A 43771-nucleotide genomic window follows, 5' to 3' on the forward strand; every position below is an offset into this window, starting at 1 on the left:
GGCACTATCTCGTATTTTTTAGAATGGTGGTAGATGGGATGGTCGGATGCTTACGATTTAGTTATAAAAAAAAGCTGAAATCAAAATTTCAGCTTTTTATTTAGCTTACCTAATATTAATTTTCTTAAAAACCCATTGACGCTTTTAATCATGGTTTTAATTATGCTTTTAACTCGGCAAGGACTTGTTCACTGACTTTATCAATCGCTTGTGTACCATCAAATTTAGCATAGCGCGGCGCATTTTGACCTGATTTTGCCAAGTCTTGATAAAAACCAACCAAAGCTTCTGTTTGGTTATGATAAGTCGCTAAACGATCGCGGATGGTATCTTCTTTATCGTCATCACGCTGAACCAAGTCTTCACCAGTTTCGTCATCTTTATTTGCCACTTTGGGTGGATTGTAGACCACATGGTACACGCGACCTGAAGCAGGATGAGAACGACGACCTGACAAACGAGACACAATGTCTTCATCAGGTACGGCAATTTCTACCACGTTATCGATGTGTACGCCTGCATCGGCTAACGCTTGGGCTTGTGGAATGGTACGCGGAAAGCCATCAAAAATACAACCGTTGGCACAATCTGGCTGCGCAATACGGGCTTTAACTAGGTTGATAATTAAATCATCTGAGACAAGTCCGCCGGCATCCATGATACTTTTGGCTTGTTTGCCAAGCTCAGTACCTTCTTTGATAGCGGCACGTAGCATATCACCTGTTGAGATTTGTGGAATATTAAATTCCTTGGTGATGATTTGTGCTTGGGTACCCTTACCAGCGCCAGGTGGCCCTAAAAGAATAATACGCTTCATAAACCTATTCCTTAAGTCGAAATTATTAAAATCGCCCTATCTCATTACTGCAATAGCAAAAAAGACCCACAAATGGTGTGTTCGAATAACTAACAGTTTTGAAATACTGGGTTAACAATACTCGTTAACCGCTAAAATCTCAAGCAATTTTTGCAAAATAATTTAAATTGATAGGGGTATTAAAAATAAAAATGTGGCAAGCTTTAATCCGCCCCTTATTCAATTAATCCCCTATTCAATCAAGAGATTTTTCATAACGATTTAAGGCACGATTTTATCAATCAATACGGTTGTCGAGTCAGCCGTTTTCTCTAGCGGTACGGGGTTACTCGTCAAGTCACCACTTTGCGGCATGGCGTCACCTGAAGCACTAATCCGGGCAGTAATCACCAATGGCTCATTCGTGCTAATCGCCGAACTTAAGGTCATGGTCGGCATGATGCTATCGTTATCGCTGATGTTAATTGCCATACCATTGATGGTTAAGCTATCTGCTGACAGTTTTTTGGCAGCAACAGGGGGACCACCTGCCATCTTACGCACATTAACAAATAAGCTTTCGCCTTTTTTCACCCGCCCTAATATCTCCGGGGTGACTTTGACATTGACTGTAATCGCCTGTTCGCCTTGGGCTTCCCGCTGGTTGATAGTCTGCTCAAGTTCAGATAAGCTGCTTAAGGCTTGGGTATGATCGCCAGGACGCGCTTGGATTTCGGTGCGTAGCAGTTCTACCCATTTTCGAGACTGCGCGTAGTTGCCCGCCCGCATTTCGCCCATTGCCATCAGCATTTGTGCGCCTTGGTGTTTGGGACTTTTGGCTAGAATATGCTCAACCACTTGACGGGTTTTGTCATCCATTACCCCGCCTTGGGTAAAAAAGCTAGTTTGGGCGTAGGTGATGGCGATTTTTTCATCATCAGGATTGAGACGATACGCCCTTGCCAAGGCTTCAATTGCTTGCTCGGGTGCTTGCAAAGCTACAAACACTTCAGAGAGACGGAACCAACGTAGCGGATCGGTGGCATGATGATGCACATTGGTTTGCATGGCACTAATCAGTCCCACACTGTCTTTGGTCGCCCATTCGGGTGGCGTATCGATTTTTGCGGTCAATAAGTCATCCGCGACTTTTCCCAAACGATTTTGTGCATCCCATAATTGATAGACGGGCGTGCGGTCGGCAATCATCGCATAAGCCATCGCAGATAACAGCGGAATCCAGATGATAACTATCAGACGGCTTTTCCAATTGGGAGTAAAATGGCTGGTATCTTGATTGTCACTGATGTCTAGTAATTGACGCTCTAACGCCAGTTTTTGGGTTTGATAAGTCGCCTCATCGATTTCACCCTCACCAAAATCGGCATCAAGTTCTACCAATCGTTGTTTGAATACTTCAATATTGAGCGTTAGTAGCTGATTATCAGCGCGATTGGCGATGGCGTGATGGTCTTGGGTTTGCAACCATGGTAACAAAATAAATACCGCAAGCGTGATAGCAAACAAAAGCGCGACAATGATAAAAATAATTAGCGTTGACATTAATTTTCCTTAACCGCTGCTTGATTGATTTCACTAGTTTTAGCATTGGCAGCGTTATCATTGGCGTTTAACAAGTCTTGTAATCGCTGTTGTTCGGCGGCTGAAAGTGGCGCATAGCCGTCTTCTATGGGATTGGCAATGACAGCGGCACGTTTTGACGAATTACGGTTACGAATAAACCAAGCCAGCATTACAAACACCAACAGCACAGGCGGAAAAAACCATAAAATCCAGGTAGATGGGCGCACAGGGGGTTTGTAGCTAATAAAATCACCGTAGCGCTCATTCATATACTGGCGAATTTCGGCGTCGGAACGACCGTCTTTGACCATGTCATAAGTCTTTTGTTTTAAATCTTGTGCAATTGGCGCATCGGAACCTGCCAAGTTTTGGTTTTGACATTTTGGACAACGAAATTCTTCAATGAGCGCACGATACTGGGCTTCTTGGCGCGGGTTGTCAAATTGGTAGGTATCAATATTTGCCCAAGCCGATATGGATAACCCTGCGACTAGCAACACCACACCCATCAGGTGACGAATTTTTGCAAATGTGATACTCATTGGCACACCTCACGGATTTTAGCATCAGCGGCTTGTTCACGCAGCGCAGTCATACAAGGCAATACTTGCTTGTTGTAGCGCTCTTCGTTGATTTCACCCAAGATATGCTGGCGCACATTGCCTTTGCCATCGACCACAAACGACTCTGGCACACCTGTCAGACCCAAATCAATGCCAAAATTCCCTTCTTTATCTTGCACATTGAGGGTAAATGGGTCTTCATGGGTGTTGAGATAATCGAGCGCGTCTTTGGTTTCATCTTTATAATTGACCCCAACAATCGGTACACCTGCTTTTGACATTTGCAATAAAAACGGGTGTTCAACTTTACAAGTCACACACCAAGATGCCCATATATTGAGTAGAAATGGCTGTTTGGGTAGCTGTGCTTGGGTAATCATTTGTGATGGGTTACCCAAAGACGGTAAGCTAAAACTTGGCAAAGCGCGATTGAGCGAGGTGTTGGTCACTACCGTGGTATCTTTGCCCAACCGCGTATAAAACAGCGCAATGATAATCAAAAAAAGCACCAAAGGAATCAAAAACCAAAGTTGTCTTTTACGCATTGCCATGAGCACTCTCCTCACCTAACTCACTGTCATTTTTTACTAACACGGGGGCGATTGCCGCTGGGGTGTTAATCGCTGCCAAATTCCCCGACTTGTCATCACTCATATCAGCAAGTCTAGGCAGTTTACGATAGCGTTTATCAAACATACTTAAAATCGCACCGAGCGCCAGCACAAAACCACCCCACCACACCCAGCGTACGCCAGGTTTGATATAGATACGCACCGCCCATTTAGTGGCATTGGCTTCACTTTGATTGGCGTCCAAAATAGGCTCTCCCATTGCCATATAGATATCTCTTAATGGGTTATACTGGATAGAAGCTTCGGTCATGGGCATTTGACTGACCACATAATGGCGTTTTTCTGGATAAAGGGTGGCGACTATTTGGTTATTTTTACGAACACTGACCACCGCTTGGGTGGCATCAAAGTTGGCGCCGCGAATTTTTTTTAGCTCATCCATCGTGAACTGGTAGCCTTGTACTTCAACCGATTGGTTTTTTTGCATGGCAATGTCTTTTTCGATACTTAAGCTTGTGGTAATGGCAATACCCATCACGGATAGCAAAATACCCAAATGCGCCAGCTGCATTCCCCAATAGCCCATGTGCAGACGTTTTAGCCCAGCGCCCAGCGAGCGCGCGTTACGGGTTTTGTCTTTGATATCAATCACCATCCATACCAACACCCATAAACACAATGCCGCTGACATAAAGATATTGATGTTGATACTACTGACCAAGAAATAGCTTAAAACCCCGGCTAACACAAAACAACTGGCTAAAATCGCCAAGCCTATACCTAACAATGGACGGGTGTCTTTTTTCCAACGGCTGACCGGTCCAATGGCTAAAAACAACAACAATAACCAAGTTAACGGCACAAATAACGCATTAAAATAGGGCGCTCCCACCGATACTTGACCCAGTTTTAACGCATCGGCCAGCATTGGATAAAGTGTGCCAATCACCACCACGATGGTTGCGACTAATATAATAATGTTATTGATGACCAATAACGTCTCACGAGATTTGAGCTGATAATGGCTTTCTTGGGTCAAGCGCCAACCGCGCCACGCAAACATCGCCAGACCGCCACCGATGACCACGCCCAAAATCACTAGGATAAACAGACCGCGTGTGGGATCTGCGGCAAATGAGTGAACAGAGGTAATGACCCCCGAACGTACCAAAAACGTACCCAATAAACTTAAAGCAAAAGTGAAAATCGCCAACATAATCGTCCAAGCTTTGAACACGCCGCGCTTTTCGGTAACTGCCAATGAGTGTAATAATGCCACCCCACCGAGCCAAGGCATAAAGGACGCGTTCTCCACAGGGTCCCAGAACCACCAGCCGCCCCAGCCAAGCTCGTTGTATGCCCACATTGAGCCAAACACGATCCCTAAGGTCAAACAACACCAAGCCGCTAGTGTCCAAGGACGCGACCAACGCGTCCACACCGCATCTAACCGACCTGCCCATAATGCTGCCATGGCAAAAGCAAACGGTACCACCGCGCCCACATAGCCCATATATAGCATCGGTGGATGAAAAATTAATCCAGGGTCTTGCAGTAGTGGATTCAAATCTTTGCCATCCACTGGGATGCTGGGTAGACTGCGATTAAAAGGTGACGACACAAAAATCACCATGCTTAGCATCATCATTTGCACAAAGGCTATAATCACCAACACGCGTGCGCGCATGGCAAGCGGCAAGCTTCGACTAAAAACGGCCACCGCCGCGCCCCAAGTCGCCAAAATGGTGACCCACAGTAACAGTGAGCCTTCATGCCCGCCCCATGTGGCTGATAAGCGATAGTACCAAGGCAGCAAAGAATTTGACTGATTGGCGACATAAATCAACGTAAAATCATTGGCATAAAACCCATACATCAGGCACAAAAATGACGTGCCGGTTGCCAAAAACTGCGCAATGGCAAAACTTCCCGCCAGTCGTTGCCAAGCAGGTTGGTGTTTAAACACCCCGACTGCTGGCAAAATAACCTGTAAAATGGCAATCACCAAGGCTGAAATAAGCGCAAAATAGCCCAATTCAGTAATTAACATACCCACTGCTCCTATCGCTGTAGTGGTTATCACACTGTAGAATTTTCACCAAAAAAATGGGTCAAATTAATAAAACACCAATATCAAATGTATCCAGCCCGCCAAAAACCCTGTCACGCCGCCCAAAATAATCAGTGTTAATTCATCTTCACGAAAGGCAGGACGCAACAGATTTTGAAATTCATTGGGCGTCAATGCGCGAATACGGTCTCGAAACAGCCCAAAGATTTTTTCTGCGCGGCTAAGGTTAAGCTCAGGATTACTCATCGGCACCATGGTCGCTGCTATTGACTTATCAATAATCACGTGTCTGAGCTGACCAAACTCTTTACGACCTAAACCAAATTTCAAGCTCGTTTGAATCACCTGTGATTCCAATATTGGGTTTAGGTGTTTTTTAATCAGCTCACGCGTTTGCATCGCACGGCTGCCATACATCATTTCATGCATGATGTTTTTGAGCGTGACCAAATCTTTGACCACAATCTCAGCAAACACCTCAGAGACCTCAGGCTGGCGTTTCATAAAACCACCTTGCCAGTTAAATTGTCCCATGTGCGGTTTTTCAAAGCGAATAAACGGCAGTGATTTGCTAAAACTAAAAAATTTGGGATAGCGATAATAATGCGGCTCAATCGGATTAAATACCATCCAGATGGCAATCCAATTGGTCAACAGCCCCCAAATCGCGGCAAAAAACGGCACCGTCCAATGCTGCGGCACAAACCAAAAAATCGCCATTTGCAAAATACCAAATACAAACCCAATCAACGCACTGATATGCCAAATAAAATTAATCTCTTTTTGACCTACTTTCAAAAACATGCGCACCATCAGCGCACGGTCGCTTTCCATCTTGTTAACAATCATCTCGCGCATATCGACCAAGTTTTCGACATTGTAGGTCAAGTCGAGCACCAGATTTTTCATGATAGCTGGCAATTGCTCGTGTCCATACGCATAGATACGGCGTTTGACAGCAAAAGGCAAATTCGCCCACAGCGTTGCCGAGCGCTCATTCATGATTTCATCAATCAGCAAATCCAAGTTTTGGTTCATGGTTTGGCTGATAAAATCCGCCACTTCTTCAGGGTGCATGGCTTGGAAAAACTCATCGAGCGAGCCAAGCTTGGATAAAGTTTGGTCAACGATAATCCCGGATATTTTACCCGCTTTGCGTGGCACAATGCCCTGCCAGCCGATACCGCCGCCTGGAAATCCTTGAATCTTAATGCCCCAAAAATGAATGGGATAAAATAGCATCTTGAGCGCCATCCATACATGCGCCCAAGTCACGACTGCTGTCACAAATGGAATGGTCAGCATGGCGAAAAATTGCGGATGGATTGCAAGCTTGTGCCAAATTTCTGCAAACATATCAAAAAAGCTCACATGGTGAAAAAGCTAAAATCAAAGGACCATAAAACCGAGATGACATTACAAGGTTTGCTTGACAACGTCTGTAGTATGGGTGCGTGAATATGGGTGCGTTCAAACTGCTAGATTTTAGCACAGAAAGATATATTTTACCTGAAGAAGTTGTATTTTTAGCGGTTTTGCGTCCCTATGTTATCATCCATATTGCCGTCAATGCGGCTATCATAATTTGATACACTTGTTTTGACAGCAGCCGTTAGTTATTTGCGATTTTGACAGGATTTGGGCATGCTTATTTGCCATGTTTTATGCTAGTATATCGCTCTTAAATTTTGATTTGAGCCATCAGATTTAAGCCACCCATACTTAAGCCACCCATATAGGAGCTTAGTAGCTGGGTGATATCCCTATATTTGCATTAAGCTAAACATTCATCGCACCGCGACCCTTTTTAAAACCGTTCTAATTGCTGTTACCCGCTTATGAAACCACCCCATTCTTCAGATATGCAACGTGAAAATCTTATCTTTCGCCGCCGGGTAATTTTGGCATCGGTGTTTGTGTTTTTGGGCTTGGTTGGCTTGATTGTACGCTATGCTTATCTACAAATTTATACCCATGACCAGTACGTCACCCAGTCTGACAATAATCGTATCAAGCTGGTTTCTGCACCGCCCAGTCGCGGCTACATTTATGACCGGAACGGCGTGATTTTGGCAGATAACCAGCCTGTTTTTACCGCTGTCATCAGTCCTGATGAAATTGACAATCCTGACAATACCTTGGCGCTACTCACGCCGATTTTTCAGTTGACACCTGAAGAAATCAGTGAAGCTTCAAAAGCCCTTAAAAAAAGTAAAAACGAACCTGTCACCATTAAAATTGGACTTACCGAACAGCAAGTTGCCCAGTTTAGTGAACGTAAACCGTTTTTTAAAGGCGTGACGATTCAAAGTAAACTCACGCGCACCTATCCCTACAGTGACTTATTTGCCCATGTGATTGGCTATGTTGGGCGTATCAGCGACAACGATAGTAAAAAGTTGGATAAAAAGCTGTATGCAGGCACCGATTTGATAGGTAAAACAGGGATTGAAAAATATTACGAGTCGCTGCTACTGGGCAAACCCGGTTATCAATCAATTGAAACCAATGCCTATGGCGATATCATCAAAAAACTCGATACCAAACCACCCATTCCCGGCAATGATATTTATCTAAGCCTTGATTATGGGTTACAAAAATTGACCAGCGATTTATTAAATGGTAAACGCGGCGCGGCGGTGGCAATTGACCCAAGCACTGGCGAGATTTTAGCCTTTGTGAGCAATCCAAGTTTTGACCCCAATCCCTTTATCACTGGAATTAGTAGCAGAGAATACAAGGCACTGCAACAAGACCCCGACATGCCACTGTACAACCGTGCGCTACAAGGGCAATACCCCCCGGGTTCTTCTATCAAACCGATTGAGGGTTTGGCAGGGATTCATTACGGAATAATGGGATGGGACAGTAGTATTTATGATCCGGGTTATTTTAGTCTGCCTGGCGATAGCCATAAATTTCGTGACTGGAAAAAATCGGGTCATGGTAACGTCAATTTGCATAAATCCGTGGTCGAATCTGTCGATACCTACTACTACAAGCTGTCTTATCAACTGGGTATTGACCGGCTTCATGATTGGATGACGCGTTTTAATTTTGGTAGTAAAACGGGCATTGATTTGCCGGGAGAAAAAACCGGGGTCTACCCTTCTACTGAGTGGAAAATGAAAACCTATAAAAAAGCCTGGTTGCCTGGGGAAACCATTTCTGTGAGTATCGGGCAAGGGTATTTTTTGGCGACACCCTTACAGATTGCCAACGGTATCGCCATGCTAGCCGGTGATGGACAGCATTTAACCCCCCATCTGCTCAAAAAATCCACCGGTGCCGAACATGTCACCCCTATTGAAAAGCCCGATGGTAAAATTCAATACAACGGTAACCCCAATGATTGGCAGCGTATGCACCTAGCCATGGAAGATGTGGTCAAAAAAGGCACAGCGCATAATATCTATACGCCAACTTATCGCATCGCTGGCAAAACAGGCACAGCGCAGGTCAAATCTATCGCACAAGGTAAACGCTATAACGAAGCCGCGCTTGACTCGCGCCACTGGGATCATGGCTGGTTTGTTGGTTTTGCCCCGGTCGAAAACCCGCAAATTGCCATTGCCGTCATCGTAGAAAACGGTCGGCATGGTGGCTGGGTAGCACCGATTGTGCGTAAAATGATGGATTACTGGCTCATTGATAAAATCAAAAAACCGATTGTGCCCCCATCGCCTGAAGAACTTGCCAAAATCAACGCCGAAAAACAAGCCGCCAAATTGCAACGGGCAGCGTTAGTTTTGTCGGGTAAACCTATTATCTCAAAACCCAATACCGCCAAACTCCCTGCGGTGGGTGGCGCTGACTAACGTAATGTAGATGTCCAAACTATGATTTCTAAACCATGATGTCCAAAATTAGCAAACGAGCCAATAAAGCCACCAAATCCCCCCCTATTTCTCACGTCCGTATCATCGGCGGCGAGTATCGGCGGCGTTTGGTAGCGTTTATCGATGCCGATGGGTTGCGACCAACCCCCGACCGTGTCCGAGAGACAATATTTAACTGGCTTGCCGATGATTTAGTCAATGCCAAGGTACTAGATTGCTGTGCTGGTAGTGGGGTGCTCGGTTTTGAAGCCTTGTCGCGGGGTGCCAAGCAGTTAACTTCTATCGAGCCTAACCATGAGCAATGTAGGCAAATTAAAGCCACCCAAGCCCTGTTAGGTATTGCTGATACAAAAATTGTGACAATGGAAGCTACGATACAACATGCCTTACCACAACTGGCAAAGACCGAGCCGTTTGATGTGGTGTTTATCGACCCGCCTTATCAACTAGCGTTATGGGATACAATTTTGCATGGGTTAATCAACCATCAGTTAATTCATCCGCAGACATTACTGTATATCGAAAGCGATCAAGATCATAGCCACCTGTTAGAATCTTTTACCGCGTCACTTGAGCCACTTAAATATAAAAAAATGGGGCAAATTTTTGCCGGCATTTATCAGCTAAAAGCGCTTTAATTTAAAGCATTTCAATTCAAAGCCCTTGAACTTAGCCATTAAAAAACCGACTGGATTAACCCAGTCGGCAGATATAATAACCATTCACGCCTAATAGCAAACCCACTATTAGCTTTTAATGCATATACCCACTTGTACGGCAGAAGCTGACGGACATAAATATTTTGATGACTGTCCTTTTAAGTTGTTGGCTTCATACAGATAACTGACCCCAACCACCATCAAAAATGTCACCACGAGCGCTAACATAATCACCAGCACAACACTATGAATGTTGATTTTGGATTGATGGCGCGTCACTTCTACACTATCATCGGCATCTTTATCGTTCGTATTGTTAGCTTGATGGATCATAAATTGTGTCCTAAAAAATTTGAAATTTAACCGATTAAATTTCATTGTGTTACTTTTTTTAGCAAACAACCATGGGCTAAAGCTATAGGTTGTATTGCCACAAAAGCTATGTACATATGTACAAAGGTAATCAAACATTACATTTATCTTATATTGATTACATTCTACAATGTATTTGTTACTAAATTATAACAATAATAAAAAATTACACAATTGTTTTATCAGAAAAATTCCTATTTGGTCATTTTTTGCGATAAATGGTATAGTGTCATCAAACTTTTGAAAAAATATTCATCCAAACTGGTTAATAATCAATTATCTAGCTAGAATCAATTAGCTAGTTAGTTAATCCCATTCACCCCATTTTTCTGTAAGACTGAAAATAATAATGAAAAAAAATACACACAAGCAATGGCAAGCGCTGTTATCTGCCAAACCTATCTATCATAGCAATCAGTTTACCCAATCCAAGATGTCAAGGACGGCATTTCATAAGGACTATGACAGGCTGGTTTTTTCGCAATCTTTTCGCCAATTGAATCAAAAAACCCAAGTGCATCCGTTAACCCATGAGATGGGTATTCATACCCGCTTAACCCATTCGCTTGAAGTATCTTGTATTGGGCGCTCACTAGGGATGATGAGCGCGGAGAAACTCGGTAATGACTTGCCAAGCGGCTTTACGATTTCGGACATGGGAGTCATTGTGCAGGCAGCTTGTTTGGCACATGACATCGGTAATCCCCCGTTTGGGCATGCGGGTGAACAGGCGATTCGAGATTGGTTTTTTCAGCCTGCCCAGCGCCAGTATCTAAGGCGGCTTACCCCACGCCAGCGAATAGATTTATTAGCGTATGAAGGCAATGCGCAAGGCTTTCGACTGCTGACCCGTAACGAGCATCATCCTGATGCAGGTGGCATGCGCTTGACAGCGGCAACGCTGGGCGCTTTTATGAAATACCCTTATCTTTCCACCCCTATCAACCCAGTCAGTGACAGTGACGCACTGCCCTCGCCCTTAACGCTCAAGAAATTTGGCTGCTTTGAAAGTGAAGCGCCGTTTTTGCATGATTTGGCAGAGCAGCTGCAATTACCCAAAACCCAAAGGGGTTATGCGCGGCATCCATTGGCTTATTTGCTAGAAGCCGCCGATGATATCTGTTATGCGCTGATTGATTTGGAAGATGGGATTTTACTGGGTATGTTAGAGTATCATGAAGTTGAGCCACTACTGCTCAAACTCGTCGGTAAACGGCTTGGCGTACCGCCTGAAGTCATGACCAATGCGCCTATCAGCCAAAAATTAGCCGCGCTACGGGGTCGAGCAATGCGGCGATTGGTAGACAAAGTCACTGATGCCTTTGTTGCCAACCAAGCTGCTTTATTGGCAGGTGAGCTGACGGGCAGCTTATTTGACTACTGCCCGAATAATGTACGCAGTAGTATCAGTGAAGCCAAAAGCCTAGCCCATACCCGTATTTTTCAACATCCAAGCAAAGTACGCGTTGAAATCATGTCAAACCGCTGTTTACATACGCTACTTGATGCGTTTATGCCGCTCGCGTTGACGGGTAATTCAGCAGACAGTATTGCTCAGTTTGAGCAATTACGACTGCTTAATCTATTAAATGCCCATTTAAGCAATGTTAGTCGGCAATTAGGGGATGATGTTTATCAAAATATATTGTGTATTTTAGACATGCTGACTGGCATGAATGATCATGAAGCCTATCGGCTCGCGCAAGCATTAAAGGGCAATTGGTCGGTGAATATTTAAACCTCATCGCTGAGCTTCAATCATCAATCGTCAATCGTCAACGATTGTATATTTGGCGTTTTCGGCTTAGAATATTTTTCCTTATTTAACCCGCTGATTGGATACCTAATGACTAGCCGTGACTTGCAAAAACGCCAAACCCGTCAAGCCTTTTTTCAATCGGTGCTTCAGTTATCGAGGTCAGGGCATGCGTTTTCGTCGATTTCACTTCGCCAGATTAGCCGCGAAGTGGGCGTGGTGCCAACGGCTTTTTATCGCCATTTTCAGGATATCGATGAGCTTGGCACCTGCTTAGTCAATGAAGAACTCGGTCACACGCTGCAAAGTCTGCGCGATCATTTGCAGCTGGGTCGCACCCGAACGCATGAAGGGCAAATTGCCTCAAGCGTGCGTTTCTTTTTAGAAAGTGTGGAGCACGCGTCATTGCACTGGCACTTTATTGTCTCTGAGCGCTATGGTGGCAACCAAGCTGTGCAAAATGCACTTGATGAGCAAATCAGCTTGTTTGCGCAAATCATGACCGATGATTTGGCGATGCAACCTGCCTTTGGACATTTAAATCAAGAAGTACGCTTGTTGATTGCAGATATGGGCGTGAATATGTATTTTTCTTGGGTGTATCAATGGCTCAAATTTGACCCCACCGAGGTACAAGGTAAACAAGATTATCTCAATCGCTGTATCAAACAGGCGCAAGTGCTGTTTTATGGTGTGCGTAATTGGTGTCCTTAACCAAAACTTAAGCTAAAAAACAGTAAAACCAACAAACCGTGAAACCAACAAACAGTGAAACCAAAAAAGGCTGAGCATTAACTCAGCCTTTTTACTGTTTATCAACCCATTAATAGCGCCAGTTATAAATCAAATCGACAGAGTTATTGATGGCAGATTTAGACTCAATATACAAGCGTCTTGTTAATTGATAACGCATACTGAGCTCAGGCTGCGAGGTGAACACGCCTACCCCATAACGTATAAACAAGTCTGGGGTGATATACCCCGTTAGACTGACCAAGGTGTCATTGCCCGAGCCATTGGCATCTAACGTTAAACGCTGCAACCCAAACGCCCGACCAATTTGGTTGGTAAATTGGCGCGTCCCGCTTAAGCCATAACTTAACCCTGCTGCGGCAATGGTATTGTCGACGCGGTTTCTAAAGTCTTGTTCGTTGGTATTTTGACCTGAATTGTTATTTAGACTACCTGTCACCCACGCATTCATCGCCTGCTGTTCACTGAGTCCGCCATTATTAAACACGGTAATATTTGGCGCACTGGTGCTGCCTTTGACTTTGACACCCACTTGTACGCCTTGCACGTCTTTTACTGCCTCTACGTTTAGCAGTGGTTTCATCACTTCACCATTGAACCGAACTTGCGCAAAGTTTAGAGTCAAGCTTTGCCCAAATACTTCGACTTTTGAGCGGCGTGATACTTGTACCACCCCTTCTGCTTTCATGGTGCCTTGACCGCGCTGGGTAATATGCAGCGCACCCGCCAATGGTAACCGCGCCCCAAAACCTTGGAAGCTTACGCGATCGCCGAGATCCACACCCACATCCGCGTTGATGCTCCAGGGTTGAGTGACTTTTAGCACATCATCAATCTGACCCATCAAGCGTCTATCAATCACGTTAACATCTGGGGATTTGCTCACCACATTGCCTGTGGCCTCAGGGGGGCGAATGGTGGCGCGAGGCACATCAATCACGCCGACGATATTCACGTAGCGCTGGCTAGGTTTGACAATCACATCAAAAATTGGATTAATAATGGCAGAAATCGCAGGCGGCTGGCTCACTTGCAAGTCTTTGCCTTGCAGCTTCAGCTTGGCTTGCAACTCACGTGTCCAATCAACTGTACCGGTAATGGTGCCTTGACCATCGCCTGCACTGGCAAAAGACCCATCAATAGAGGCTTGATTGCCTGCCACGTGCGATAACACATTAATCTTATCAAAGCGCATCGGCACGCCTGTGATGCTAAGACCGGCATCTTGTAACTCAATATCGCCCACAAATTTGGGCTGCATTAATGAACCACTGATTTTACCTGCCACCAGACCGTTACCTGTCAAGCGTTCAAACGATGGGAAGAAAGGTTTAAATACCGCCAAGTCAATATCTTGGAAAACAACGGTGCCTGAAATCGGTTTTGACTGTATATAGGGATTGACGGTGGCGTCCAAATAACCATTGCCCGCGCCATTGGCGGTTTTGATATCTGCACGAAGTTTCAGCCCTTCTGCGGTTGAACGGGCGATGACACTGATACGCTCATAGGCAATGGTCGTTGGATTTTCTTCAGGGGTTTGTGCGGCGGTACCAAATACCCCGTTATCGGTAAAGAAGCTGGCATTGATACTGGGTCGTTGGTTCTTCTGCCAATGAACGAGTGCGGTGCCGTTGAGTTTACCTGACCAAGCGATATCACGCGGCATCACCACAGAGAAAATTTGGCTATCAATTTGTTGCACGCTGACATCGACATTGCCTTGCCCATTACTGACCACAAGGTTGTTTTTTAGACATAGACTGCCGTTTTGCCCAACCATTTGCCAGCAGTGTGCCGCCATTTGTACATTCAGGTTTTGCCAGCCAAATAGCATTTGTGCGGGTTGTAGCTGTTGCAACTTGGCATATTTGGTACCAATTTGCCCATTACCGAGCATACCCGACCACTGTTTTTTGGCAAGATCGATACGACCTTTGAGCGTCGCTTGTACTTGTCCTTTGGTGCTATCTGCTTTGACATCCAAGGTGTGATTGTCTTGAGTACCGTTAAAATACAGTTGCAAAGAGCGCAGCGGTTGATTGGCAATATTGATACCCGTTGCAGTCAATTGCAACTGACTGGGTGATTTGGCAAGATTGACCAATTTGCCGGTGACTTTGGCATCGAGTACCACAAAGTTTGGCAGTGAAATGTTACGCCCGACTAAATCCACATAGATGTTAGGCAGGGCTTGGTTGTTACCTTGGGTTAAGACAATACCGCCTTTAACGATACCTTTTAGCTGCGGCATTAGCTGATTGAGTGTGCTGATATCGACACTGGTCACTAGTTGATTTTGGTTGCCATTGGCGGTGATGCGATTGCTGCCCCATTGTACCAGCAGATTATTGGCTTGCAGACTTTCAACAAGACGGCGGATTTGTCCGTATTTTTGATTATTGGCGCTATTTTCAATGACTTGGCGCAGCGTGCTGAGGTCTTTTGGCAAATTCAGTTTTGCGGTCAATTGACCCGTTGCCATCAAAGGTTGATTTTTTAGTCTGCCTTTGAGATTCATATTGGCGATATGAATATACTGAGCGCCTGCCCGCCAGTAGCCATCGGTATTGATGGTGCCGGTGATTTGGCTTGGCAGACTTGGCACAAAATAGCTGGCATCAAAATTTTTCATGTCAGCACTGATATGCCAGCCGATACCATTGGTCATATCAAAGCTACCGTTGGCGTTGATGTAGCCTTCTTTACCTTGATGACTAAATTGATTAATTTTGAGCTGTTGTGGCGTGCCTGCAATATCAAATTTAAATGAGCCTGCGGGTACGTTTGGCGCGTTGAGGCTACCATCAAATTTGGCGGCGATATAAGATAACTTATTGCCCAGTAGATCGGCACGTACTTTGCCTGCGCCTTTTAACGCTAAGTGTTTTTTGCTATTGTTGGCGCCCACTAAATCCCCTGTCATGTCAATTTGGTTGATAGTGACATCATGACGGGTCACAACTGCTCGATTGGCTTGGCGGAGCTGTTGCAGGGTACCGCTGGCAACCACATTGCCTGTCAAGTCTTGCAGCGGGATGCTATTTAAAATGCTGTGGGCATTTAAATGATTGGTTTTGGCATTGATTTGCCAAGCTAACGGCTGATTGCCACTGGCAAGTTTAATTTTACCATTGCCTGCCAAATTACCTGCCACGCCTTGATACAGCAATTGAGTGATGTCAACCAGCTGACCTGTTTTATTGACATCGACTTGGTAATTACCGCTTGGGGCTTGATTGAGCTTTAGTATATTGGCATTGACTTGCGCTTGTACACTGCTGGGTCGCTTGCCGTCTGCCGGCTGAAAAATCACCTGCGCTTTGCCATTGGGACTGTTAAGCTCGCCAATGCTCGGTAAATTGTGACGTATCAGCCGTTGCCAATTGGCATCGATAGTATAAGGTTTATGGTTGCCTTTGGCTTGTCGGATATCGGCATTGATAATTTCACCGTCATCTTGGCGCAGATTTGCCCGTACTTGCATCGGCAATTTATCGGTTGCCACATCATAGACGATGCCTAATTTGCCTGTTAAGGTCTCTGGCGCATAGGGGGCGATGTCTTTTGGCAACAACTGACGAATCTTAAAGCCATTCCCCGTATTCATGAGGGCAATACGGGTGCGGTCATGCCAATCAATCGTGCCTTGACTCGTCAATGTCCCTTGCGCGACTTTAGCCGTGAGATATTCGATACTGAGTTTTTGATTGGCAATCACGCCGCGACCTTGATAATGGCCATCGGGGATATCTTTGGCAGTCAAATCAGCATTGATACGCAGCTGGATATTATTGGTCACCCCGCTCGCAGTCGCTAAGCCATTTTTTAGATGGATGTTTTGACTGGTGGCATAGGGCAATAACACATCTTTCCATTCAAGTTTGGCATTAAATGGCGCGTTTTTATCCATCGGCTGCGCCGTTAAATGCCCAGTAACATCCGATTTATTGTATTTACTCTTTATATCCGCGGTCAAAAATTTCAAACTGCCTGTGGCATGGGTATCGAGCGCATCGACATACACTTTTGACAATGAATTGACGATGACCAGTCCTGTCACATCCAGCGGATAATCATGCTGCAGGTCAATTTTGCCTTTGATTTTATCAACGCTTAATAAATTGTTATACGCCAATTTGCCTTCGCCAACCGTGATTTGGGTATCATACCAAGTAAAATTTTGGACATGCGCTTGTTTAAAATCGATGGGGTCGCGGGTCACTTGCTGATAGCGCACTAAATTTGCTTTTACGTCATCTAAGGTTAAGTTAACAGGCAGTGCGATGCGTGGGTAATCAAAGGGTTTATTGGAAGGGGGTTTTTTGTAGGTGATGACCATGCGATTGATGTTGGCTTCACGCAGATGCACTTGTTTATTGATAAGGGCGCGCCAGCCAATTTTGACATAGGCTTTATCAACGGTGACTTCGACATAATTTTTTGGCGGTTTATCAGGAATTTTAAGATCGTAAACCCAAATGCCATCGCGAAGATTGCCTTTACCATATTTTAGGCTGATACCTGTTTCTTGAACGATGGCATTGATAAGTAACCGTGTACCCCATGGGGTGCCGACGGCATAATAAGCCCCTAACAATATTACAATCAAAATAACGACTAACACCATCACAATTTTGGTGACAAAACCCTGCCGATACCAGTGTCGAAGCCAACCCGCCTCTTCTTTTGCAGGGTCTAAATCTTCACCGTCTGGACTTTTAGTTTCTAGATTTTCAGTGTCTATTTTACCGTCTAGGTCATTATCTACCAATGATTTATCGTCAGGCTTGGTGCCATCTTCGGGCAATGAGTCGTTGTTATTATCGTCTTTCATTAATATCGCAAATCAATCGTTGGCTAACTACAAAAACACAGGTTCTATGCGCTGTATATGGGCGGTATATTGGATAAACCTTCCATACTAGCAAAGTTTTATCCAAAAATCTTAACTAAAAACCTTGCATAAAATAATGCCGTGATTTTTAGCCAAATTATTATAACGGTGAGCCGATAAAGAAGTGTAAACGGACATCGTTGTTATCCCCTGTCAGACCTTTTGCCACATCGAGCCGTACCAAGCCTATCGGTGATTGCCAGCGGATACCTGTACCGATACTGACCGCCGTTGCGTTATCATATTCGCCAGTTGTATCATACGCATTACCAAAGTCAGTAAACACAGCGCCACGAAAGCTCGGTCTAAACTCATAGTTATACTCTGCCGACCCTACCGCTAAGGCATCACCGCCGACTAAGAAATTTTCGCCGCCATAGGTCGGTGCTAAACTATCGGTGTTGTAGCCGCGGATACTAGAATCACCGCCTGCAAAAAAGCGTGAACGATAAGGCACATCATAAAAATCACCGCTATATAGATAACCCAAATCCAGTCGCCCAATCACTTGTTGTTTGTTATCTTTGCCAAAAGTATACATCCCAGTACCACCCGCACGTAGAATGGCCATATTGGTGTCACTCAGTGCCCCTTTAGCACCGACTTCAAGCGAATAACGTTGGCTATAACCCCACATTGGCGTCAGCATATTGTCTGCTACCGTTTTATTAATTGCATAACCCGCTAACAAGGCTTGTTGGGTATAATCCGATGCGTAGTTGTTAAAAGGATAAGGCAAGCTATCGGTGCTATATTTTTCAGGATCGACTGTGAGTTTATCGCCGCGGTAGCGCAGCGAATAGGTGCGATTCCAACCACTATCATGATAAATATTGCGGGCAATACTGGCATAGACCGTGTCCGCCTCAAAGGTGTTGACTAGGTCATCAACTTCTTTGTGTTGATAGCCGACTGTGCCTGTTAGTTTATCGTTGAGGGGATGCTTATAGGGTAAACTGGCAGTAAATTCCACCGCTTGATCGACTTTGGATAATGCTACTGATGCCCCAGTCTGCAGACCACTTCGGTTAACCAAGTTGTTTTGATATTTACCAGTCAAGCGCACGCCTACGTCCGTTTCATAACCCAAACCCACCTGTGCCTCATGCGGCTTGGTGGCATTGAGTACCACATAGGTTGGGATTTGCTTTGTTTCATACACTTGTTGTGGCGTGAGCTTTGGTATGACTTGGTCTTCTCGTGGTTTGATGGGTAAGTCTTTGTCTTTATCCAGTTTTTTTGCCGTTTTACTGACCGCATTGGCAATGACCACCAGCGGATTTTTACTTTTATTTTCAGCCTCGGGTGATAATTCCATATCTTCGGGTGCGGCCAATAAATTTTTGGCTTTTCGGCTGATGGCATTGAGACGTTGTTCGGTCGAGTCATCGACTTCAAATTGAATCGGCGCGATGTCATTGGGGTCTTGCACCTGATTGACGGTTTTTTGCGTCGTGCTATCGACAGTACCTGCGGATTGAAGTTCGGATGACTGACTTTGAGCTGAGTTGCTTTGAGTTGAATTGCTTTGAGATGCGAGACTTTGATCGGTTGAATTGGCGGGTGAAATACCGGCGGCTGTATCAGAAGTGCCAGCGATATTGTCGGCTGTGGTATTGCTGCTGTTGGCATTGCTGAGCGTCGCCGAGCCCGATTGTTCAAATGCGATATCGCTTGCTGCTTCGTCTGATGGCATGACGACATCCACATCCACCCCATTAAAATAACGGGTGGCAGTCAAATTGTTGGTAAATTCGGTAACAAAGGGTTGATAGTAGGCATCGCCTTTTTGGTACGTCATTAAGGCTTTGATCAGCTTTGGCTTTAAAGGCAGTTTATCTGGGTCATCGGTCAAATTGCCTTGCTTATCAATGCTATATATCTTCACATCATCAAAGTGATAGCGAGTCTTTGTGTCATAAATTAGGTCAACATCCGCGGTATTGTCCGGCAAAATAATATCCACCGAGCTATTGAGCCATTTGGCATCGAAGTAACCATTGGTTTGCGCGACGCCTTCAATCGTGGCCTTTGCGGCTTTATAGATACCATGACTGAACACATCCCCTTCTTTGGGCGGGATTTCTTTTTCTATCACGGGATACACCGGCAGCGCGTTATCGCCTTCCCCACCTTCACCACGGATATCAATGATGCGATTTTGCACGATGACGGGCTTGCCAACCTCTAAGCTGACTTGGATATTGTCTTTGCCTAAATGCCTAAAGGCGATTTTAGTGTCATAAAAACCCACCGCCTCTGCCGCATCTTTGGCAATTTGGCGTAATTTGTTCACACTGGCATTAAAATCCGACACCGATTCGACGGTCACTTTTTCCAACGCCGCTTTGATATTACGCGCAGGCTCGAGTTTGGCATCTGCATTGGCAAAGCTGATATCAATATAGTTGAGCCCTTCGCCGCGACCTATTAGTTTGTTTTTCAAACGCGCCACGATGCCTTGCGGCTCTGCTGTCACGGTTGAGTTGGCTTGTGGGGTGGTCAATGCCGTTGTTTGCTGTTGATAGGCGGGCAAGTAATCATTGGGATTGATGGTGTCGGTGGATTTGATATTGCCGGCATCATTGGCGACGCCTTGATTAGTCAGATTCTGATTCGCAATATTTTGGTTAGCGGTATTTTGATTAGATAAATTGGTTTGCTCGCTCACCTTTTGATTAATCGCGTCGAAATTCTGTTTTTCGGTGGTTAGCTGCTCAGTGACTTGCGCTTGGGCATGCGATTGGGATTGAGTATTCACACTTGCAGGCTTGCTATTGTTGATTTGATTGGCAACCGATTGCGGTGTGGCTTGATCTAATGCTTTACTGTAGCCGACACTAGGTTGGTTTTGTTTCAACGTCGCCACAGGTTGGTTAAAATTATTAAAGTCTGCCAAAGTCTGATTATCGAGTTGTTGACCAATTTTATCTTCAACGCGCTGCTGATTGAGTTGATACAGATAAGGCTGAGCGGTATTGGCATCGGTAGTGATGCTATCTTGCGCAGTTGCCGCAGGCGTGGCATTTTGCGTTGCCGTGGTACCCTTGCTGTCATTGGCGGTGGTCTGCGCTGCGCTGCTAGTGGTTAGCGTGCTATTCGTCGCTGAGCTATTAGCTAAAGTATTAACTGTGCTGTGAGCTGAAGTATTAGCTAAACTATTAACAGTAGCTGACATTATTGGCGTTTGTGCCCCCCAAGCAGGCACTACACCCACACTAACCAAGGTAATTGCCAAACGTATGGGGGTCAAGCGAAACAGCGAATGATTTGATACGCTAGAATGGGCGGGGCTCTGGCAAGGATTTGACGGACAAGGATTGGACGATAGTGGAGAGCTGGCATAAAAAAAACTAAACGGGTTATCGGCCAATGCGGTTGACTGACCAGAGGGTAGCAAATTTATTGGTTTCATGATAAAAATCAAATCCTTGAGCGAGCACTAGGCGATTTTAGCATAAACATTTTACTAACCAAACATTTTCGCAACCCTTTGTAAAATATTTGTTAAGATAGTCATCATCAGACATTTCTAGGATTGCTCATGAGTACCCAATTTGCGCTTTTTAAATACAAACGGTTTAGTGCCATGTTTGCCACCCAGTTTTTAGGGGCGTTCAATGACAATGTATTTAAGCAAGGTTTGATTTTAGTACTGACCTTTATGGCAGCGGCAAAATTGGGGATGCGTGTCAGTTTGCTCAACAATCTGGCGGCGATGCTGTTTGTATTGCCGTTTTTTTTGTTTTCCGCCTTGGCGGGTCAAATCGCTGATAAATATGAAAAATCTTGGCTGACAAGGCTGATTAAAATCCTTGAAATCGTGATTATGGTAGTTGCCGCATTTGGGTTTGTGTTTGAGATTTATCCGCTCTTATTTGTTGCGTTATTTTTGATGGGTACCCATTCGACGTTTTTTGGTCCTATCAAATATGCTTATCTACCCCAAGCCATGACCACCGATGAGTTGGTGGGTGCAAATGGGCTGTTTCAAATGGGCACGTCACTGGCTATTTTGACAGGGATGATGCTGGCTGGCGTATTGATGAAATTAGAAAGTCCGCTATTTTGGATATCTGGGGTGACGGTTTTTGTGGCGGTTATGGGCTACTTGGCTTCTCGGTTTATTCCCGTTATGACTGCGCCGCAACCTGATTTGACCATCGACTGGAATATCTTTCGTACTAGCTGGCAAACCATTGCCAATTTATATCGTTTGCCGATTATGTGGTTTACCATTTTGGGTAATAGTTGGTTTTGGTTTTATGGTGCCACGTTTTTGACCCAAGTACCTGAATTTAGCAAGTCTATTTTGCTAGGCGATGAAAGCGTCGTGATATTTTTATTGACGCTGTTTTCTGTCGGTACGGCGCTCGGCTCACTGTTATGTAAAACGTTGACTAAAAACCAAGTGAGTTTAAAGCTGTTGCCCTTTGGGATTGCAGGATTGACGATTTTTGCGATTGACTTGTATTTCACGCTTTCAGCGATGCATTTGCCGACACTCGCCAACAACGCGCACTATAGTATCGGTATGATTTTTGCCACGCAGGGTGCTATTCGTGTGTTTGTCGATTTGTTTTTATTGGGTTTCTCAGGCGGTATTTATATTGTACCTTTATACGCTTATATGCAAGCTTATTCACCGGAAACAAGCCGTGCTCGCATTATCGGTGCCAACAATATTTTAAATGCGGTATTTATGGTGGGTTCGGCGATTTTTTCGATTGTTTGTTTGACGCTAGTTAACGTGAGCCTGCCGATGCTATTTGCGATTGTCGGTGTGATAAATTTGATCATGGGCATTTGGCTATTTTTAAAACTAAAAAAATATAGCCCTGCCAAGCCCTTTATGATTCATGAATAACACTCTATCGCCCTATTTAATCGCCCCGTTAAATAGTCAGTATAAATAGCTAGCAATGCTAGGCAATGGATGAATGGCAAGCAATGGATAAATAAGGGGTTTTGCGCTATTTTTTCATTTGAGTCCAAAATGTTGCTATTTGTTATCGTTTGGCAAAGAAACGTTGTTGTTAACTCCAGTTACTTTGTAAGTGGTTAAAAGTTAGTTACTATACCCTGACTTGTTGTAATTTTTTTTGTATCACTTGCTAGGAATGACTGTTATGTTTGCCACTTATAAAACACTCTGCACGCCCAAACTGGTAAAACTCAGTGCGATAGCCTGTACGGCGGTGTTGATGACCGCTTGTGCTTCACAGAAGATCGCGACCGTGGATAAGCGCCCTGTGTATGTACGGGGTGTCCCCAACTATTATATAGTTAGAAACGGCGATACTTTAAGCAAAATCGCCACCACTTATGGACTAGATTATCGTCGGGTTGGCGCGCTCAATGGGCTCGATAGCAACTATACCATTTATCCAGGGCAACGCTTGATTTTAACCTCAGCAAGTAGTCCCACTTCTTATCGCCCAACGACCATTCGCCCTGTGACGGTCAATCAATCATCCCGCCCGTCTAACCCGACTTATTACCCACCTAGACAAGCCAATAACTTATCAACCCCGTTACCGATGCCAAACCAAGTCATCGTGCCAACCAGCAGCTTGTCACAAGGTTGGTTACGTCCTACGAATGGCAATCTATTGCGGCCGTTTAACCAGCAAACAGGTACGTTAGGTATGTGGTTTGGCGGACAAGCAGGGGCAAATGTTGTCGCCAGCCAGCCAGGTACGGTGCTGTATGTCGGTAGTGATTTGCCAGAATATGGCAAATTGATATTGATTCAGCACAACAGCGACTACATTAGTGCCTATGCGCATTTGGGAAATTTTGCTGTACAAGAGCGCCAAACGGTGCAAGCAGGTCAAACCATCGGTACCGTTGGGACGGACAATAATTTGAATCAACCTGCTGTAGAGTTCCAAATCCGATATCGGGGTACGCCAGTGAACCCTGCCAGTTATTTAAAATAATTAAATAGCTGCTTAAAATAGTTAAAAATCCATTTAAAATATCGCAATAAAAAAGCCAATCCATGACGATTGGCTTTTTTTGTGAGCGTAATTATCGGTGAGGATGATTAGTGGGCAATCGCGGTCGCCATGTTATTGGCATAGTCAATCGCACGATACAGACTATCGGCACTCGCTTTGCCTGTCCCTGCCAAATCCAGTGCTGTGCCATGATCGACTGAGGTACGAATATAAGGCAACCCTAAAGTGATATTCACGGTTTCGCCAAACCCATGTGATTTGAGCGGCGCCAGTCCCTGATCGTGATACATGGCGATAATGGCATCGGCAGTGGCGATATGCTTTTGGGTAAACAAGGTATCGGCTGGCATCGCCAAACTAATATCGACACCTTGGTCGCGATAGTGCTGTAACACCGGATTGATGATGTCAATTTCTTCTCTGCCTAGATAGCCTCTTTCCCCGGCATGAGGATTGAGTCCACAGACCAATATTTTTGGGTGAGTGAGACCAAATTTTTGCTGACAATCATGGATGACAATATCAACGGTTTTTGCCACTTCTTCGTGGGAAATCGCATCGGCGACCGCACGCAGGGGCAAATGGGTGGTGACTAAAGCCACTTTCATCAGGCTATTGGCGAGCATCATCACCACTTTATCCAGCCCCGACTGCTGCATAAAAAATTCGGTATGCCCCATAAAGTCTGGCAACACAGTCATAATCACCGATTTTTGCAGTGGCGCGGTGACAATTGCAGCGACTTGTTTGCTGATGGCGAGCTTATGCGCCAGTTGCAACTGTGCGATGACCATTCCCGCGTTATGAGGATTTAACTGCCCTGCTACCACAGGTTGTGCTGTCGGCACATCCACCACCAAAATAGTATCATGCGCTGAGGGTTGCGCAATTTGCGGTAAATCTTTTAACTCATGTAACTCATGCGTCGCTAATTGTTGAATCATCAATCCGTCTTTTACAGCGCCTTTTTGTTTGAGCTCACTATACCTTTCTTGCAGCGCGTTGATATCTGCCAACACAATGACAGCGCGATTGGGCAGATTTAATTGCTGTCTGTCAGCAAGCATCAGTATGATATCCATGCCAATACCCGCAGGTTCGCCCGAAGTAATCACTAAGGGAAGACTTTGAATGGTCATTTTTATACCTTTTGATAAACACTGATAAAGCTATCAGTTAATATTTTTGAATTCATTATCACATGTGGCGCATTGTTAACTTGATTAAATAGTTTCATGCTCATGAGTTGAACTAAAACCCTGATTACGCGGATGATGGTTAGCGATTACCAATGATTTGATTAAATGAAATCTAATTATTTGCGTAATGTTAAGTAACTATTGTATACCCAATGAGTTTGCTATTATTAACTTAATTTAAATCAGTGTATAATAGCACTACACTTTACTGTCAATCCTGTATTTTACTGTTGTTATCAATGGAGTCCTTATGGCTACCTACGAACATATTAACCAAAAAGTTGAAAAAATGTGTCAGCAATCTGAAGATTTTTCAGTTCGCGTACCACAAGTCATGCAGCGCCGTATCTATATGATAGCGAAACAAAACCCCCTCAACAATGCCAAAGAAATGAAAGAAATGGAGCGTATGGTGACTGAAAAACCCATCGCATTTTTTGAATCTTGGACGCAAATGGCTTGGCAAGCGCTCGTTGCGCAGCAAAATATTGGGCAATTAATGTTTTCAAATTGTATGAAATTAAGCTTGGGTCAACCGATTTCATTGCAAAACTTCTTTTATGCTGTTAACCAAGAAGCGCTGCATGTATTAGAAAAAGGGATGCACCCTATCTATAGCCGCGTGGCCGCTAATGCCAAACGTTTAAGCTAAGTTTTACTTTTTTCAACCACACCCAATAATTTTTTATTGGGTTTTTTTATTTTTATGGGTTTTTTATGTCAAAAAAACTGGTACGCCCAGCGGGACTTGAACCCACGTCGGTCGCTTAGGAGGCAACTGCTCTATCCAGTTAAGCTATAGGCGTAAAGGGCTACTATTTTATCATATTAAATGGTAAATGCTTAGCGTCCACTGATACTTTTTAGGCACTTTGTTGCTGATTTTGTAGGTTCGCAGTTTTGCAATTCATAGTATAATAGTGGGCTAAAGATAAACCGCGATAAAGGCAATCCATGGCATTTGTACACTTTGGTATTCACACCGAATTTTCTATCACTGACTCGATTGTACGCATCAAAGCGCTGGTCAAAGCTGCCAAAGCCGATAACCAACTGGCGCTTGCCATTAGCGATTTATCAAACCTGTATGCCACGGTCAAATTTTATAAAGCTTGCTTGGATGCCGGTATCAAGCCGATTATCGGCTCTGAAGTCTGGCTTGAAAATGATAGTACGACGGTAACGCTACTTGCCAGCAACCAAGTCGGCTACAAGAATTTGACCAACATCGTGTCAAAAGGCTTTGTCGATGGTCAAGTAATGGGCAAACCGATTATTCAGCATGACTGGATTTTTGAGCGCAGTGAAGGGGTGATTGTGCTGTTCACCGAAAAATCAGACGTCGGTCAAGCCATGTTATCAGGTCACCCAGAAAAAGCCGATAGCCTACTACAACACTGGCAAACCACATTTGCCGATCGTGTCTATTTTGCCATTAAACGCACCCAGCGTGCCAACGAAGACCGTTTTATCGAGCAAGCCATTCGCATGTCAAATGCCTTTGATGTGCCTATCATCGCCCATAATGACGTGCGTTTTTTAACAGAAGATGATTTTGAAGCGCATGAAGCACGGGTGTGTATCGCCAATTCGCAAGTGCTTGCCGACCCCAATCGCCCACGTGATTATTCCTCTGAGCAGTATTTAAAAACCCAAGATGAGATGATTGCCCTGTTTAGCGACATGCCAGAGGTGATTGACAACACCTTGGATTTGGCAAAACGCTGTAACGTCATTATTCCTATGGGTCATCACGATTTACCCGAATTCCCCATTCCTGAAGGCGACACCATTGAAACTTTCTTTCGGCGCACTGCCCAAGAAGGTCTAGAAAAACGCCTTGAAAAACTCTACCCCATCGAAAAGCGCGACGACAGCTGGACCGAAAAACGCAAGCCGTATGAGGCGCGTTTGGAGTTTGAACTCACGACGATTTTGAATATGGGTTTCCCCGGTTATTTCTTAATCGTCATGGACTTTATCCGCTGGTCAAAAGCCAATGATGTGCCTGTAGGTCCTGGTCGTGGCTCAGGCGCGGGGTCTTTAGTGGCGTATTCGCTCAATATCACCGACTTAGATCCGCTAGAATACGACCTACTGTTTGAACGGTTTTTGAACCCTGAGCGGGTATCCATGCCAGACTTTGACGTCGATTTTTGTATCGAAGGTCGCGACCGCGTCATTGATTATGTGGCGCAAAAATACGGACGAGAAGCGGTATCCCAAATCATCACCTTTGGTACGATGGCGGCAAAAGCGGTGGTGCGTGATGTCGCGCGCGTTCAAGGTAAATCGTATGGTCTGGCTGATAAAATCTCCAAACTCATCCCTAAAACCCCTGGTATTTCGCTGGCTGAAGCGGTTGAAGCCGAACCGCAACTCAAAGATTTGCTTAACAATCCTGACAACATGGATTATGAAGATGCCAATGAGATTTGGGAAATGGCGGTACGGCTGGAAGGGATTACCCGGGGTGTTGGTAAACATGCAGGGGGCGTACTTATTGCGCCGACCAAAATCACCGATTATAGCGCCATCTATTGTGATGAAGAGGGTCATCCCGTCAGTCAGTTTGATAAAGACGATGTAGAAGCAGTTGGCTTGGTAAAATTTGACTTTTTGGGTCTGCGCAATTTAACGGTGATTAATGCGGCGGTTAAAAATATCAATGCACGCCGCGCTAAAGAGCAACAGCCGCCGCTTGATCTTGAGACTTTACCCTTAGATGATAAGCCCACCTACTCCCTGCTACAAGATGCCCATACCACCGCTGTGTTCCAGCTTGAAAGTACCGGCATGAAAAAATATTTGGCCAAGCTTAAACCGACCAATATTGAAGACGTTATCGCCATGTGTGCGCTGTACCGTCCAGGTCCACTAGATGCCGGGATGGTCGATATGTACATTGACCGTAAACACGGCCGCGAAGAGGTCATCTATGACCATGACCGACTTGAGCCGATACTGGAAAATACCTATGGAGTGATTGTCTATCAAGAACAGGTAATGCAAATCTCGCAAGCGATGGCAGGCTATAGTCTAGGCGGTGCCGATATGCTACGCCGTGCGATGGGTAAGAAAAAACCCGAAGAAATGGCAAAACAGCGCAGTATTTTTGTGGAAGGGGCTATTGGTCAGGGCATCGATGATAAACTTGCAGGCGGCGTGTTTGATTTGATGGAAAAATTTGCCGGCTACGGGTTTAACAAATCACACTCAGCGGCATACGGCGTGTTAGCCTATCAAACTGCCTATTTAAAACACTACTACCCTGCCGAATTTATGGCGGCAGTCATCACCTCGGATATGAATAATACCGATGGCGTGGTGTTTTTTATCAATGATTGCCGCGAAAATTTTGGTTTAAAAGTAGAAAATCCCAGTGTTAACCACTCCAATTGGGCGTTTGTGCCGATTAACCCGACGACCATTGTATATGGGTTAGGCGGTATCAAAGGTGTCGGTGAAGGTGCCGTAGAGTCTATCGTGGAAGCGCGAAACGCGGGCGGTGAGTTTACCGATTTGTATGATTTTTGCCGCCGTGTTGACACGCGAAAAGTCAATAAACGCACCCTTGAAGCATTGGTTAAAGCAGGCTGTTTTGATAGTTTTGCGCCAAAATTACGACCTGATTTGCCTGCGGATGAAGCTTATCACATCCGTGGCGCGTTACTTGCCGAATTGCCAAAAGCGGTACAAGCAGCCGAGCAACAGCGTAGCAATGACAGCCTAGGGATGATTGATTTATTTAGCGATATACAAGAAGTCACTGCGCCGCCCCCATTGCCCCGTGAGCCTGTCTGGACAGATGCTGAACGCTTAAAAGGCGAAAAAGACACGCTAGGACTTTATCTGACCGGTCACCCGATTGATAGTTATCGCGATGAGTTAAAACGCTATACGCCAAAGACATTGGGTGATTTGAGCGAAACCAGCTATGGCGAAACCGTATTTTTTGCAGGCTTGATACTTGATGTCGCAAACTTTGGTAATCGCTCAGTGATTACCTTAGATGACGGTACAGGTCGTATCGAAGTGAGTTGTTATGCCGAGCGCTTTGCACGCGTGAAAGATAAGCTTAAAGTGGAAACCGTGGTAATTATCGACGGCTCTATTCGTGAACGCGATGGCACGTTTTATGCCAGCCTACAAGAGGTAATGACCTTAACCGATGCGCGCAAACGCTGGCTCAAAAAAATCAGCATCAAAATTGCAGGTCATGATATGGCGTTGTTTGAACAGATACAGCAATTGTTAGCGACCGCCAATCACTCAACAATTCACTATTTATCGCATCAGTTTAATCACCCAGCCGACAATGCCCAATTTGCGGACAGTCAGCCCGCCAATGCATCGGGTCAATTAGGGGTACCGATTAACCTATGTGTGTATAACGACTATGCGATCGCCCATCTTAATATGCCAACGCATTGGCAAATTGTGCCGACAGAAGAGAATTTTGGCAAACTCAAAAGCTTGGTCAATGAAGAAGATTTGCATTTACATTTTAGTTAGCGTCTGATTTTGGTGAATTTAGCCGATAAACCCATCATGCGATAAACGTTTGTATCCCTTAAACTGACTTTCATCAAAGTTTTGATAAAATTCAATGAGATATGGGCTAAAATAAGCCAATCAAATTTAATCAATGATGTTTTATTCAATGCCCCATCAACAGGAAACTCTCATGACTCAGCCCTCCCATATCAACTTGTCCCAGTTTGAAGAATTAAGAGCGTTACTTGACGAAGATTTTGTCGATTTGATGCATACTTATATGCAAGATAGCTTACAACGTTTATCGGAAATGGAGACAGCTTATGCCACCTTAGACAACCGTTTGGGGTATAATGCAGCGCACGGCTTAAAAGGCGCTAGCTCTAACCTTGGCGCTACCGAGCTGACCGAACTTTGTTATAAATTGCAAGAAATCTGCCGCACGGGTCATATCCACCAACATGAACAATTGATTGAAGAAATCAAAGCGGAATGCCATGCAGTGAATGACCAAATACAATCGCTTATTGCGTAACGACTGACTAAAATTTGACAACCCATGGTAACGACTGACACTAACGCTTCTCCGCAACCCTTCTCAACCCTTGCGGCATTTTTAGCCGGTATTCGCATTGTGATGGTGAATACCACCTTGCCTGCCAATATTGGCTCTGCCGCCCGTGCCATGCACACCATGGGACTAACGCAGCTCACGGTAGTGGCGCCCAAACTACCGATTGACGAAGATGCCTATGCCCATGCCGCAGGTGCCAAAGCAATTTTAGACGCTGTGACCATTTGTGACACCCTTGAGCAAGCCCTGCAAGATTGCCACTGGGTAATTGCTACCAGTAGTCGCCAACGCCATATTCCAAGACCCGTGTTATCGCCCCGACAAGCGGCTGAATTGATGGTCACTAATTTTCAAAACCTTGACGATTTAATGACAGACTCTCCGCATCGCAATTGGCAACTTGCCATTGTGTTTGGCCGTGAAGATCGGGGTTTAACAAATGAAGAGCTGCAACTGGCCGACTACCATATTCAAATTCCTGCCAATGCTGAGTATGGGGTGTTAAATGTGGCGGCTGCGGTTCAAGTGATTGCCAGCGTTTTTTACGAAACCGCCGAATTGGCATTGACGGCAAAAACAGCGGCTGAAAAATCCATTGATTTGACTTTTCGCCAGCAGTGGGATGAGCCGCCTATCTCAAATGAGCAGCGTTTACAGCTAGAAAATAGGCTGTTGGCATTGCTGGAGAATTTAGATATATACAATCCTGCCCAATCTAAAGTGATGCCTCAGCGTATTAATCGACTTCTTAGTAGATTACAGCTTGATATCAAAGAATATCAGTTACTGCAAGCCACCATCGCAAAATTACTTAAATCCTAAGCTTGTTTAAAATTTTCAAGCAATTGATGAGTTCGTGATATCATAATCACTTAAAATTTTTAAAATCGGTAGTCAGTATGTTGTCCGTCATCCAAAATTTATCCAAAAAAACCCAGACCATCAAAGCAGAATTACAAGAGGACATCCAAGCGGTGTTTGACCGTGACCCTGCGGCACGTAACACCCTTGAAGTGCTGTTGACTTATCCTGGCGTCCATGCGCTTTTGATTCACCGCGTCGCTCACAGTATGTGGCAACACAATAACAAAGGCTTGGCACGGTTTGTATCCTTTGGCAATCGATTTTTGACCGGGATTGAGATTCACCCTGCAGCAAAAATTGGGCGTCGATTTTTTATTGACCATGGCATGGGCGTGGTCATTGGTGAAACTGCTGAAATCGGTGATGACGTCACCTTGTATCACGGCGTCACGCTCGGTGGGGTATCATTAAATGAAGGCAAACGCCACCCCACGCTGGAAGATGGCGTGGTTGTCGGTGCAGGCGCAAAAGTATTAGGCGGATTTACCGTGGGTAAATATGCCAAAATCGGCTCCAATGCTGTGGTTGTCAAAGAAGTGCCTGCCGGTGCGACCATGGTAGGCGGTGCCGCGCGTTTGATTCATGATAAAGCCAAAGCCGAGCAAATGGGGCTTGATAGCTTGGCAAATAATGGGGTAACCCCAGCTGACGATTATATCGAAAAAACCGTCATCGAAAAAACAACCGATGCTGAGCAGATAAAATCGGTTGAACAAACCTCTATCAATACCTTTGCTACCAATGAGGATGATTGCAATAAAATTAAGTTAGAGCAAGCGGGCGTTTTTCATCAATATGGGATTGACCCCAACACCCAAGACCCTGTGGCAATGACTTTTATCAAAATGCTCGAGCACATTCGCCAGTCTGAAGCGCGCCTTGATGAATTGCAAAGTGCGATGTGCAAATTGGATCCAAATTTCTGCAAAAAACACTATACCAAACTTGATGTGCGTGATTTGGATGCCGTCGATCCGCAATTTTTTATGGAAGATGAATTGTAAAATAAATTCCACCCGATGATAAATATGACAGATTATTGGGTGACGGCTTAGGTGATGAGCTTAAAAAGACTGAGGCGTTGGCGTAGGTTTAAGTAAAAATTGGTTGCTTCGTTTGGTGGTTTGCAAATCCGCTAATACCTGATCTTGCCAACTCGTTTCTGCACCCGTCAAAGTCACATCCGGTTTGACGCCTACGCCATCAATTTTGTCGCCTTTACTTGAGTAATAATGCGCGACCGTTAGCTTTACCGCTTCGTTATCATTGATGGGTACAATGCTTTGGATAGAGCCTTTACCATAACTGGTTTCGCCATACACCTTAGCTCGTTGGTTGTTTTGTAGCGTACTGGCTAATACTTCAGCCGCCGAAGCAGAATAACGATTTTGCAACACCACCAACGGTAAATCGGCAAACTGGGCTTTGCCGTGGGTGCGCATCACCTCTTGTATGCCCTGGCGATTTTTAATCTGCACCACCACTTTATCGTTCATAAATAAGCTTGCGATATCATTGGCAGCTGACAACACGCCACCTGGGTTATTGCGCAAATCGAGTACCAGCACGTTAAACGGCTGATTTAATTTGGTGAGCGCCATTAAAAATTGCTGCTGAGTATTGTTTTGAAACACAGGGATTTGCACCACCGCAACACCATTAATGATGTTGGCACTCATGGCTTGTTGTTGTACCAAGGTTCTTTGCACCACCACCAGATGTTTACGACGACCTTTATCCGAGACTAACAAGCGAGCCGTTGTCCCTGCGATGCCTGTCAGCAGCTGATCGACATCTTGTGGGGTTCGCGTGCTGTCCAGCTTATTATCATTGATTTGATGCAAATAATTGCCGCGCTGAATACCCGCTTTTGCAGCAGGCGAGTTGGGCAGCACATCATCAAACACCCAGCTATCTACATCGGCATGAAAACTCACACTCACACCAATACTACCAATATCGCCTTCGGTAAATAACCTTAAGTTTTCAAACGCGTTTGCATCCAGATATTCAGAATAAGGATCGAGACCAGCTAAAGTGCCTGCCATCGCATTGGCAAACAGGGATTCATCATCGACATTCGTCACATAGTTTTGACGGATGATATCAATCATTTTGACAAATTTTTCGACTGTGACGGGTGATACCGCCTCCAACGCCACTTGCTGGATTTGCCCAGAAGCTGGCGCGATGGGCTGAGTGTCTAGGTTTGGCTGAGTAGCTGGATTAGTCACCATAGGCGTGGTTGACGTAATATCCACTTCCCCGCCATCGTCAGCGCCGTCATCCGTCGAATTATCATAATCAGCGCCATCTGGTACAGCATTAGGTGCATTCACCGCACTAACGGGCACGGCAGTAGGATTAGTACTCGCAATCGCCTGAGTGATTGCAGGTTTTAATGCCGTTTTATTGGTTTTTGCCGCAACTGAGGTAGCAGATTTGACCGGTGGTTTGACAGGCGCACTGACAGTCGGTCGGTTAGCAGCATAACCCAATGACCCTATCCCCCACAATGCCAGCGCTATAATGTGTCTTTTGAAAGTAGGGTTGGATAGTGATTTCAGACGCTGCGTTACCATACGATAGTTGTACCCATTAACTGTTAGTTTGCTACAATTAAGCTTTCACCTGTCATTTCGGCAGGTTTGGCAAGGTGCATTAAGTCCAATAGGGTTGGCGCCACATCCGATAGCTTACCACCCGTGCGAATGTGCACGGTATCAGGCGCTTGCTCATTGACATAAATAAATGGCACTAGCTCTGTGGTGTGCTGGGTGTGTACCTGTCCGCTATCATAATCCTGCATTTGCTCAACATTACCATGATCAGCGGTAATCAGCAAATGCCCATGATTGGCCATCACACAATCGGCAATGGTTTTCACACAGTTATCCAACGTTTCGACGGCTTTGACAGCGGCATCGAACACACCTGTATGCCCTACCATATCGCCATTGGCATAATTCACAATCAGTACATCATACGAACCGGAATTGATGGCATGGGTCAATTTTTCAGTGACTTCTGGCGCACTCATTTCAGGTTGTAAATCATAAGTAGCAACCGAAGGCGAGTTGACCAAAATACGCTGCTCCCCTTCAAATTCTGCTTCGCGCCCACCACTAAAAAAGAAAGTCACGTGGGCGTATTTTTCGGTTTCAGCAATGCGCAGTTGGGTTTTGCCTTGCGATTGCAAATACTCGCCTAAGGTGTTGGTTAGCGATGTCGGTTCAAAGGCGATACTGGTCACGCCATTGTTTTGTAACTCATCGGAGTATTTGGTCAGCATCACAAATTTTGACAGCGTTGGCAATTTTTCACGCGTAAAGCCATCGAAATCAGATGATACCAATGCTTGGGTGATTTCACGGGCACGGTCGGCACGAAAATTCATAAAAATCACACTGTCATTGTCTTGGATAGTACCAAAATCAGCGTTTTGGTTAGCATAACGCACCCAAGTCGGTTTGACGAACTCGTCACTTTCACCTGCGCCATACGCTGCGCTAATCGCTTCAGTACCTGATTGCACCACCCGTTCTGCTTTGGCTTGGGTCAGCAAATCATACGCTTGCTGTACCCGATCCCAACGTTTATCCCGATCCATCGCAAAGTAGCGACCAATAAGACTGACCAAATAAGCCGTGCCCTCATATTTTTCATTAAGTGTGGCAAGCGCTTGTTCTAATTGTGCAACATAATTGTCCGCACTTTTAGGCGGCGTATCACGACCGTCCAAAAATGTATGGATAAAGACCTGCTTTGCACCCTGCTGCAATGCCAGCTCCACCATCGCGACAATATGATCTTGATGCGAATGAACTCCCCCATCGGATAACAATCCCATGATATGCACATTGGCTTGTCGGTTATTGGCAAGCTGCACCGCTTCGGTTAATGCAGGGTTGCTAAAAAATTGCTGTTCGCGGATTTCTTTGTGAATACGGGTAGAGTCTTGGTACAAAATACGACCTGCCCCCAAATTCATATGCCCGACTTCAGAGTTACCAAACTGCCCTGCGGGTAAACCCACGTCTTCACCTGATCCTGAAATCAAGCCATGGGGATAATGCTGATACAAATAATCAAGGTTTGGGGTATGCGCTGCGGCAATCGCATTATCACGCTGATCTTCGCGATGCCCAAAACCATCTAAAATCATCAACACATGGGGGATTTTTTTAACCGTCGATTGATGGGTAACCGAGTTAGATGCTTGATTCATTGTTGCCTCTAGAAAAGCTAAAATAAGGAAAATACAAAACTAGTATTAAAAAAATTTTGAAAATTATAGCATAGCTCGCTCCATCTCTTTAACCCTGATTTTGCGTCATTCTGTTAACTGCAAAGCCTGTTAACTGCTAGGCGATATTAAGCAATATGATGACAACAAAAAACCTTGTGATGTGTTTTGACGATTTGAATGGTATTTTGACCGTCAAGTGTGATTAATTTAATCAATCATTGAATTAATGAGCGAGCTTTTGCATCATCCTAGGTAATCTGCTACAATGAGTGCATCTGGGGTATTCGCCAGTTTATGGTTTTACCTGAGCTGATAATTTATATAAGGGTATGCGTTCTTTTCACTTGTTGTGCAAGCCTGCATCCAGCTACGCTGCGATGATTCAGGAAGCCTTAAGAGTGGTTGCCATACCCACCCTGAACGTTACAGTTCATGGGTTCACATAGACAGCGGTACTCTGGACCAAAATTTAATAAAAAACCATCTAACCCAATTCGGCTAGATGGTTTTTTTTGCTCAGCGATTGATTAACTCAAAAAAATCAATTTTGCCAATAAAATCACCGTTAACACCCAAACCGCAGCGCTAACTTCTTTATAACGCCCACTCACCAATTTGGCAATGGTATAGGTAATAAAACCTAACGCAATCCCATCCGCAATTGAGAAAGTAAGCGGCGTCAACAGCAGCACTACCGCGACAGGTGATGCTTCGGTCAAGTCATCCCAATCAATCTCACGCAGCGTAAATAACATCAATACCGCGACATAAAAAATCGCCCCTGCCGTCGCATACGCAGGAATCATCCCAGCCAATGGCGCAAAAAATAACGCCAATAAAAATAACACACCCACTACAATCGCGGTCAAACCGGTGCGTCCGCCCGCTGCCACCCCAGCTGTGCTCTCTACATAACTCGTTACCGATGAAGTCCCTAGCAATGACCCTGCCACAGCCGCCGTTGAGTCAGCAAACAAGGCTTTACCTAGATTCGGGATTTGACCGTCGGTAGACATTAACCCGGCTTTTTTGGTCACACCGATTAATGTGCCTGATGTATCAAATAACACCACAAATAAAAAGGCAAAAATCACGCTAACCATACTCACATCAAGCGCGCCTGCAATATCTAACTGCATAAAGGTCGGTGCAATCGATGGCGGCATTGATACAATCCCTGAGTAATGGGTTTCCCCTGCCAACAAGCTAATCACCGTCACAATTAAAATTGACAACATCACTGCAGCAGGGACTTTACGCTGCACAAATACGACAATCAGAAAAAAACTCAAAATTGCCATCGCAGGACCAAAATCAGTGAGTTTGCCCATCGTCACAAACGTGGCGGGGCTCGCCACAATGATGCCCGAACTTTTAAGCGCAATAAACGCTAAAAACGCCCCAATCCCTGCCACGATACCTTGTTTAAGGGTATAGGGAATCGCGTTGATAATCCATTCACGCAGTTTAAAGGCACTAATCAGCACAAAGAGCAAGCCTGAAATAAATACTGCCCCCAACGCCACTTGCCAACTTTTACCCATCCCCAAGACCACAGTAAAGGTAAAAAACGCATTCAAACCCATGCCAGGTGCCAATGCCACGGGCAAACGCGCAATCAATCCCATCAAAAAACAGCCCAGCGCTGAGGCTAGACACGTCGCCACAAATACGGCCCCTTTATCCATCCCGGCTTTTGCCAGCATGTCGGGATTGACAAAAATAATATAAGCCATGGTCAAAAAGGTTGTCAGACCTGCCAGAATTTCAGTTTTTATCGTTGTATTGCGGCCATCTATGCCAAAATAGCGCTCGATTACATTCATCTATATTCACCCAATTTATTCATCCAATTTATGCGTCTAGGTTACATCTAGGTTGCATGTGTATCCGTTGTGTAGACAACGCTTTTGTGCCCGTTTTCTGCCCCATTGTCATTCAACAGCGCCCAAGCAAACCCCCTATTTTACCCTAGAATACGTCAGCAACAAATAACTGATTAAAATAAAGACAAAATAACTGAGAGTTTTAAAGCCAATTTATTGCGCTGCTGCGTTATTGGGCAAAGGGTAAAAATTGGCGGTTGTAAGTGATGAGTTGCGGCGGCGTATTATTTTGCGTGCCATTTTGCGTATTGACTGGTGCTGGCATGGGCGTCGCTGACACACTAGAAGCAGCTGCTGGGTCATTGTGAGTTTCAGGTAAAATCTTAGCGATTTGGCTATGCAAAAAAAGCTGCTTGTCGTCACTTTTGACGCTGACAACGACGCGAAAACTTTGACTTTGGGTGGATAACAGCTTGGCGATGCGTGCTTTGTTACGCTCGTCAATGTTGGCAAAACTTGGTACTGTCCACAATTGAGTCAAGTTTTGCACCGGTAGATTGTTTTCTCGGGCATTCGCCCAATTGGTGATTGCTGTATCGTCGATTTGGTGGGTAGCCGTCACATTTGAAGCTGCGCTAGTGTCTTGCCCAGATTGTGGGGTGTCATCACTGTCCGAACGGTTTGAGCCTTGCCGATGGTTGCTGCTGGTTACGGTAGGTGAATTCACCAGTATGCTTAATAGTTCGGGCTTCACTGTGTTGATATTCATGGGCAGATAATATGGCACTGCGGTCAGATACGGGGCTAATTTTTGCAATGCTTCGCTATCCATACCGCGCACATATTGCAATTCATTGATTGAGATAAAAGGCTGGTTAGCGATACCCATCGCCATTTTTTTGCCCGTACTTTGATAATACGCTGCTTCTGCGCCACCGTCGGCAAGAGTGTCACTGTCTGGGTCTTGCCAATCGAGCACCGCCATCGCAATATTGGGCGATAAGCCATTGGCTTGTAACAGCGCTTGAAAAAAAGCCAGTGCCGTATCATCCACTTTGCCATCATGATACAGGTTGTTAATATTAAAACGGCTGGCGTCATCGTCGATTTTAATACTGACTTTGGCTTGATTCATGGTTTGCTCTGCCAGCGGTTTTGCCCAAGCCTCTGTTAAACTATCGACTTGGTTGACTTGGCTGTCTTGCGCAATCAAATTGGTCGCCATAGCTTCCCCTGCCAAAGCATATTCTTTAAGCTGCCCTTGACCTTTGGTCAGCTCAAATTCTCGAATCATCACTTTTTGATTGGCAAGCATACTGCCTGCCACGATGGTAATCGCCACCACCAACAACAAAATAGTCAATAGCGCCATCCCTTGTTGCCCATGCCGATATGGGTGGCTTGCTATGGCAACATTTGCAAAAATTTTAGACGGAGAGCGGTTTGTTGGCATGGTGTATTTGCTAAAATTTGATTGAATTATGGGTTGGGCGCGTTTGGCGGAGTACTGGGTAATGCAAATCGCCAAGTAATCGGCTCGCCTTGGTAACTAAAATTAAGCTCGATGCCGCGTGGTAACTGCTGATAAGGCGTCAAGTCTATACTGTTTTGCAAATTGCCATTTTGATCTGTTGTGTTATCAGGCGTGTTAGGAATCGGGTTGGTTGAAGCATTGGCCGTTTGATTGGTGTTTTTTTGCGCTTGTATTTGCTGAACTTTTTGCAGCGTGGCTTCATCTGGAAACACACTCACCGCATCAGGCGTCAATGCTCGCCAACTGGCATCCTTGATACCTGTCAATAATACACTGGTTGCAGGGGTTTCGTTGTTGTCGTCTAACTGGTAAAAACGCCGTTTTGTCAGTGTTTCCCCCGCCACCGAATACTGTATTTTTGCTAGCATAGGTGACGGCTGATAACGCGGATCGGGCGCGGCAAAACGGATAAAACTTATTTGTGACGCATTTAATACAAAAGTTGGCGTCATAGCGGCACTATTGACCGATGCCGTATTATTGTCAGTCGCTGATAGGATTGGCACCGCCACATAATTGCTGGTTTGCGCCAAATCTTGCGACAACTGTAAATAAGCATAATCAAGCTGTGATAATGATTTTTGATGTTGGTAGCCGCGCTCACGACTTTTAGTCAGACTATCCATAATCTGCCATCCCGCCAATGCCAGCATGGCAAAAATCACCAACGCAATCATCAGCTCGATTAAGGTAAAGCCTTGCTGGGATGTTTTATGCGCTGCTGTTGCAGCAGAGCAATCAATAAAAAAACGGCTCACGGCGTTGTCCCCATATCCTTTACCAGCACCGCATCAATATCCACCACGTCTTTTTTTGCGCTGCCATCGACAATAGGTGCCACGCGAATATGAATGGGTTGGACAAAGCCTTGGCTGGTTTGTGTGGTTTTCGGTGAGATAACCACTTGCCATTGACGGCCTTGCGAGGTGATTTGCCGCGTATCGGACGCGGTGAGCCAAGTTTTTTGTAGTCGTAATTCTGCCAGCGTGTTTTGTGCCACATAATAGCCAAAGGTGCGCGTTTTCATGTTATCGACAGACTGCACATAACTGCGACTGGCTTGGCTGGCTGATATCGCAACCACCGCCAAAATCGCTAATGCCACCATAACTTCAAGCAAGGTAAATCCTTGCTGATGCTGTCTGATAGCCAGTCTATTTAAGGTGGCAATAGTCATTTTGCCACCTCTATTGCCCCAGCTTGGTTGACGATGATGGGATTGCCAACCGCAAAGGTTTGTTTGTCGGCATTGGTTTTTTGGATGCTGATTTGCACGGGTGTCGCCTCACCTGTCCCAAACCATACCACAGGCGGTGCTTCGCTGCCGCTTAACCAGTTGGCGGTGGGTTGGGTATTTTGGGCGGCGGTGGTGTTAAATGGGTTATCGAGTGGGCGGATTTTGACGGCAAGGTTGTCTGGCACATCTAGCGGTGGAATTTGTTTTTCTATCACCCATTGGGGTGGCGCAGGTTGCGAGGTTGTTGCGGCATTGGCATTGCCAACAGCACTTTGAGAATTAGTAAAAGCGTTTTCTAATTTAACCACCACTAGCTGATTCGGCGTGTCATTTTGCGGCAGTTTGATTGCCAACCCATAGGGCTGCATGCGTTCTGTTGATAACAGACGTACATAATCAAGATTACTGGTCAGACGCTCATAAAAAGCTGCGTTTCTACGATTTTCACTACCCCCTACCGATAAGCTCATCATCGCAGCAAAAATAGATAAAATGACGATGACCACCATGATTTCGATTAAGGTAAAACCTTGTTGCCCACCCATCGCACTGGGTGCGGGAGTGAAAGTTTTACAAGACCGACCAAACAGCAATCGCATCGTCATGCACTCAGACAAAATAGGGATAGTTTATAAAGCTTAACCGGGGGTGATGATAGTTAACTAGTATTCTTTGACATCTAGTATTTGACATTTATTATTTGACATTGCGTGGCGTTAGGCTTGACTCAGTCTGTGAAGTTGCCGTATCAGTAGAATTGCTAGGTAGGTTCGCCCCAGTAGGCGCATCGACTGATTGTACCGCAGCAGGGTATTGCTTGGGAATGTCTAAAATATGCTGAACTAGCGCAAAACGTAGCGTATCGCGGCGACCGAGATAGCGTTGATAAAAACTAGAATTCAGCAGTCCTGCACCGCCTTGACCCATCGCCCAAATGGTTGACAGATAGTCTCGGGTACTCATGGTGCTGTGTAGCGATTGCAGGTATTCAGCCGTGGTATTGATTAATCGCTTCATGCGTTCACGGCGAATTTCATACAACTGCGAAAAAAGCTTATTAAGCCCTACGGCAGAATTGGCTAAGCGTTCTTCGATTTGGTTGAGTAATATGGCTTTTTGCGGATTGATGAGTTGAAACAGGGTAAGACGTGCCACGCCTGCGGCAGGACAATCCCCGACTTCGCTCAGCGCAAGTAGTTGTTGCTCATGACGGATAATGATGCGTAAAAACAATTCATCTTTGCTGGTAAAATGCTTGTAAAGCGTACCTTTGGCTAAGTCTAGCTGCTCCGCTAAACTATCTAAGGTGATATCACCTTCCCCAGACTCTAATAGCAACTGCTCGGCAACTGCCAATATGACTTCTTCACGATTTTTGAATTGTTGTTGACGACTCATTGATTACTCCATCAGTCTGTTCTAGTAGCCCCTATTGTTGACGAGACCCGTTACATCAACCCATCTACGCACAACTGTTAAATGATAAAAAAATGCTTGCTTAGTAACTTTGCTTAGTAACTTCGCTTAATAACCTCGCATAGTAACTTTGCATAGTAACCCAGCTTAATAACCTCGCATAGTAACCCAGCTTAATAACCTCGCTTAGTAACCTAGCTTAGCAACCTCGCTTAGTAACTTTGCTTAGTAACATAGGAGCAAGGTTGTTATGTATGATACATGACTGATGAGTCATTGCCAAATGTTTTATCACATAAATTTTATTACCTACTTAACAAAGTATAAAGATTTCGTTAACTATTTTTAAGCGTATTGATGTAATAATGCATCAAAATTTTGATGGGTTAAATGGGCGAACTCATCCACTGGCATGTCATAATGCTTGGCGAGAAAATCCGCCACATAGGGCACAAAAGCAGGCTCATTAGATTTGCCGCGTTTGGGCACTGGCGCCAGATATGGGCTGTCCGTTTCAATCAAAATGCGATCTTTAGGCAGTTTTTTCGCCACTGCTTGTAATTCAGTGGCGTTTTTAAAGGTCACAATCCCTGATAAAGAAATATAAAAACCCAAGTCCAAGGCTTTTTTGGCGGTCTCATAATCTTCTGTAAAGCAATGAATAATGCCATGCTCGGCTTTTTCTGCTTTTAATAAGTCCAATGTATCGTGTTTCGCCTCACGGGTATGGACGATAATGGGTTTTTTTAGCTGCTGGCTGGCATGAATATGGCGGGCAAAGCTGGCTTTTTGCTCGCCGCTATTTTCTGTTGACCAATAGTAATCTAGCCCCGTCTCGCCAATCGCCCAAACATGTGGCTGATTTGCCATTTCAACGAGTGTCTCAACCGTTGCACTTTTTAGCATGGCAAGGTCTTCGCAGGGATGCACGCCCACACTCATCCCAAGCGTCAGCCCGTCAATTTTTGTATTGATAATCTCATAAATAGCATCGTATTCATCCAGCTCACACATAATCGCCATAATCCGCTGCACGTTCGCATCCTTGGCAGCTTGTAAGGCTTGACGGATATCACCTTGATATTTTTCTAAATCCAAACGGTTTAAATGCGCATGGGTATCGGTAAACATATCACTCTCTTTTTTTAATTGATTGACGCTTAAATAAGGCTGCGGCGCATAAATTCAATCAAATGCACCGTCAAAGCGTTAATCATCGGGTAAAAATTCTTGCAGCACTTGGTTTAAAAATAAAAACCCTTGCGCTGTGCAGTGGATATGGTCACCGCTTAACTCAACCAACCCCCGATTGTGTAGTTTTATCAATTGTGGCTCAATGACTGACCATGCCAAGCCTGTTCTCTGTGTCCAAAACTGTTTGGGCACGCCATTTTTTAGCCGCAGCCCATTCATCATAAATTCAAACGGTAAATCAGCAGGCTCAATGGCTTGCCAACCTATCGCTGACTGATTAATCCTATAATCTTTTGGTAAACGGGATTTGCTAAACCGGTAAATGCCATCAGGCCGCGTGACTTTACCATGCGCGCCTGCCCCAATCGCCAGATAATCACCAAACTGCCAATAGTTGAGATTATGCTGACTGGGCTGAAAATCTGCCTGTCTTGACCATGCCGACACTTCGTATTGCACAAACCCATTGGCTTGCAAAAGCTGAGCCCCTTGCTCAAAAATATCCACCAATATCTCGTCATCAGGCAAAATCGGCGTATTGCGATAAAACACGGTATTGGGCTCAATGGTGAGCTGATACCACGAAATATGCGAAACGCCCAAATCAATCGCTTGCTGCAAATCGCTCAGGGCGTCTGCCAATGTCTGGTTGGGCAAGCCATGCATTAAGTCGACATTTAACTTTTTAAACCCTGCTTGCTGGGCATTGGCAATGGCTAAAAGCGCTTGCTGCGGGTTATGAATCCGCCCCAAGGCAGCAAGTTTTTGGGTTTGAAAACTTTGCACACCGAGCGACAACCGATTGATACCCACCGCTAAATACTCATGAAATGGCGCATGCTCCACGGTGGCAGGATTGGCTTCCATGGTGATTTCACAATCGTCAGTCAGTGTTAACTGAGCATTGATACCCGCAAAAAGCTGCCGATATTGCGCAATCGGCAGCAGCGATGGCGTGCCTCCCCCAATAAAAATGGTGGAAATCTTGCGCCCTTGTACAAAGCTTAGTTGGGTTTTTAAATCGTCTAACAGTGCATCGACATAGCCTACAAAATCAATCGGTGTACGGCTTTCATGTGAGTTAAAATCACAATACGGACATTTTTTAACACACCAAGGAATATGGATATAAAGCGACAAAGGGATAAGGTTTGGATTTGGCATTAATCAGTAACTAATTCATTCGATTGATAATTTGACACGCTATAGCCAACAATTTTTTGATGATAATCGCTACTATTTGGCTATACTTTAAAAAATAACAATGGTAGCATAGCCCCAAACTTTTATTTTGATTTTATTTAACCCCACTCTCAACACTTTTAAGCGGGGTTGAAACAAAGAAGGCATGAACTT

At 45.0% G+C, this 43771-nt stretch carries 31 protein-coding genes, 1 tRNA gene and 1 other RNA gene; 12 read left to right on the top strand and 21 right to left on the bottom strand.

Going from position 1 to position 43771, the window contains the following annotated elements; all coding sequences use genetic code 11:
* Nucleotides 1-160 precede the first annotated feature (160 nt).
* From adk to RTP55_RS09275, 6 genes are all read right to left on the bottom strand, one after another.
* Nucleotides 161-817: an adenylate kinase gene (adk, locus tag RTP55_RS09250; RefSeq protein WP_312385719.1), complete on the bottom strand. Its 657-nt coding sequence runs from the start codon at nucleotides 815-817 to the stop codon at nucleotides 161-163.
* Between the two features lie 261 nt (nucleotides 818-1078).
* Nucleotides 1079-2359: a c-type cytochrome biogenesis protein CcmI gene (gene ccmI / locus RTP55_RS09255; protein ID WP_312385721.1), complete on the bottom strand. Its 1281-nt coding sequence runs from the start codon at nucleotides 2357-2359 to the stop codon at nucleotides 1079-1081.
* Nucleotides 2359-2922, bottom strand: coding sequence for a cytochrome c-type biogenesis protein (locus RTP55_RS09260; RefSeq protein WP_312385722.1), 564 nt, complete (start codon nucleotides 2920-2922; stop codon nucleotides 2359-2361). The genes ccmI and RTP55_RS09260 overlap by 1 nt, the downstream gene beginning before the upstream one ends.
* A complete protein-coding gene (locus RTP55_RS09265) occupies nucleotides 2919-3494 on the bottom strand; it encodes a DsbE family thiol:disulfide interchange protein (RefSeq protein ID WP_065252789.1) in 576 nt (191 codons plus the stop codon). Before RTP55_RS09265 ends, RTP55_RS09260 begins: the two co-directional genes overlap by 4 nt.
* On the bottom strand, nucleotides 3481-5565 hold the full coding sequence (locus tag RTP55_RS09270; protein ID WP_312385724.1) for a heme lyase CcmF/NrfE family subunit: 2085 nt from the start codon (nucleotides 5563-5565) through the stop codon (nucleotides 3481-3483). Before RTP55_RS09270 ends, RTP55_RS09265 begins: the two co-directional genes overlap by 14 nt.
* 66 nt (nucleotides 5566-5631) lie before the next feature.
* Nucleotides 5632-6942, bottom strand: coding sequence for a DUF445 domain-containing protein (locus RTP55_RS09275; protein WP_065253097.1), 1311 nt, complete (start codon nucleotides 6940-6942; stop codon nucleotides 5632-5634).
* 482 nt (nucleotides 6943-7424) lie between these two features.
* Here RTP55_RS09275 and mrdA point away from each other — a divergent pair, with 482 nt between their 5' ends.
* On the top strand, nucleotides 7425-9404 hold the full coding sequence (gene mrdA / locus RTP55_RS09280) for a penicillin-binding protein 2 (protein WP_309592688.1): 1980 nt from the start codon (nucleotides 7425-7427) through the stop codon (nucleotides 9402-9404).
* A 35-nt stretch (nucleotides 9405-9439) separates the two neighbouring features.
* Nucleotides 9440-10063, top strand: coding sequence for a 16S rRNA (guanine(966)-N(2))-methyltransferase RsmD (rsmD, locus tag RTP55_RS09285; protein ID WP_309592689.1), 624 nt, complete (start codon nucleotides 9440-9442; stop codon nucleotides 10061-10063).
* Nucleotides 10064-10171: 108 nt separating this feature from the next.
* Here the strand turns inward: rsmD and RTP55_RS09290 are convergent, their stop codons facing one another.
* Nucleotides 10172-10417, bottom strand: a complete 246-nt coding sequence (locus RTP55_RS09290; RefSeq protein ID WP_007115268.1) for a hypothetical protein — start codon at nucleotides 10415-10417, stop codon at nucleotides 10172-10174.
* 388 nt (nucleotides 10418-10805) lie between these two features.
* On the opposite strand from RTP55_RS09290, the gene RTP55_RS09295 reads away from it, so the two are divergent.
* Complete coding sequence (locus RTP55_RS09295) at nucleotides 10806-12194, top strand: deoxyguanosinetriphosphate triphosphohydrolase (protein WP_312385725.1); 1389 nt, start codon at nucleotides 10806-10808, stop codon at nucleotides 12192-12194.
* A gap of 108 nt (nucleotides 12195-12302) precedes the next feature.
* Nucleotides 12303-12926, top strand: a complete 624-nt coding sequence (locus RTP55_RS09300; protein WP_159770785.1) for a TetR family transcriptional regulator — start codon at nucleotides 12303-12305, stop codon at nucleotides 12924-12926.
* A 109-nt stretch (nucleotides 12927-13035) separates the two neighbouring features.
* Here RTP55_RS09300 and RTP55_RS09305 read toward each other — a convergent pair whose 3' ends face one another.
* Nucleotides 13036-17802, bottom strand: a complete 4767-nt coding sequence (locus RTP55_RS09305; protein WP_312385726.1) for a translocation/assembly module TamB domain-containing protein — start codon at nucleotides 17800-17802, stop codon at nucleotides 13036-13038.
* Between the two features lie 160 nt (nucleotides 17803-17962).
* Nucleotides 17963-21277 (bottom strand): autotransporter assembly complex protein TamA, encoded by a 3315-nt coding sequence (locus RTP55_RS09310; protein ID WP_312385727.1) that lies wholly within the window; start codon nucleotides 21275-21277, stop codon nucleotides 17963-17965.
* 129 nt (nucleotides 21278-21406) lie between these two features.
* Here RTP55_RS09310 and RTP55_RS09315 point away from each other — a divergent pair, with 129 nt between their 5' ends.
* Nucleotides 21407-22729 carry an MFS transporter gene (locus RTP55_RS09315; protein ID WP_312385729.1) on the top strand — a complete coding sequence of 441 codons (1323 nt, stop codon included), beginning with the start codon at nucleotides 21407-21409 and terminating at the stop codon, nucleotides 22727-22729.
* A gap of 262 nt (nucleotides 22730-22991) precedes the next feature.
* Nucleotides 22992-23804, top strand: coding sequence for a M23 family metallopeptidase (locus RTP55_RS09320; protein WP_076774145.1), 813 nt, complete (start codon nucleotides 22992-22994; stop codon nucleotides 23802-23804).
* A gap of 107 nt (nucleotides 23805-23911) precedes the next feature.
* Here RTP55_RS09320 and pdxA read toward each other — a convergent pair whose 3' ends face one another.
* Nucleotides 23912-24964: a 4-hydroxythreonine-4-phosphate dehydrogenase PdxA gene (pdxA, locus tag RTP55_RS09325; RefSeq protein WP_312385731.1), complete on the bottom strand. Its 1053-nt coding sequence runs from the start codon at nucleotides 24962-24964 to the stop codon at nucleotides 23912-23914.
* A 310-nt stretch (nucleotides 24965-25274) separates the two neighbouring features.
* On the opposite strand from pdxA, the gene RTP55_RS09330 reads away from it, so the two are divergent.
* The gene (locus tag RTP55_RS09330) at nucleotides 25275-25676 is read left to right on the top strand and encodes a hypothetical protein (RefSeq protein WP_060995430.1); all 402 of its coding nucleotides are present in this window, start codon (nucleotides 25275-25277) and stop codon (nucleotides 25674-25676) included.
* 78 nt (nucleotides 25677-25754) lie between these two features.
* Here the strand turns inward: RTP55_RS09330 and RTP55_RS09335 are convergent.
* A tRNA-Arg gene (locus RTP55_RS09335) sits at nucleotides 25755-25830 on the bottom strand.
* 148 nt (nucleotides 25831-25978) lie between these two features.
* On the opposite strand from RTP55_RS09335, the gene dnaE reads away from it, so the two are divergent.
* From dnaE to cysE, 4 genes are all read left to right on the top strand, one after another.
* On the top strand, nucleotides 25979-29539 hold the full coding sequence (gene dnaE / locus RTP55_RS09340; protein ID WP_312385734.1) for a DNA polymerase III subunit alpha: 3561 nt from the start codon (nucleotides 25979-25981) through the stop codon (nucleotides 29537-29539).
* Nucleotides 29540-29711: 172 nt separating this feature from the next.
* Complete coding sequence (locus tag RTP55_RS09345) at nucleotides 29712-30056, top strand: Hpt domain-containing protein (protein ID WP_312385736.1); 345 nt, start codon at nucleotides 29712-29714, stop codon at nucleotides 30054-30056.
* A gap of 24 nt (nucleotides 30057-30080) precedes the next feature.
* Nucleotides 30081-30917, top strand: coding sequence for an RNA methyltransferase (locus RTP55_RS09350; protein WP_312385737.1), 837 nt, complete (start codon nucleotides 30081-30083; stop codon nucleotides 30915-30917).
* Nucleotides 30918-31036: 119 nt separating this feature from the next.
* Complete coding sequence (cysE, locus tag RTP55_RS09355) at nucleotides 31037-31963, top strand: serine O-acetyltransferase (protein ID WP_409418435.1); 927 nt, start codon at nucleotides 31037-31039, stop codon at nucleotides 31961-31963.
* A 60-nt stretch (nucleotides 31964-32023) separates the two neighbouring features.
* Here the strand turns inward: cysE and RTP55_RS09360 are convergent, their stop codons facing one another.
* Nucleotides 32024-33541 carry a S41 family peptidase gene (locus tag RTP55_RS09360; RefSeq protein WP_312385739.1) on the bottom strand — a complete coding sequence of 506 codons (1518 nt, stop codon included), beginning with the start codon at nucleotides 33539-33541 and terminating at the stop codon, nucleotides 32024-32026.
* A gap of 23 nt (nucleotides 33542-33564) precedes the next feature.
* Nucleotides 33565-35187: a 2,3-bisphosphoglycerate-independent phosphoglycerate mutase gene (gene gpmI, locus RTP55_RS09365; protein ID WP_312385740.1), complete on the bottom strand. Its 1623-nt coding sequence runs from the start codon at nucleotides 35185-35187 to the stop codon at nucleotides 33565-33567.
* Between the two features lie 290 nt (nucleotides 35188-35477).
* On the opposite strand from gpmI, the gene ssrS reads away from it, so the two are divergent.
* Nucleotides 35478-35676, top strand: a non-coding RNA gene (ssrS, locus tag RTP55_RS09370) — 6S RNA.
* Between the two features lie 59 nt (nucleotides 35677-35735).
* Here ssrS and RTP55_RS09375 read toward each other — a convergent pair.
* The 8 genes from RTP55_RS09375 to hemW all read right to left on the bottom strand — a co-directional run bounded on the left by RTP55_RS09375 (nucleotide 35736) and on the right by hemW (nucleotide 43579).
* The gene (locus tag RTP55_RS09375; RefSeq protein ID WP_007115249.1) at nucleotides 35736-37034 is read right to left on the bottom strand and encodes an NCS2 family permease; all 1299 of its coding nucleotides are present in this window, start codon (nucleotides 37032-37034) and stop codon (nucleotides 35736-35738) included.
* Nucleotides 37035-37263: 229 nt separating this feature from the next.
* Entirely contained in the window at nucleotides 37264-38487 is a 1224-nt protein-coding gene (gene gspK, locus RTP55_RS09380) for a type II secretion system minor pseudopilin GspK (RefSeq protein WP_312385744.1), read from the bottom strand.
* A gap of 26 nt (nucleotides 38488-38513) precedes the next feature.
* A complete protein-coding gene (gene gspJ / locus RTP55_RS09385) occupies nucleotides 38514-39326 on the bottom strand; it encodes a type II secretion system minor pseudopilin GspJ (protein WP_312385746.1) in 813 nt (270 codons plus the stop codon).
* Entirely contained in the window at nucleotides 39323-39745 is a 423-nt protein-coding gene (gspI, locus tag RTP55_RS09390) for a type II secretion system minor pseudopilin GspI (protein WP_312385747.1), read from the bottom strand. The genes gspJ and gspI overlap by 4 nt, the downstream gene beginning before the upstream one ends.
* On the bottom strand, nucleotides 39742-40404 hold the full coding sequence (locus RTP55_RS09395) for a prepilin-type N-terminal cleavage/methylation domain-containing protein (RefSeq protein WP_312385749.1): 663 nt from the start codon (nucleotides 40402-40404) through the stop codon (nucleotides 39742-39744). The genes gspI and RTP55_RS09395 overlap by 4 nt, the downstream gene beginning before the upstream one ends.
* 97 nt (nucleotides 40405-40501) lie before the next feature.
* Complete coding sequence (locus tag RTP55_RS09400) at nucleotides 40502-41203, bottom strand: TetR/AcrR family transcriptional regulator (protein WP_224054094.1); 702 nt, start codon at nucleotides 41201-41203, stop codon at nucleotides 40502-40504.
* Nucleotides 41204-41566: 363 nt separating this feature from the next.
* Complete coding sequence (locus tag RTP55_RS09405) at nucleotides 41567-42352, bottom strand: TatD family hydrolase (RefSeq protein ID WP_312385752.1); 786 nt, start codon at nucleotides 42350-42352, stop codon at nucleotides 41567-41569.
* A 78-nt stretch (nucleotides 42353-42430) separates the two neighbouring features.
* The gene (hemW, locus tag RTP55_RS09410) at nucleotides 42431-43579 is read right to left on the bottom strand and encodes a radical SAM family heme chaperone HemW (protein WP_312385753.1); all 1149 of its coding nucleotides are present in this window, start codon (nucleotides 43577-43579) and stop codon (nucleotides 42431-42433) included.
* Nucleotides 43580-43771 lie beyond the last annotated feature (192 nt).

The organism is Moraxella sp. CTOTU47579, assembly GCF_032004885.1.
GTDB lineage: Bacteria > Pseudomonadota > Gammaproteobacteria > Pseudomonadales > Moraxellaceae > Faucicola > Faucicola tetraodonis.

Coding starts and splice junctions, on each gene's coding strand:
- adk (WP_312385719.1), bottom strand. CDS start 817: ATGAAGCGTATTATTCTTTTAGGGCCACCTGGCGCTGGTAAGGGTACC.
- ccmI (WP_312385721.1), bottom strand. CDS start 2,359: ATGTCAACGCTAATTATTTTTATCATTGTCGCGCTTTTGTTTGCTATC.
- RTP55_RS09260 (WP_312385722.1), bottom strand. CDS start 2,922: ATGAGTATCACATTTGCAAAAATTCGTCACCTGATGGGTGTGGTGTTG.
- RTP55_RS09265 (WP_065252789.1), bottom strand. CDS start 3,494: ATGGCAATGCGTAAAAGACAACTTTGGTTTTTGATTCCTTTGGTGCTT.
- RTP55_RS09270 (WP_312385724.1), bottom strand. CDS start 5,565: ATGTTAATTACTGAATTGGGCTATTTTGCGCTTATTTCAGCCTTGGTG.
- RTP55_RS09275 (WP_065253097.1), bottom strand. CDS start 6,942: ATGTTTGCAGAAATTTGGCACAAGCTTGCAATCCATCCGCAATTTTTC.
- mrdA (WP_309592688.1), top strand. CDS start 7,425: ATGAAACCACCCCATTCTTCAGATATGCAACGTGAAAATCTTATCTTT.
- rsmD (WP_309592689.1), top strand. CDS start 9,440: ATGATGTCCAAAATTAGCAAACGAGCCAATAAAGCCACCAAATCCCCC.
- RTP55_RS09290 (WP_007115268.1), bottom strand. CDS start 10,417: ATGATCCATCAAGCTAACAATACGAACGATAAAGATGCCGATGATAGT.
- RTP55_RS09295 (WP_312385725.1), top strand. CDS start 10,806: ATGAAAAAAAATACACACAAGCAATGGCAAGCGCTGTTATCTGCCAAA.
- RTP55_RS09300 (WP_159770785.1), top strand. CDS start 12,303: ATGACTAGCCGTGACTTGCAAAAACGCCAAACCCGTCAAGCCTTTTTT.
- RTP55_RS09305 (WP_312385726.1), bottom strand. CDS start 17,802: ATGAAAGACGATAATAACAACGACTCATTGCCCGAAGATGGCACCAAG.
- RTP55_RS09310 (WP_312385727.1), bottom strand. CDS start 21,277: ATGAAACCAATAAATTTGCTACCCTCTGGTCAGTCAACCGCATTGGCC.
- RTP55_RS09315 (WP_312385729.1), top strand. CDS start 21,407: ATGAGTACCCAATTTGCGCTTTTTAAATACAAACGGTTTAGTGCCATG.
- RTP55_RS09320 (WP_076774145.1), top strand. CDS start 22,992: ATGTTTGCCACTTATAAAACACTCTGCACGCCCAAACTGGTAAAACTC.
- pdxA (WP_312385731.1), bottom strand. CDS start 24,964: ATGACCATTCAAAGTCTTCCCTTAGTGATTACTTCGGGCGAACCTGCG.
- RTP55_RS09330 (WP_060995430.1), top strand. CDS start 25,275: ATGGCTACCTACGAACATATTAACCAAAAAGTTGAAAAAATGTGTCAG.
- dnaE (WP_312385734.1), top strand. CDS start 25,979: ATGGCATTTGTACACTTTGGTATTCACACCGAATTTTCTATCACTGAC.
- RTP55_RS09345 (WP_312385736.1), top strand. CDS start 29,712: ATGACTCAGCCCTCCCATATCAACTTGTCCCAGTTTGAAGAATTAAGA.
- RTP55_RS09350 (WP_312385737.1), top strand. CDS start 30,081: ATGGTAACGACTGACACTAACGCTTCTCCGCAACCCTTCTCAACCCTT.
- RTP55_RS09360 (WP_312385739.1), bottom strand. CDS start 33,541: ATGGTAACGCAGCGTCTGAAATCACTATCCAACCCTACTTTCAAAAGA.
- gpmI (WP_312385740.1), bottom strand. CDS start 35,187: ATGAATCAAGCATCTAACTCGGTTACCCATCAATCGACGGTTAAAAAA.
- RTP55_RS09375 (WP_007115249.1), bottom strand. CDS start 37,034: ATGAATGTAATCGAGCGCTATTTTGGCATAGATGGCCGCAATACAACG.
- gspK (WP_312385744.1), bottom strand. CDS start 38,487: ATGCCAACAAACCGCTCTCCGTCTAAAATTTTTGCAAATGTTGCCATA.
- gspI (WP_312385747.1), bottom strand. CDS start 39,745: ATGACTATTGCCACCTTAAATAGACTGGCTATCAGACAGCATCAGCAA.
- RTP55_RS09395 (WP_312385749.1), bottom strand. CDS start 40,404: ATGCGATTGCTGTTTGGTCGGTCTTGTAAAACTTTCACTCCCGCACCC.
- RTP55_RS09400 (WP_224054094.1), bottom strand. CDS start 41,203: ATGAGTCGTCAACAACAATTCAAAAATCGTGAAGAAGTCATATTGGCA.
- RTP55_RS09405 (WP_312385752.1), bottom strand. CDS start 42,352: ATGTTTACCGATACCCATGCGCATTTAAACCGTTTGGATTTAGAAAAA.
- hemW (WP_312385753.1), bottom strand. CDS start 43,579: ATGCCAAATCCAAACCTTATCCCTTTGTCGCTTTATATCCATATTCCT.